Genomic DNA, 55079 nt, shown 5'->3' on the forward strand with positions numbered 1-55079 from the left:
GGTGTTCATCGACACGCCGCCGAATCTCTCGGCGGTGGTCGACGACGCCATCAAGAACGCCACCATGGTGATCATTCCGGCGCGGCCCGGCGTGTTCGACGTCAACGCGGTGCAGGAAACCATCCAGAACTGCCGTTCGTCGCGCAAGCCCTATGCCGTCGTGATCAACGGCGCTCCGGCGCAGCGCGACAGCGTCGAAAGCCCGATCGTCGCGATTGCGCGCGAAGCGCTGGCGAAATTCCGCGCGCCGGTGTGGAGCGGCCAGATCACCAATCGCGCCGATCTGCTGATGGCGCTGGGCCACGGTGAAGGCGCCCGTGAATATGATGCGGAGGGCCGCGCCGCCGACGAGATCAACCGTCTGTGGGCCGCGATCGAACGCTCGATCAAGGCGATCCGCGGCACGGCATCGGCTTCCGGCGCCATGCACAAGCAGGCGGCGTAACAACGCCGCTGTTGCCTGGACTGACAAAGAACGCGCGGAGCCCGCGCGTTTTTTAGTGTGATAGCTGTCATTCCGGGGCGATGCGTAGCATCGAACTGCGGTGCGCACTTGCGCCCCTGAGAATCTCGAGACTCCCCGGTGCGCAATTGCGCACCTGTGGTCTGGTCCTTCGGACCATCCCGGAATGACGGAGCAAGTGGCGCTTTACGCCACCATCAACAAATAGAAAATGATCACCGGCGCCAGCGTCAGGATCACCGACCACACACCGACGGCCCACAAAATATCCTCGGTCGTAAAGCCCGGCCTGTCGGCAAATCCGGACCTCACGGCAATCGAACGCTCTTCAAACTTCACGACGCCCCCGCGTTGCTCTTGTTCTTAATGGGGACAGCGATACGCGATCGGTTTTAAAATCCCGGCCGCAATTTCGCGCGCATTTGACCACAGGTGCTACCGCCGATTAACCACGGCGGTGCTCCGGCAGCCCGCGTCAGGCCGACAGCAGATGGAAGGTCATGACCGGCGCGAAGCCGATCAGCATGGCCCAGATCGCAAACGACGATACCAGCAGCACGTCGTGCACGCGCTGGGCGAGTTCGCTGCTCGGATAGCGCGGATCGTGATTGATTTTTGTGGTCATTGGTTTCCCCCCCAAGGTTGTTAGAGGGAAGAGCAATACGCTGAAAATTTGAAGTTCCGGCTCGCGTTGCCGCTCAACTTTGCTGCAATACGGTCACTGGTACTTAATCACGAGCGGCCGCCAACGCTCTTTTCTTGAGCGTGATCTCCGCGCAAACGCATTCCGCGTTTGTCGCGAGGGAAAACCGGTTCCCACTTTTCCGGATCATGCTCAGCGCATGCCGCCCTGATCCCTGATCGCGCCGAGATGCTCGTTGATGCGGAATACGATCAGGATGAACTCGGCGACGATGCGCGAGAACACGATGCCGACGATGACGCTGGCGATCGACGCGAGCAACTGGATGAAGCCGACGAACGGGCTGATCGCCATCGCGGACAGGCTCAACAGGATGCCGGAGATCCCGAACAGCACGATGACGCCGATCACGAGCCAGTAGAACGTCTTGATGATCGTGGGTGTGATGAAGCGGTCCCACTGAAACAGATCCTGGAAATCGAACATCGGTGGTTCTCCCGGCAGGCCGAACTATGATTCGCGTCTCATCCTACTGCGTCATGTCAGGCTTTTATTACCTCATCCGGGGGCCGCCTGCGGAGCAGGCGCCTGGACGGACGAGGCCTTTGGCCGGGCCGCATGGTTCGCGACGGCGCCAAAGCGCCTCCTCACCATGAGGGATTGATGCCGCAATAAGCCCGTCCCCCGCGACAGGCCCCCGAACCGTGCGCCGGCAGGTCGGGGGCGAGCTATGCGAGTGGGCCGGTTGAGATTGCCGCAAATAGCGGCCACAATCGGGCTCCTTCCAGCATATCCTCACCCCATGACCGCACTCACCTTCGAAGACTTCAAGCCCGGCCGCTTCGGGACATTTGGCCCGCGCCATGTCACGCGCGAGGAAATCCTCGCCTTTGCCGCCGAATACGACCCGCAGCCGATGCATCTCGACGAGGCGGCGGCGCAGAAATCGATGCTCAAGGGCCTGTCCGGCTCGGGCTGGCACCTCGGCTCGCTGATGATGCGGATGCTGTTCGACGGCTTCATCGGCCGCACCGCCTCGCTCGGCTCGCCCGGCGTCAACGAGATGCGCTGGATGGCGCCGCTGCGTCCGGGTGACGATTTGACGCTGGATGTCGACGTCACCGAGGCCCGCGTCTCGAAGAGCCGCCCGGAGACCGGCATCGTGACCTTCAAGGGTACGATCCGCAATGCGCGCGGCGAGGTGCTGTGCGAGATGGAGTCGCCGATCATCGTGCGCCGCCGTGACAGCGTGAGCGCGTAGGGTTCGCATGCGTTTCTTTGAAGACATCGAGATCGGCGACCGGCGCGACATCGGCTCGTTCACTTTCACCGCAGGCGACATCAAGCGCTTCGCGTCGCAGTTCGATCCGCAGCGTTTCCATCTCGACGAGGAGGAGGGACGCAAGTCGCTGTTCGGCGGGCTCGCGGCGTCCGGCTGGCACGTCGCCGCGGTCTGCATGAAGCTGCTGGTCGCCGACGGCAAGCGGCTCTCGGCGGAGGCTGTCGCGCGCGGCGAAACCGTCGCGGTGTGGGGACCTTCGCCGGGTTTCCGCGAACTGCGCTGGATTCGTCCGGTGCTATCTGGCGACACCATCAGCTTCTCCAGCCAGATCGAGACCAAGCGGACCTCGTCGAGCCGTCCGGAATGGGGCATTTTGCAGGCGCGCAACACCGGCACCAATCAGCGCGGCGAGATGGCCTTCTCGTTCCTTGCGACCGCCTTCGCGCCGCGGCGCAAACCGGGTTCCTGATGTTGCACGCGCGCCTCTGATCTGTTGCACGAACGCCATGGTTAGCGGATTCCTTCTGCGCACCCGCATAGTTGCGCGTGGCGCGGAACTCATTTTTTGCTAACGCATTTTGAACCTTTCTCCCTGCCTATGGATTTAAGGCTAGGGCCTCGGGGCAGGAACTTCGGGGCAAGAACTTCAAGGCAAGAACTTCAAGGCAAGAACTTCAAGGCAAGAACTTCAAGGGATGACCATGGCAGATCGTGGTGCGCTGAAACTGGTCGGCTTTATCTTCGCAACGGTGACGCTCGCGGTGATGCTGGCTACCGGTCTCGTCGTGAAGGGCTTTGCCGACGGCAATTATTCGTTCGAGACGACCGCGAGCATCAATCGCTGATTCAGTCTCTGATAACCATAGCGCCCGATCGCTGCTCCAGGCGCGCTACCGGTTCCAGATCAGCACCATCACAACGGTCACGGCCACTAGCAATCCGACAAACCGGATCATGATCGTCCCGACGCTCTGCTGCGACTGGCGCAGCGGAATGGGATCGGTGTTATCCGGTCGAACGCTCTGCATGGACTGATTCCCGGAAATGCCGGCCGCCTGAACGTGGGGCCGGAGCTTGGTCGCGGTCTGCGCAATTAAAGTTCAAATCAATTTCTGAAAGCATTGCCTGTGCGGCGTTTCGGCCACGTTAACCGTGGCCCGCCGGCCCGCAATATACATGAAATGAGGCCGCCGCACTCCCGTTTTGCGGGAGGCGGCGGATGTCAGTTCAATGACAGGTTGGGATCAGCTGTTGCGCAGGCCGTCGGCGGCACGCTTCCACTGCGTGACGTTGTCGGCGATCATCCGGGTCGATTTCATCGCGGCCTGGCTGAGCTGGGCATAGCCGGAAATCTCGCGCTGCACGCGCTGGCCTTCGGCATGCAGGAGATCGCGCAGGCTCTCGAGTTCGGAGATCAGCTTCTCGATCTCGGCCAGCGAGGTGCCGGCGACGCGCTGGATCAGCGAGTTGACATTGTTGACGGTGGCGTCGGCGTTCGGCTCGAGCGGCGCGGTCTCCGGGCTCGTCGTCACGGGCGGCCGCCGCAGATAGGCGATGTCGTTGCGGACGAAGTCGCGGATCCCGGCCTCGACTTCGGTGACCGCGGCGAGGTTGGTGTCGACTTCCGTGGTCGGTTCAGCGTCTTCGGAACGAATGGTGGCGTTCATCGGCTTTTCCCCTGTGTCGCGTAGCGAAGCGCGGCTGTCCCCCGCACGACGAATTGATGAAGTGATAGTTGCAAACCCATCTGGGCTGTCGAATTTGACCGCATCTGGGCCAAGTTGCGGCAATGATTGATCATTCGCGCGACAGGGATAACGAACCCTTCACCACGTCCGCTTGAAGCCGGCGGTGATGCTCTTGCTGGTCGTGCCCTGCGCGGTCTCGCCGATCGAACCCGAGACGGTGACGCCGTCGAACAGCTTCTGTTCGGCGCCGACCCGGCGCAGCCATTTGTCGTCGAAGGTCGTCGTCTGTCCCGCCGTGATGCTGGTGCCGCTGTCGTTGACGGACAGCTTCGCCGACTGGTCGGTATCGTAGCTGCGCGTCGGACGGCTGACGATGCCGGGCACCGGCACGACGCCCTGCTGGGTCATGTTGATGCCGTTCTGCAGCGTGACCGAGTACTGGTCCGACAGCGGCACCTGTTTGCTCAAGGAGGTGCCGATCTTGCCCTGGTCGGCGCCGGGATCGACGCGGGCTTCGACCGAGGTCTTGTCCCAGACCGAAGCCACGCCGGGCGCTGAGATCGAGGCCCAGGCGGAGCCTCCGGATTGCGGCAGGCTGCCGCCATTGGCGAGTCGCTCCGACAATTGCTCCGACGTCGTCTGTGGGCCCTGCTTGGCGACCGTCATGTCGACGCCGACGCGGGTGTCGAGGAACGGCGAGACCGATTGCTTGACCGCGACCGCTTCGGTGCCGTTGGCGTTCAGGTTGGACGACCAGGCCGGATTGCCGCCGGCGCTGCCGTTGGCCTTCGCCGCGCCCTTCGAAGCCAGCACCGGCAGGGTGGTCGGGTCGGTGTTGAGCTGGCTCCACTCGAGCTTGCTCACATCGATATCCTTCATGACGTCGACATCATTGGCGTCGACCGCTGTCGCCGCTTCTGCCGGCGCCGTTTCTTCGGTCGTCTCGTCGGTGTTATCTTTGGCAGGAGGTGTTTGGGCAGCGGCCGAAACCGCCCAGGAAACTGTCATGGCCAGCGTCAAACCGGCCGCCAGCACTGACAGCCTTGCCCGCCCGAATCGTGATGCGAAAGTCATTCCCAGTCCGCGAATTCCAAGCGCGAATTCCAAGGCAGCAAAATGCTGACGCCGTGGTGCAAAATTATGGCGGGTCAGTGTGAACACCAGGACCTTGCGAACAATGTGCCGCCATGTCCGGGCCGAGGCGCGTTGTCGCGCCCTCTGCCCCGAGCATCTCGCGGCCCTTCCCGGGGCTGGCAAAGACGAGCCGCGGAGGGCGGGGCGAGACCCGGACATGGCGAACCCTGAGATCGTCGAGGTGCCTCACACCGCCATGCGCGGCAGATGGATGGGATAGCCCACGGTCTGCTCGACGAGGTCGAAGGTGTCGACCAGCACGCGGAAGCTGGTCAGCTTGCTCGCCTTGAACTGCGCGAAATGCGCGATCCGCAGCGAGATCGGCTTGTTGGAGTCGAGCGCGGTCAGCGAATAGCGCATCATCGACGACGCCGAGTCGACGCCCAGCATGATCCGTTCGCGGTCGAAGCGATGGACCCGCACGTTGTCGCCGATCTGCCTGATCACCTCGAGCACGGCCGCCCTGCCCCGGCGCGCGCCGAAGAAGGGGAACATGTCGATCGGGCCGTAGATCGCCCATTCGACTTCATCGTCGAGCAGGGGCTCGAGGTTATCAAGCTGGCGTTCGTTGATCGCGCGGTGCAATGCGCGCGAGAAACGCCAGAGGCTATGCTCTGTCATTTTCGGTTGTTCCTGAAACTGGATTTTCGGACAGCAACGGGCTCGGGGCGTCAGCGCCGACGCCATACCAGGTTGCTGCATTTCACTATTACGCCCTCAGATAGGGCAGTTCGGCCAAAACGCAATTGCGAATTTTGCATTGCACAATTGCGCGGGATTTTACCGGAATGTGAAGAAAGCCTGAATCTCGCGGCTTCTCAGCGGTCGCGCTGCCGGATCGGTTCCCGTTCGACCATGATTTCGGCGTCGCGGATCGCGATCACCGCGAACAGCAAGGCACCACCGATGCCCCCGATTGCCGCCCCTGCCGGCATGAAGGTGAAGAACACCAGCATGCCGCTATAGCCTTCAAAACTCGTGGTTTTAAAGATTTGGACCCAGGCGAGCCCGGCCCCGATGCCGAGCGCCGCACCGCCGAGGGCGCCCAATGCAAGGCCAAGCAGCGCGAGCAACGCGATCTTCATGGATGGACTTCGGTTCCGACGCCCGCAACAGGCCCTGTGATAGGTCGGCGTCGGGCCGATCGGGTTCAAAGCCGATGCACGATTCGTACGCAGGCCGCCAAATCCCGCACGGCTATGCGGTGCCCTTGTCGCCGGTCAGCAGCACCGCGACGTCACGCTCCAGCACCTGCTGGATCAGGTCGAACGTGTCGATGATCTCGCGGATCTCGGTGATCTTGCCGTCGCGCATTGTGTAGAACACCGCGACGTCGAACTGCACCATCCGTGCATTGTCGCGCTTGCGGAAGAAGACGCGCAACTGGGCCGCGACCTTGTCGCCCTCGGCGACCAGGTTCTGCGCCTCGTAGCGCATGTCGGAATAGCGGGTGTGGATGGTGGTCCACATCTGGCGCAGTGCGGCCTTGCCGCGGTGCTGGCCCATATGCGGCAGGATGTCGATCGGGGCGTTGGCCAGGAACGCGACGTCATCGGTGCAGCGATCGAGCGCGCCCTCGATGCCGCCGGCATAATAGACGTCGAGGAAATTCAGCACGCGCTGTCGGTTCAAATCCTCACCCATGGTCGCTCCGCCGATTCCGCTCCGACCCGCCCGGGGTCGCACTTGCGATCCCCCCAGGGTCGCACTTGCGATCCCCCCGGGGTCGCACTTGCGATCGCTGCCGTGCATTGTGGACCGAACTGGCCCACGATCAACCGGCAAGTGGTTTCAGATTTTGACACTGCACACCGGGATTTGGTTCAGCAACCATGGCGTGCAATCATGGCTGCCATGCGCAAGCGATCGGGGCGCGCGGCGTCGCCGGCAGGTGTCTCCGAATTAATGAAACATCCTCGCGCGCGCCCGGTTGGACAGATAAGGGCGACGCTTCCGCGACCAGGAGACCCTTCATGAAGACCACACTATCGCTCGCGATCGCCGCCGTGCTGGCGCTGTCAGGTGCATCAGCCGCAGCCGCCAGCCAGATGTCGAGCCACGCCGGCAAGATGTCGGGCGCCAGCGACACGCTGACGCTGTCCGATACCCAGCAGAAATCGATCTGGAAAGACGTCAACCACCACGCCGCAAACCAGACCGCGCCATCCGGCTTCACGGCCGCGGTCGGCACCGCCGTGCCGTCCACCGTCAACACCTATCCGCTGCCGCTCCAGGCGCGCCGCGACGTGCCCGCAGCGCGGCCCTATCGCTACGCGATGATGCAGGACAAGGTACTGCTCGTGAACCCGTCCGACCACAAGATCGCCGGCGTCGTCGCGAAATAGCGCGAGGCATGCGGCCAACGGCGAGCCGGCGATGATGCTGCGGGCCTTGTCCTCCAGGGCCCTCACGCGATCACACCGCTGGCTCGCTGTGACGTGGGTACGAGCATCACCCAGCAAGAGCAGCGGGAACCGCAGGTCGGTTCAACCGTTGATGCCTCAGAATTCCATCGGAGCCGTGTCATGAAATCAGTCCTTCTCGCTTCCGCTATTGCCGTCACCGCGCTTGCCGCCGCATCTCCCGCCGACGCCAGGGGCTGCATCAAGGGCGCGATCGTCGGCGGCGTCGCCGGCCATTATGCCGGCCATCACGGCGTAATCGGCGCCGCTGCCGGCTGCGCCTACGGCCGTCATCACGCTAACGAGCAGGCACGCCAGCAACAGCAGCGACAGGCCCAGCCGGCGCAGCAGGACAAGATGTAAAACACGACAGATTGTGACATCGGGTTTCCGGAACGCCGTCCGCAAGGGCGGCGTTGTCGTTTGCGTAACGGAGACCATGATGACGAAACCACTGACAAAACACATCCAGCCCGTTCCCGACGACAACCAGAGCCACAAGGGCCCCGGCAGCGCGCCCGGCGTTCCCATCGACACCACCAAAGGCCATCGCGACGACGAAAAGCACAACATCCGCGAACAGGCCGCGCACGGCAATCTGACGCAGAACACCAGCAATAAGCGGTCGGGGTAAGGCGGCAAACTCCGCTGTCGTCCCTGCGAAAGCAGGGACCCATAACCACAGGGTGATGTCGTTGGAGTGAGCTGTGGCCCCAGCGTCGCGCAACAATTGCCATTTGTGGTTGATGGTGTGGACGGCCCCCTACGGCATCAGTGTGCCAGAATGAGGTTGTTGCAAATCTCAGACAAGGGAGCCGTCCGTGAGAGAGATTATCCGCATTGGAATGGATACGTCGAAGTATATTTTTGTGCTGCATGGGGTTGATGCGGCGGAACAGCCTGTGTTGCGCAAGAAGCTTGCGCGCAAGCAGGTGCTGGAGTTCTTCGCCAAGTTGCCGCCGACCGTGATCGGGATGGAGGCCTGTGGGGCCTCGCACCATTGGGCACGGGAGCTTCGCAAGCTGGGCCACGAGGTGAAGTTGATGGCGCCGCAATTGGTGAAGCCCTATGTGTCGCGGAACAAGAACGACGGTCGGGATGCGGAGGCGCTGTGTGAAGCGATGAGCCGGCCGAGCATGCGGTTCGTGCCGGTCAAGACGGTCGAGCAGCAGGCCGCGCTGATGCTGACGGGTGTCCGCGCTGGATTGATCGCCCGGCGCACCCAGCTCGGCAATATGATCCGCGGCCATGCGGCGGAGTTTGGCCTGATCGGGGCCCAAGGGACCGACAAGATCGAGCCGCTGCTGGCGCGGATTGCGCAGGACGAGACGCTTCCTGCCCTGGCACGCGAGCTGTTTACGGTGCTGGGCCGCGACTACACCAGACTCGTGGGCGAGCTGCAGGAGATCGAAGCCAGATTGATGGCCTGGCACCGCTCCGACGCCGTGGGCCGGCGTCTGGCGCAGATCCCTTCTGTCGGGCCGATCGTTGCAACGACGCTCGTGATGAAGACACCCGATCCCCATGCTTTCCGCTCCGGCCGTCACTTCGCAGCCTGGCTCGGCCTCACCCCCCAGGATCACTCCACCGCCGGCAAAACCAGGCTTGGCAGGATCACGCGGGCGGGCGACGAGGACCTGCGCCGCCTGCTGGTGATCGGGGCAACGGCGGTGGTCATCCAGCAGGCCAGACGCGGGCGCGGCCATCACTCGCGCTGGCTGCTGGCCCTGATCAAGCGCAAGCCACCGAAGCTTGCCGCCGTGGCGCTCGCCAACAAGGTGGCCCGCATCGCCTGGAAGCTGATGGCGACCGGCGAGAGTTATGACGCCGCACGGATCAATGCCACCGCGGCAGTCGCCGTCTAACAGATTGGCCGGCTGGCGGGCTCGCTCGTCAGCCGACCCGGAGCTGCAGGAGCAGATGGAGCGATCGATCGAGCAACGATGCGAGACAGTCCGTGGGACCCATCGGCCGTCAACAGGCCGCGTGGTTGTTTGGAACTCGCATCGCGCAAACCATCTTGGCCAGCGATCCATCCGATCGCACTCAAAAGGCCGGACATATGGATGCAAGCGATCCGATCCGCTCAAAAAGCTCTTGTGCCACGGGGGCCGTCCACATATGGGTCCCGGGTCAAGCCCGGGACGACACCGAATTTGTTGCGCCGCCTGCAAGTCATACAGCGGCATTCTTGCGACATGATTTGTCCGAGCTTTGCATCTCGTGTCGCACCCCGTTCCTCTGCGCACTGTCAGCGCGCGTGACGCGCATCACGTCGTCGAAAGTTGTTTAAATCCCGATCAAAGAACGGATCTTTATTGTTCCATTCCATTTCAACCGCGACGCCGCCCTTGAAGCAGTCAACCGCGTGGGTCGGACTGTCGATCTTGCTCTCGTCGACGATGATGGAAGTTTTGAACTCCTTCTCCACCCAACCTTTCGCGTAGAGCGGCTCGTCGATCCTGCGGCTAATCAGTGATCGGTTCCCACCCGCGATGCGAACCTCGGATTTTAGGAGTTTGAACTCCCGGAGGACCTCCTGAAGTTCGGTCCATTCCGACGGGCACGCAGTAGAGAGGACGCCCGTGGCGTTTCACCGGGGATAGCGCTTCGTTCTTGCAAGCTCGTATTATCGAAGTCAATGATCCGGATTCTTCTTTAGGGAAGCAAATTACGAAAGCTTCCAATACACAAAACAAGATCGATGCGCGTAATTTCGTGGCGTTGGATCCGGAGCAGGATCGCATTAGAACTGAACTTCTGATCGAGAAAGTCGCGTATGAATACCGTGAGGGCGAACCGCTTGAGTCGAACGTCGACGGATTTGATTTTCTTGAGGCTGTCACGGTTCTCGCATGCGCGAGCAATGAGATATCGTTCGTCGCGCTCTCAAAGGGCTATGTTGGAGGCCTTTACGTCGACATCACGACCGCGCCTTATCGAGCGCTGTTTAACCCGTCGACATCTTCTCGCCGGCTGTGGAGTTTGATTCAGCTGTCGAGGCGAATCGATAAGATCGTAAAAACGAAATCAGACGGCTCGCCCACTCAACGCGGAGTTGTCGTGCACGGTAATAGATTTATTGTGCATTGTATTTTCCGACAAATCGGATCCCTGTCCGATTTGGCGGCAAGCGATCTAATCAAAGACGCCGAGATCGACAGCGCCGTTAGTAAGGTGCTCTCTGGCGTTGGAAAAATCATAGACAAGGATTATGCGGATGCGTATCTAGCGCCGCTATTCAAGAACGTGAAGAAGTGCACGGATATTCGGACAAAGCTCGAGAATAACGTTTAACTGCAACCGGTCTTTTAGCGTCCTCCGGTGTGAATCCGCACTGAAGTAAGGGAACACACAGTCCGTCAGACTGCCCCTTCCGTGGAACATATCTTGCCGTGCCTAATGGTATGACCTTTTAGTGACTAATACTATGAGTAACTAAAAGATCACACCTTGGATGTCGCTACAAAATACGTAGCAACCAGTTGCGAACATTATCCAAGCGCATGCGACGACCCCGATCTTTCGGCAACATAATGTTGGCAGGGCGCGTCACAGGTCACCGTTTCTTCCACCCACCCCGCTTCCCCGGCGCACCGCCGCTGCTCCGCGGCGACGGCCCGAATTCCGGCCCTGATTGCCGCGAGTCCGTCGGCTGGATGATCCGGCTGGTGGTGCCGAACGGCTTGGCGGGCAGCGCGCCGCCGTCGCGGAAAGGCAGCGACTCCGGGCCGTGCATCTCGTCGAGGTGGGGTTTGTGGATTTTTGAGCCGCCACTGGCACTACCCGAGGGGCGCCCCTCACCCCGACCCTCTAAGAGCGAGCTTCGCTCGTCTCGACCCCGTGAAGAACGGGGCGAGGGAGAACTGCCACCGCGCTTCTTCAGCGCGGCGACCGGCAGGTTCGCGGCGTCGCCGTATTTCCTGGTGCCGGCATAGGCGCCGGCCTTGCCCTGCACCGTGCGCTGCTTCGCGGTGGGGTCGTCGACCACGGCCATTTCGGTGGCGCGCAGGCGCTTGACCTCGTCGCGCAGCCGCGCGGCTTCCTCGAAGTTCAGATCGGCGGCGGCTTCGCGCATCCGGGTTTCGAGATCGCCTAGCACGGCCTCGAAATTGTGGCCGATACTGATGACATCGTCGGCCATGCCGCCGTCGCCGATCTCGACCAGCACGTGGTCGCGCTCGTAGACCGAGTTGAGGATGTCGCCGATCGATTTCTTGACGCTCTCCGGCGTGATGCCATGGGCCGTATTGTATTCGACCTGCTTCTCGCGGCGGCGGTCGGTCTCGGCGATCGCGCGCTCCATCGAACCGGTCATCTGGTCGGCATAGAGGATCACCTTGCCGTCGACATTGCGCGCGGCGCGGCCGATGGTCTGGATCAGCGAGGTCTCGCTGCGCAGGAATCCTTCCTTGTCGGCGTCCAAAATCGCGACCAGCGCGCATTCGGGAATGTCGAGGCCCTCGCGCAGCAGATTGATGCCGACCAGCGCGTCGAATGCACCCAAGCGAAGATCGCGGATGATCTCGATGCGCTCGATGGTGTCGATATCGCTGTGCATGTAGCGGACGCGGATGCCCTGCTCATGCAGATATTCGGTGAGGTCTTCCGCCATCCGCTTGGTCAGCACCGTGATCAGGCTGCGATAGCCCGCCTGCGCGGTGGCGCGGACCTCGCCGACGAGGTCGTCGACCTGCGTGCGTGCGGGGCGAATGTTGACGGGAGGATCGATCAGTCCGGTTGGGCGGATCACCTGCTCGACAAACACGCCGCCGGCCTCGTTGATCTCCCAGCCGCTCGGCGTTGCCGACACCGCGACCGTCTGCGGCCGCATCATGTCCCATTCCTCGAAGCGCAGCGGGCGGTTGTCCATGCAGGAGGGCAGGCGGAAGCCGTATTCAGCAAGCGTCGCCTTGCGGCGGAAGTCGCCGCGGAACATGCCGCCAATTTGGGGCACCGTGACGTGACTCTCGTCGGCGAACACCAGCGCATTATCCGGCACATATTCAAACAGCGTCGGCGGCGGCTCGCCGGGGCGGCGGCCGGTTAGATAGCGCGAATAGTTCTCGATGCCGGCGCAGCTTCCGGTGGCTTCCATCATCTCGAGATCGAAGGTGGTGCGCTGCTCCAGCCGCTGCGCCTCCAGCAGGCGACCCTGGTCATTGAGCTGATCGAGCCGCAGCTTCAACTCACTCTTGATCGACTTGATCGCCTGCACCAGGGTCGGCCGCGGCGTCACATAGTGCGAATTGGCGTAGATCTTGATGAATTCGAGCTCATCCTGCTTGTGGCCGGTGAGCGGATCGAACTCCTCGATATTCTCCACGGTGTCGCCGAACAGGTTCACGCGCCAGGCGCGGTCTTCATAGTGCGCCGGGAAGATGTCGATGACGTCGCCGCGGACGCGGAAGGTGCCGCGGGTGAAGTCGGCCTGGGTGCGCTTGTATTGCAGCGCCACGAGATCGGCGATCAATTGCCGCTGGTCGATGCGCTCGCCCTTCTTCAGCGCGAAGGTCATCGCGGTGTAGGTCTCGACCGAGCCGATACCGTAGATGCACGACACCGACGCCACGATGATGACGTCGTCGCGCTCGAGCAGGGCGCGGGTCGCCGAATGGCGCATGCGGTCGATCTGCTCGTTGATCGAGGAATCCTTCTCGATGTACGTATCCGTGCGCGGAACGTACGCCTCCGGCTGGTAGTAATCGTAGTAGCTGACGAAATACTCGACGGCGTTGTCGGGGAAGAAGCTCTTGAACTCGCCATAGAGCTGCGCGGCCAGCGTCTTGTTCGGCGCCAGGATCAGCGCCGGGCGCTGCGTCGCCTCGATCACCTGGGCCATGGTGTAGGTCTTGCCCGAACCGGTGACGCCGAGCAGCACCTGGGTGCGATCGTTGCGGTTGATGCCCTCGACCAGTTCAGCAATCGCGGTGGGCTGGTCACCCCTCGGCTCGTACGATGATTTGAGCTCGAAGCGGACGCCGCCTTCGGATTTCTCCGGGCGCGGCGGCCGGTGCGGCGTCCACACCTGCGTCGAGCCGTCGTCCCTGCGGAACTCGGGCCGGCCGTCGCGAATCAAATTCTCCAGCGCGTCCGCGGTCGCCTTGACGCCGAACGCTTCCATCTTGCTGCGCGGCGGCCGCGCCAGCGTCTCGTCGTCATCCTCCGCGGTCGGCAGGCCGAGCTGCCGCGCCAGTTCAGGGTCGAGGGTCGGGATCGTGGCCGAGGTGCCGTAATTGGCCTGCGGCGCCTCCTCGAGACCGGTGGCATCGCGTTTGGCGACATCCTCACTGGTTCCACGGGTCGACGCCCGCGCGCGATGGGCGGCGGCCTCGCCGCCAGCACGGCGATCCCAGGAATTATCCGGCGGCGGCTGCAATCCGGTGCCGGAACCCATGCCGGCGTCGCCGCGATTGATCGCGGGATTCAGCAGCTCGGCCAGCGCAGGTCCGATCGGTTGGACGTCGGGCCGCGACGCCTTAGAACTTGGCGCTTTGGATTTCGGGGTTTTGCCTGATTTTTTCGGAGTGCTTGGTGTCTTCGCCATGCCCCGAATATGGGGCGAGTCCGGCAGCGAGAAAAGGGCAAAGGGGGCGGGGACTCGAGTGCGCGATCGTGCTGTCAGCAGGTGTCAGCAAAGCTTGCCGCTCGCACCCTCGCCCCGTTCTTACGGGGTCGAGACGAGCGAAGCTCGCTCTTAGAGGGCAGGGTGAGGGGCTTCATCCGCGAATCCGGAGATTGATGTTGAGACCTGTACCCCCTCACCCGAAATTCGCTGCGCGAATTTCGACCTCTCTCCGCAAGCGGGGCGAGGTGTCGGGGGCCGCGAGCGGGGAGGGGTTCCGCGCCGTGGCTCGATCGGCTCACGCCCGCGGCTTGTCGACGATATCGAGATGGATCGCGCCGCAACCATCGCACTGCAGGGTCCAGTATTCGGCGGTGCGGCCGGGGATGACGCGCAGCACGGCGAGTTCTTCCTGGCAGTCCGGGCAGTGGGTCCTGATCTGCGACGACGGCGCCGGGCCCGGTTCGCATCGGGCGACGACGGCTACAACGGCATTGCCGATCAGGCCGAAGCCTGGGCTGACGACATTGTCTTGCCATTGCGCTGCTGGAACCGGTCGATCTGCGTCTTCGCGTCCGTGATCGCCGCATCCCGATCGGACCACGCAAAGCCGATGTCGAGCATCGGAAACGAAATGCCATCGATGACGACCGGCCTTAGATCGGTACGTTGAATCCTGGCGTGCCATTGCCCTTTTCCCACTTCAAACGACGTGATTTCATATCCGCTGTAAATCATGCGCGACCTCGAAATCTCCAGCCTCGCGGATCGAAGCACGCGCGTGGGACGCCAAGTGTGAACGACCTCACACAGCGTCGGGTTTATTTGGTGCGGAGCAGCGTTTTTACCTCTCCCCGTCGGGGAGAGGTCGACCGCCGCTGCGGGAGATTTCCGCAAGTGTCAGCGCCCGATTATCAGGACCTGGCCGCGATGTGATCGGCCAGATCAGCGGCGTCGTCGCCGACGCCAGACAGGAACGAGGATTTCATCTTCGATAGCCATTGCAGGCCGAGGAAATAGAGGCCCGGTACCTCGCAGATGCCGTTGCGGTGCCTGGGATCGCCGTTCGCGTCCAGCACCGGTATTTCGATCCAACCGAGATCGAGGCCGTAGCCGGTGGCCCAGATCACGCTATTGATTCCCTCGGCGCCGAGATCGAGCGAGCGCAACGGCTCCGTAAGGCAGGGCGGATCGGGCAATCGCGCGCGGGCAGCCGGGTCATCCGGCGCTTCGAGGCCGCGTGCCCTGGCGTAGTCATCGACCACGCCGAGGAACGTCATGTAAGCCGCGTCGCCATTGGCGATGCTCTCGGCCAGATCGGGCGCGATCGCGATCACACCGTTGCGCGCGGCCGTGACGCGGCCGAGCAGCGTGACGCCGTCGGCGGCGAAGCGGCGGAAGTCGATGGTGTGGCCGCCATCGGCGCCGGATATGACGGGTAGCAGGCGCACCGGGCCGCGCTCCTCGACCGGCGTCTGGTCGATGCCCATCGCGGCCAGCCACCAGAACAGATCGCGCCCGCGATAGCGGCGCGGCAGGCGGCGGTGGCGTCCGACCGAAAGGAAGACGCGGCGGCCGGCGCGCCGCAGCTCCTCGGCGATCTGCGCACCGGAAGCACCGGCGCCTGTTACCAGCACCGCGCCGTCGGGAAGCTGCGCGGCATTTTTGTAACCGCTGGCGTGGACCTGGAACAGGCCGGGATGGTCGCGCAGCAAATCCGGGCGCAGCGGCCGCTGATAGGGGCCGGTGGCGATCACGACGTTGTGGGCGGCGATGCGGCCGTCGGTGGTGTCGGCAACGAAGCCGCCGCCGTCCTCGCGCCGCAGCCGGGTCACCGCGACGCCGCAACGGATCGGCGGCGCGACGAAGGCCGCGTAATCCTCGATGAATTTGACGATTAAACCGACCGCCGAGAAGCCGTCGGGATCGCTGTGCGGAAACGTAAACTCCGGCAGCCGCACCGACCAATTCGGAAACTGGAACGTCAATCCGTCCCAGCGTTCGCTGCGCCAGCGCTCGGCGATACGATGCCGCTCCAGCACCAGATGATCGATGCCGCGGTGCTTGAGCCGGTGGCTCATGGTGAGGCCGGCCTGACCGCCACCGATCACCAGCGTGTCGACGCGCTCAACCGGCATTGTGCGCCCCCTTGCGGCGGGCGGCGGGCTCGGCCGCGGCGCGGATGATCCAGCGGCGGAACGCGGCGAAGTCGCGCTGATCGGTGTGGAAGCCGCGATAGACCAGGTACCAGCGCATCCCCTTCGGCACGCTGAGCGCGAACGGCGCCACCAGCCGGCCGGCGGCGAGGTCGTCGTCGATATAGGGCCGGATGCCCATCGCGATGCCGAGCCCGTCGACCGCGGCCTGCAGCGCCTGGCCGTAGAACTGGAATTCGGGTCCGCGCGCCGTGACGCGCGGCACGCCGGCGGCCTTCAGCCATGACGGCCAGTCGTCGGGCGAATGCGCGACGCGGATCAGGCTCGGGCCCTTGAGGTCGGTGGGGCGCTTCAATCCGTTGGCGAGCCGCGCCGTGCACACCGGCAAGAGATCGGCGGCGAACAGCGGCTCGGCGACCAGGCCCGGCCATTGCCCATCGCCAAGCTGGATGCCGCAGCTCCAGTCGTCGCCGAACGGCGCCTGCATGCCGCCGGTGGTGATGCGCACCTCGATGTCGGGCTCCGCTTTGCGGAATTCGGCGAGGTGCGGGATCATCCACTTCATCGCAAAGGTCGGCCCGACGCCGACGGTGAGCACGCGCGCGCTGGCCGACGCCGTGACCTGCGCGGTCAGGCTCGCCAGCGCGTCGAAGATCGGCGTCAGCCCGCTTTGATAGGCGCGGCCGGCTGATGTGGTGATGAGCCGGTTCGCCTTGCGCTCGAACAGCGCCACGCCGAGCCGTTCTTCCAGCAGATGCACCATCCGGCTGATCGCGGCGGCGGTGACGTTGAGCTCGTGGCCGGCGCCGGCGAAACTGCCGGTCCGCGCCGCCGCCTCGAACGCCTTGATCCCGTTGAGAAACAGCAGCCGCCGCATTCACCACCCTCAGGAAAACTGATGCCGGAGCAAGATAACTCAGTTTGTGCCGGGCGTCCAAGCGGCGCAGAAATATTGGCACCACGGAATGAATCGGCGGTCGCTTCACCTCGCCCCGCTTGCGGGGAGAGGTCGGATTGCATCGCCAGATGCAATCCGGGTGAGGGGGACTCTCCGCGAGTTCAACGGCAACCTCCCTCGCGGAGGCTCCCCCTCATCCCGACCTTCTCCCCGCAGGCGGGGAGAAGGGGAAGATCATGCTCTGGACGTTGAGGGAGACATTCGATGGCAGAGACAACCGATGCCCTGGTGCTGGATCTCGTGGAATGGATCGCGCGCCAACCGCGGCCCTATGCCGAGGTGATCGAGACCTGGCGCACCTCATGCCCGCGGCTGACGATCTGGGAAGACGCCGTCGACCGCGGCTATGTCGCGCGTCGTCCGTCGGTCGAGGGATTGCGGGTGATGGTGACGGAGGTCGGCGAGCGGTTCCTGCGCCAGCACGGCCGCATGCATTGACGAAACGGGAATAGCGAATGGCCGCGGCCGCATCGGCCGCGTCATCACATTCGCGCGCTGTGAGGTGGCTGCCATTGACTCGCTGGGGACTTTGCGCGCAGGTTCATGCAATCGCATCTTCTTTCGCGACGCACGCGCATGCGCGCTCCCAACGCAGGATCGTCCCCATGATCGACCTCCATTACTGGTCCACGCCGAACGGCCACAAGATCACGATGTTTCTCGAAGAAACCGGGCTCGAATACAAAATCTTTCCAGTCAACATCGGCAAGGGCGATCAGTTCAAGCCGGAGTTTCTGCAAGTCGCACCGAACAACCGCATTCCCGCGATCCTGGATCATGCGCCGAAGGGCGGCGGCAAGCCGTTACAGCTGTTCGAGTCCGGCGCGATCCTGCTGTATCTCGCCGAGAAGACCGGACAATTCCTGCCTGATGATCTCTACGGCCGCTATGACGCGATCCAGTGGACGTTCTGGCAGATGGGCGGGCTCGGGCCGATGGCCGGCCAGAACCACCACTTCCGCAACTACGCCGTGGAAAAGCTGCCTTACGCGATCGATCGCTATGTCAACGAGACCAACCGGCTTTATGGCGTGCTCAACAAGCGCCTCTCTGACCGCGAATTCATCGCCGGCGACTATTCGATCGCCGACATGGCGAGCTATCCCTGGGTCGTGCCGTACAAGAACCAGGGCCAGGAGATCGACGACTTCCCGCATTTGAAGCGTTGGCTGGAGACCATCGGCCAGCGTCCCGCCACGATGCGCGCCTATGCCAGGGCGAAAGAGGTCAACCCGAATTTCGGCCAGCCCGTGAACCGCACCGAAGAGGAGCGCAAGCTGCTGTTCGGCCAGACCGCGGCGGTGGTGCGGTAGTTTTGCGTCATTGCGAGCGAAGCGACGTCGTAGGGTGGGCAAAGCGAAGCGTGCCCACCTTCGTGAGCGCGGCGTCAAATGGTGGGCACGGCGCGTTGCGCCTTTGCCCACCCTGCGCACTCTGCTCCTCGCAATGACGGCTAGCTCGAACGGCGCGTCAGCACCCCACGCCCCCGCAGCAGCGCCAGCACTGCATTGAGGTCCGGCAGCACCGCCGCGCATTTTGCGCGCGTCTCGTCCGTCGGCGGCGCCATGTCGGGCACCATCAGCGTGATCGCGCCGGCGGCATGGGCCGCGGCGGCGCCATGGTTGGAATCTTCCACCGCGACGCAAGCTTGCGGCGTTACGCCGAGCCGGGCCGCGGCCTTCAGATAGAGTTCCGGGTTTGGCTTGCCGTGCGTGACATCGTCGAGGGTCAACACCGTGTCGAAGCGCTCGCGGATTCCGGCGAGCGTGAGATGGCGCTCGGCCGTGCGCCGCGAGGATGAGGTCGCGATCGCCATCGGACAATTCGCGGCCGCTAGCGCATCAAGCAGTGCCAGCGTGCCGATCTTGAGCGGCAGGCCAGCTTCAAACATTCGATCGCGATTGAGGATGAAGGCCTGATTGATCTCAGCCATCGGAAATGTCGGGCCGTGGCGATCGAGCAGCATCGTCTCGCAAACCGGCCCGGGCAGGCCGATCATGGAATGGCAGAGTGCGACGGCGTCTTCGCCATAGTCGAATGCAGTCAGCGCCGCGACGAGGCTGTCGAAGTAGACCTTCTCGGTGTCGAGCAGTGTGCCGTCCATGTCGAGCAGCACGGCGTCGACGGTCCATGGCTCGCTCACGTGGCACTCACGCTTGCGTGTTGTTCCGCCAGTTTTCGCAAGCATGCAGGACACAGGCAGTCGCCGCCGTCGCTCGGCATCGGCAGGCGAAAACTCTCGTCGGAACACCAGCAGGGACCGCCGAGCGTGCAGGAGAATTCGGTGCCGCAGCTCGCGCAAGCAAGGCGGCGAGGCGAAGGCTGTTCGGAACGGTCTGTCATGACGAGAGGAACATTCTAACCACGATTTAATGCTGGAATTAATCCGGGGTTCATCTCGAACCGCGCTATGATCGCAAATCATATAGCCGGGATATGCCGCCGGGGGAATTCCCCAAGGACGTTGCCAAGGACACTGCAATGGCCCGCGATTCGCAAGCAGCGCTGATTGCCCTCAACCGGTTCGGATTTGGCGCCCGTGGCGGCGCGTCCGGCGATTTCATCAATGCGGCCTCCGACCCGCGTGGGTTCGTCAAGGCCGAACTCTCGCGCCCCGATGGCGCATTGCTTGAAGTGCCTAGCCTGCTCTCGACGGCGGCGCTCGGCAAGCAGGTGTTCGACTATCAGTTCGAGATCAAGCAGGCCCGCGACGCTGCGAAGGCGGCGCAACCCGCCGCCACCGAGACGCCGCCGCAATCCTCGTCTGACCCGATGCCGCAGCGGCGCAATTTGTCGCTCTCCACCATCGCCAAGGAGATCACGGCCAAGGATCCGGCGATGCAGACGGCCGACAACGCCAACGCAGCGATGACGCCGGCCGGTGCGACGCAGCCCGCGGTCAATCCGCCGAAGCCGCCGCCACAGCCGCTCAACGTTATCCAGAAGACGTTCCGCGCCGAGGCGTTGGCGCGGCTGCAGCGCGCGACCATCGCCGATTGCGGCTTCGCCGAGCGGCTGGTGGTGTTCTGGTCCAACCACTTCTGCATCTCGGCCAACAAGGGTCCGCTGGCGCGGATGTGGGCCGGCGCGTTCGAGCGCGAGGCGATCCGCCCGCATGTACTCGGCCGCTTCACCGACATGCTGAAGGCGGTCGAGCAGCATCCGGCGATGCTGTTCTTCCTCGACAACCAGCAATCGCTGGGCCCGGAGTCGCGCGCCGGCATCAACCGCCACCGCGGTCTCAACGAAAATCTCGCGCGCGAGATCATGGAATTGCATACGCTCGGCGTCGGCGGCGGCTACACCCAGGACGACGTGACGTCGTTTGCGCGCATCATCACCGGGTGGACCTATGCCGGACGGCAGGGTCAGCTCGGCACACCCGGCACCTTCGTGTTCAACGCCAATGCGCACCAGCCTGGCGCGCAGTCTGTGCTGGGCAAGAGCTATCCGCCCGATGGCGTCGCGCAGGGCGAGGCGGTGCTATCGGACATCGCGCGGCATCCCTCGACCGCCAAATTCATCGCGACCAAGTTCGCGCGCCATTTCGTCGCCGACGATCCGCCACCCGCGCTGGTGGCGCGGCTGCAGGATGTCTTCACCAGGACCAATGGCGACCTCAGGGCACTCGCCGGCGCGCTGGTCGATTCCAGCGAAGCCTGGCAGGCGCCGCTGACCAAGATGCGCTCGCCCTACGAATTCCTGGTGGCGTCCGGCCGCCTCTTGGCGCGCAATCCTGAGGATCCCGGCCGCTATCTTAACGGCCTCAACGTGCTCGGCCAGCCACTGTGGTCGCCGGCCGGACCGAACGGCTTTCCCGATACCAGCGCGGCCTGGGCGGCGCCGGAAGGCATCAAGCTGCGGCTCGATATCTCCGCGCAGGTTGCCTCCCAGCTCGCGGACCGGCTCGATCCGCGCGACCTGCTCGAACTGGTCGCCGCGGATGCCGCCTCGGCGGAGACGCGGCGCACCATCGAGCGCGCGGAATCGCGCCAGCAGGCGCTGGCGCTGTTGTTGATGTCGCCGGAATTCCAGAGGAGGTGACGATGGAATGCTGTGAGAGCTTGATGACGCAGGCGGCGTCCCGCCGCGCGCTGCTGCTCGGTGGCGCGTCCTTTGCGGCCTGGGCTTATCTGCCGAAATTCGCGCGCGCCGCGGACGGCCGCGATCCCCGGCTCGTCATCGTGATCCTGCGCGGCGCGCTCGACGGTCTCGCCACCGTGGCGCCGATCGGCGATCCCGATTATGCCGGCCTGCACGGCGCGATCGCGCTTCACGCCGACGGGCCGAATGCTGCTGTGATGCTCGATCCGTTCTTCGGCCTGCATCCGGCGATGCCGGAGTTCGCGCGGATGTATCGCGCCAGGCAGGCCGCGGTGGTCCATGCGGTCGCGACCTCCTATCGCGACCGTTCACACTTTGATGGGCAGGACGTGCTCGAAAGCGGCTTTGCCGGTCCGGGCCGGGTGCAGTCCGGCTGGCTCAACCGCGCGTCGGAGGCGCTGCCGAAAGGCGAGCGGGTGATGAGCGCGCTTGCGGTCGGTCCGACCACACCGCTGGTGCTGCGCGGTGCCGCGCCGACCGTCGGCTGGGCGCCGGTCGCGCTGCCGCAGGCTGCCGACGACACCGCGACGCGGCTGCTCGATCTCTATCAGCACCGTGATCCGGCGCTGGCGAGCGCATTGACGCAAGGCTTGCAGCTCGAGAAGCAGGCGCAGGGTGACGACATGAAGCCGAAGCCCGGCGGAGGCGGCGCGGCCGCGATGCGGCTGGTGGCGCGCGGCGCGGCCAAACTGATGGCGGCCGATGACGGCCCGCGGATCGGCGCGCTCGCCTTCGACGGCTGGGACACCCATGCCAATGAGGGCGGTCCGGTCGGCCGTCTCGCGCAACTGCTCGGCGGCCTCGACGGCGCGCTGGCGGAATTCGAGAGCGGCCTCGGCGAGCGCTGGCGCGACACCGCGATCGTGGTCGCCACCGAATTCGGCCGTACCGCGCGCATCAACGGCACCGAAGGCACCGACCATGGCACCGGCACCATCGCGCTGCTCGCCGGCGGCGCGGTGAAGGGCGGCCGGATGATCACGGATTGGCCGGGCCTGAAGGTCGCAAATCTCTACCAGGCCCGCGACCTGGCACCGACCACCGATCTGCGCGCGGTGCTCAAGGGCGTGCTGCACGACCAGTTCGGTGTCAGCGAACGCGCGCTGGCGGAGACGGTGTTCCCGGACAGCGCGCCGGTGAAACCGATGAAGGGGCTGGTGGCGTAAGCGAGAACTCCAACCACGCCGTCGTCCCGGCGAAAGCCGGGACCCATTACCACCGATGCATGTTGTTGGAAGGCGCTGGAGCCACAGCACAGATAACCACGCACATTTGTGGTTATGGGTCCCGGCTTTCGCCGGGACGACGATGGTGGTTACACCTTCGCGATAACTATCACTTCGTAATCCTGTCGATCTCCGCCATCTCGTCCGCGCTCAGCTTCCAGCCGATCGCTTTCACGTTCTGCTCGACCTGCTCGACCCGGGTGGCGCCAGCGATGACGCTCGAGACCTGAGGGCGCGCGGCGAGCCACGAAAACGAGAGCTCGAGCATGGTGTGGCCGCGCTCCCTGGCGAAGGCCTGCAGCTTCTCGACGATGTCCTCGTTGCGCGGCGTGATGTAGCGGTCCTTCAGCGCCGGCGCTTTCGCAAAGCGGGTGTCGGCGGGGGCTGCGGCGCCGCGCTGATATTTGCCGGTGAGCAGCCCGCTGGCGAGCGGGAAGAACGGCAGCAGACCGAGATTGTATTCCGTTGCTGCCGGCAGCAGATCCTTCTCGATGCCGCGCACCACGAGGCTGTATTCGTCCTGGCAGGAGACAAAGCGGACGACGTTCATCGCGCGCGCGACGTACTCGGCCTCGGCGATGCGCCACGCCGGGAAGTTCGAATTGCCGATGTAGCGCACCTTGCCCTAGCGCACGAGATCGTCGAGCGCGCGCAGCGTCTCGTCGATCGGCGTCAGGGAATCGTAATCGTGCTGCTGGTAGAGATCGATGTAGTCGGTCTTCAACCGGGTCAGGCTCGCTTCCACCGCCGACATGATGTAGCGGCGCGAGGCGCCCTGCTTGGTGCCGTCGGTCGCCATCGGCTTGGAATATTTGGTGGCGAGCACGATGTCCTTGCGGCGGTCGCCGAGCACCGTGCCGAGCACGGTTTCCGAGCCACCCATGCCCGCGTAGATGTCGGCGGTGTCGAACAGCGTGATGCCGAGATCGATCGCCTTGTGGATCACCTTGCGCGAGGTTTCCAGATCGGTGCGCTGGCCGAAATTGTTGCAGCCGATACCGACCGCGGACACGCGCAGGCCGGAGCCGCCGAGGTTACGAATTTCCATGAGTCAATCCTGTAGGAGGAGCAAGCCTGTGGGAGGAGCAAGGCCGGCGCATTGTGACGCGCGGCCCTGGGCCCGGCAAGGTGCGCTCCGGCCGCGTGCGGCGCATGGCGATAGCGCAGAAAAAAGCGGTCCCGGTCAGACGCGGCGACTGACTGGGACCGCTCGGGGCGAAGATCCGAGACGGGGGGCCTGATCTTACGCAAGGCGAAACCTAGCCGGGCTTTGTAACGCGCCGGTGACATTTGTGCTTATCCACAACGCGTCGAAGGCGCGCTCAGAACACCTTGCGGTAGATGACGAAGCCGGGCTTTTCCGCGACCTTGTCGTAGAGCTGCATCGCGGTGTGGTTGGTCTCGTGCGTCTGCCAGTAGACCCGCGGCGATCCCACGAGCTTCGCCTGCGCGTAGACGCCGTTGATCAGGGCGCGGCCGATTCCTTTGCCGCGCGCGGCGGCGTTGGTGAAGAGATCCTGCAGATAGCACGTCGGTTCGATCGCCGTGGTCGAGCGGTGAAACAAATAGTGCGTCAGCCCGAGCAGATTGCCGCCCTGCTCGGCGACCAGCGCGTGCACCGGCTCATAGGCGTCGAAGAAGCGTTGCCACGTCACCGCCGTGATCTCGGGAGCGAGCGCCGTCGGCCCAGACCGTCCGTAGAACGCATTGTAGCCGTCCCACAACGGAAGCCACTGCGCGTAGTCCTGCCGGGTGATGAAGCGGATGCTGACGTCGTCGGACATGAGTGATCCTGCGGTGAGTGATGCGCGCGAACAGCCGGCACCGTTTTATCGTCCGGATCGTGCGGGATCAATTGCGGGGAATGCCCGGCGTCACTCCGCCGCGCGCAGATGCGGCGCCAGGGCGCGCTTGCCGTCGCCCCGCAGCGAGCGGTAGTAGTCAGCTTTGTCGGGATCGTCGGTGTATCGCACCAAATCCGTCACCGGCGTATAGCTCAGCATGCGCCCACCGTCGGGCAGTGCGGTGCAGCTGAAGCGCAGCACCAGGCCGTCGGCAAGGTTGATGTTGATCGGCGTGGAATCGCCGGCGCGCATCTTCTCGGTGCGCTCGGCGATGAACGCTCCCATCTCGTCCTCGGGAAGCTCCCATGCACCGGTGTCGCGGCCGTGATACATCAGCGCGATGAAGGGCGGCTTGGCGTCGGCCTGCGCGTCGGAGAGTGCGAAATATTCGCGGAAGGCGCGGTTGATGAATTCGGCGCGGGTGTCGGCGTCAAGCAGCACGATGCCGATTTCGACCTGATCGAGCGCGGCAGCAAGCCGGGTCGCAGTGGCGTGGTGTTGCTGATCGGCGGCAAAGGCATCGATCCATTTTTGCCGCAGCAGTCCGGTGATCAAGGCGGTGCCGGCGGCGGTCGCAGCCAGCATCAGCATCCGCGACACGTCCGAGGCGTCGTAACCGGGCATCGCGCGATGATCGAGGAAGAACAGCGCCGAGGACGCGACTGCAATTACCGCGCTGATCAGACCGGAGGTGATACCACTGGCGGAGGCGGCCAGCGCGACGATGCAGACGAACAGCGGCGCCGGATTGGGCATGGCGATCACATAACGATCGACAAGGAAGGCCGTCAGCGCTGCGGCAGCCGTCAGAGCCGGACCTGAAATTGTACGCCAGTCGAACCGCATGGCCGTTCTCGTTTCCTGTCCGAGAATAGGGCCGCAGTTTGACGACAGGTCCGCAACGCTGCCGGCATTTCCCTTCTGAGCGTTAAGGCGTGGCTGCGGCGGTCGCGCGAGCTTTCGCTGCTTTCAAATCAAATGATATGCACATCCGCACGTCATTTGCCGGCAGGCGTCATGATGCGCATCGGATGCGCGCGGTCTTTGCCTCGCGTGCCGGTCACGATCAGCAGCGATGCCGCGAGCAGGATCGCGACCGCCAACGTCACGGTTACAAGTCCGACGGGTGTCTTCATCATGTCGAGCCGCGCTGTCTCCACCGCGCCTTGCCGCGCAAAGGTCCCAACCGGAAAATGCTGGATTACATCGCGAGCGGCATCGCGATGGCGATCTTGCTCGACAGCACGGTCAGCGCGACGACGAGGCAAAGCGTCAGCGCGCCGATCGCGAGCGACGCGGCGATCGCATTGGTCAGTCGGGTCGATGCCACTGGGGCAAGGCGGCCGTGGAAGCCTGCCGTGCCGGACGACCGTCTCATGGTCTAAATCCTTCGGGGCGCGGGCGAATCACCCGCGACACAGCGCGAAAATCTGACGGTCGTCGCCGGCAATATTGCGGCGGCGATAGCCGGGAAAGCGGCAAAAAAACGGCGGGGATTGCAGTTTTGCCCGCTATTTGGGCGGTTTTCCCGCTATCCCCGTTGTTCAGGCGCCGGCGACGAGGCGGGCCGGGGCCTCGATCTCGGTTCCGGGCTGCCACTCCATGGTGACGAATCCGGGGGTCTGCTCGACCCGCCGGAGCCAGCTGCGGATCGCCGGGAAGGTCGCAAGGTCGAAGTCGCAGCGGTCGGCGACATGGGTGTAGCCATACAGCGCGATGTCGGCGACCGTGAACTGCTCGGCGGCGAAATAGGCATGCCCCCTGAGGTGGTTCTCCATCACCTGCAACGCCGCATAGCCGCGCTCCATCCAGTCCTCCAGCGCATGGGTCTGCAGGTCCCGGCCGCCCCTGACCAGCGACAGCCAGAAATAGGCCGCGCCGATATTCGGCTCCAGCGCGTGCTGCTCGAAGAACATCCATTGCAGCGCTTCGGCGCGCTCGACCCGCGATTCCGGCGCCAGTGGCGTCCCGATCGCGACATACCAGAGGATGGCGTTGGACTCGGCGAGGTGGCGGCCTTCGGCGACTTCGAGCAGCGGCACCTGGCCGCTCGGATTCTTGGCCAGGAATTCCGGGGTCCGGCTCTCGCCGCGCAGGATGTCGATCTCGACCGCTTCGTACGGCGTGTTCAGCAAGGCCAGCGCCAGGCGAACCTTGTAGCTGTTGCCGGAGCGCTTCATCGAATAGAGCTTGTACATTGCGTCGGGGTTCACTCGATCGGGAAGACGGAACGCTCGAAGACTGCGCGGCCTGTCACACCGCAACGCGCCTAAACAATGATGCCGATACGGGTGTGTCGCAAGTGCTGGACCGTGGAAAAAGTCGAAACGTCTACCGCACTGCACACGTGCAGAACGATTCTATCAACACGTCAGAACAACTCGGATCACGCTTGCGCGACACTCGCGGCAGTTGGCGAGGTCGGTCAGATCCAGCGCTAGACGAGTTGTGCTCGCAAATATTAACGCGCTCAGGACGTGCCGATCTTGAAGCCCGTCTTGAGCCCCATGGATGCCGTAACGTCGCCGGGTGCGGCATCCTCGGTGCAATTCGTGTTGATGCGCGTGGCGATGTGTGTTCGCGACGAGCCCGAGCCGCTCGCCGCAGACCTTGCCAGATGTGAGCCGATTGGGCCCGGAATTTTCGGAATGTTGCGCATGCCGTGAGCGATCGCGCGAAAGTTTCGCACTTTGCTGCCAAGCTTCTTGCGATGCAGCGGCGACCGGCTTAGTGTGCAGCGATCCCATTCAGATCAAGTCGTGGCCGCCGGTTCACGACGTTTGCCCGGAGATGATCATGGCCTTCCTGTCCGCTGCGCTCGACCGTGTGAAGCCTTCCGCGACGATCGCGGTCACGGACAAAGCGCGCGCGCTGAAAGCCGCGGGCCGCAACGTCATCGGCCTCGGTGCCGGCGAGCCAGACTTCGATACGCCCGCCAACATCAAGCTGGCGGCGATCCACGCGATCGAGGCCGGCAAGACCAAGTACACCGATGTCGGCGGCATTCCTGAGTTGAAGGAAGCCATCATCAACAAGTTCTCGCGCGAGAACGGCCTGACCTACAAGCCGAACCAGATCATCGTCGGCACCGGCGGCAAGCAGGTGCTCTACAACGCGCTGATGGCGACCATCAATCCGGGCGACGAGGTGATCATCCCGGCGCCCTACTGGGTCAGCTATCCCGAGATGGTGGCGCTCGCCGGCGGCGAGTCGGTTCCGGTGGTGTGCCCGGCGTCGACCGGCTTCAAGCTGCGCCCGCAAGATCTCGAGAAGGCGATCACGCCGAAGACCAAGTGGGTCATCCTGTGCTCGCCGTCGAACCCGACCGGCTCCGCCTATACGCGCAGCGAGCTGAAGGCGATCACCGACGTGCTGGTCAAGCATCCGCATGTTTGGGTGATGACCGACGACATGTACGAGCACCTGGTCTATGACGACTTCGTCTTCACCACCGTGGCACAGGTCGAACCGGCGCTCTATGATCGCACGCTGACCGTGAACGGCGTGTCGAAGGCCTATTGCATGACCGGCTGGCGCATCGGCTATGCCGGCGGTCCGGCGCAGCTGATCAAGGCGATGGCGACGATCCAGTCGCAGTCGACCTCGAACCCGTCGTCGATCGCGCAGTGGGCCTCGGTCGAGGCGCTCAACGGTCCGCAGGACTTCATCCCCGCGAACAACAAGGTGTTCAAGGAGCGCCGCGATCTCGTGGTGTCGATGCTCAACCAGGCGAACGGCATCGAATGCCCGCGTCCCGAAGGTGCGTTCTACGTCTATCCGTCCTGCGCCGGCACCATCGGCAAGACCGCGCCCTCGGGCAAGGTGATCGACAATGACGAGACGTTCGTCACCGAGTTGCTCGAGAGCGAAGGCGTTGCCGTGGTGCAGGGCTCCGCGTTCGGGCTCGGACCGGCGTTCCGCATCTCCTACGCGACCAAGACCTCGGATCTCGAGGAAGCCTGCAAGCGCATCCAGCGCTTCTGCGGCAATCTGAGATAATCCGCTTTCGAACGAAAATGCATTTCCGCACATGATGCGGGAATGCGCTGGCGCGCGTTCTCGTTGGACTCGCGTGCAGCGGTAAAAGCAGTTTGTCAAATCACATCCTGCTTAGTTCCTGCACCAGCACGCGGGCTTTCCGGTCACACGCGGGAAGTTTTGACGGCATCTTTGCGAACCGCCTTGTTTTGGACACGACGCTTCCATTCTGTCCGCGCGCTAATTCAGTTCATCTTGCGGAGACAGATAAAATGCGACTTACGACACTCACCCTCGCCACGCTCGCGCTGCTGGCGCCGATCGCCACCGCCAACGCGATGCCTCCGGTTCAGGCCGGTGTCCTGCAATGTCAGGGCGGGCAGAATGTCGGCTTCGTCGTCGGCTCCGTCACCCAGCTCGAATGCGTATTCCAAAGCGAGGGCCGCCGGCCCGAGGCCTATATCGCGACCGTGCGCCGTATCGGCCTCGACCTCGGCGTCACCGCGCAGACGCAGCTCGCCTGGGCGGTGAGCGCGCCGACCGCCGTCGTCCCGCGCGGTGCGCTTACCGGCAGCTACGGCGGCGTTGGCGTCAACGCGTCGGTCGGCCTCGGCGCCGGCGGTAACTTCATGTTCGGCGGCCCGCAGAATGCCTATGCTCTGCAGCCGATCAGCCTGCAGGGCCAGGCCGGCTTCAACGTCGCAGCCGGCATCGCGGGCCTCGACCTCGTGCCCGTCCGCGTTGGCGGGCCGCGCCGGCACTATCACCGCCGCCATCATCATCACCACCACCACTAAGCCGACCGGCTTTGAGTCAAGGAGGCCCGCGAAAGCGGGCCTCCTTTTTTGTGCGGTGACCGCAGCGTCGTTGGCGGGGATATGTCGCGCCGGCCACATCCGGCAACAATCGGAGGATGAACCGTCCAAATCCGGCACGGTGTGCGATGTTATGGCATAGGAAACCCCGGGTGCCGCGGGCACGGCGCCCGATCTGCTCTCTGCTCGCATCACGCCTTTCAGCCGGAGACTCCCCAACATGCGTCGCTTCATCCTCCTCGCCGGTGCCGCCATCGTCACGCTGGCGGCCTCGATCGCCGGCGCCAATGCGCAGCAGCCGATCCAGCGCGTGCAGGTCGGCGTCCTCGAATGCCGCGGCGGCGCAAGCGTCGGTTTCATCGTCGGTTCCGTGACCAATCTCGGTTGCGTGCTGCGCGTCGACGGCGTGCCGGAGGACCGTTACATCGCCACCATCCGTAAAGTCGGCATCGACCTCGGCATCACGCAGGAATCGGCGCTGGCCTGGGGCGTCTATGCGCCGGTGGCGCGGCTCGGGCCGGCCGCTCTTTCCGGCGACTACGCCGGCGCGCAGGGCAGTGCGACGCTCGGCGTCGGCGTCGGCGGCAACGTGCTGGTCGGCGGCTCCGACAACACGATCGCATTGCAGCCGCTGAGCGTGCAGGGCCAGGTCGGCGTCAACCTCGCTGCCGGGCTGGAGAGCCTCGAACTGCGTCCGGGACGTTGATGCTTTTCCCATAGCTCGCACGCGGCACAAGTTATGACCTCTCCCGTGCGGAACGTGAGAGGTTGAAGCACGCCGCATGCGACACCGCACCGCAGCGATTTTTCCGGCTTGCCAAATCTGCTGGACGGGCGGAGCATCTGAGGTCGCCGACCCAATCATGGGCCGAGCTCCACAGCGAGGAGGCGGCAATGGGACAAGACGTCAGAAGTCCCCCATATCCTAAAACATTGGGTCCACGGTGCATTGCACTGGTGGGCCCTTTCCAAAGCGGTAAAACCACACTTCTGGAAGCGATCCTGGCGCGGACGGGCGCCATCAAGACCACCGGCAGCGTCGATGCCGGAACCTCCGTCGGCGATGCCAGCCCCGAGGCGCGCCAGCACAAGATGGGCGTGGGCCTGACGGCCGCCACCACCACATTCATGGGAGATACCTACACCTTTATCGACTGTCCCGGCTCGGTCGAGTTCGCGCACGACATGCGTGCTGCGTTGCCGGCGGTCGATGCCGCGGTCGTGGTCTGCGAGGCCGATGAAAAGAAGCTGCCGCAACTGCAGATCATCCTGCGCGAGCTCGAGGAGCTCGGCATTCCCCGTTTCCTGTTCCTGAACAAGATCGATCGTGCCAACAAGCGCATCCGCGAGACACTCGCGACCTTGCAGCCGGCCTCGCGCGTGCCGCTGGTGCTGCGCCAGATCCCGATCTGGAATGGCGATCTGATCGAGGGCTTCGTCGACCTCGCGCTGGAGCGCGCCTTCGTCTATCGCGAGCACAAGCCGTCGGAGGTCGTAGCCCTCGCAGGTGGCGATCTCGATCGCGAAAAGGAGGCGCGCTTCTCGATGCTGGAGAAGCTTGCCGACCACGACGACGCGCTGATGGAGCAGTTGCTGGAGGATATCCAGCCGCCGCGCGACGCCGTGTTCGACGATCTCGCCCGCGAACTGCGCGAAGGACAGATTTGTCCGGTGCTGCTCGGCGCGGCTGCTCGCGAGAACGGCGTGCTGCGGCTGATGAAGGCGTTACGCCACGAAGCGCCCGGCGTGGCCGAGACGGCAAAACGTCTCGGCGTGTCGGACAAGAAGGATGCGCTGGCCTACGTGTTCAAGACGCTACATTTGCAGCACGGCGGCAAGCTGTCGCTGGCGCGCGTGTTCGCAGGCCGTCTCGACGACGGCGCGACGCTGCAATCGTCGTCGGGCGAGAGCGGGCGCGTTAGCGGCATTCTGGCAGTCATCGGCGCCCATGACAGCAAGCGTCCGGCGGCGGAGGCCGGCGACAGCGTCGCGCTCGGCAAGCTCGACGCGATCAAGACCGGCGACACGCTCTCCAGCGGCAAGACCGCCCCTCGCTCGCTGGTGAAAGTCGAGCCGGTCGCGCCGGTGCTGTCGATCTCGATCGCAGCGACCGACCGCAAGGACGACGTCAAGCTCGGCCAGGCGCTGTTGCGACTGAACGAGGAGGATCCGTCGCTCTCGATGGTCCAGAACCCGCAGACGCACGACACCGTGCTGTGGGGGCAGGGCGAGATGCATCTGCGCGTGGCGCAGGAGCGGCTGAAGGATCGCTTCGGCGTCAGCGTCAAGGCGCATGCGCCGGTGATCGGCTATCAGGAGACCATCCGGAAAACCGTCACCCAGCGCGGCCGGCACAAGAAGCAGTCCGGCGGCCACGGCCAGTTCGGCGACGTCGTGCTCGAGGTCAAGCCGAAGCCGCGCGGCACCGGCTTTGAATTCCATGAGAAGGTCGTCGGCGGCGCCGTGCCGCGCAACTATATCGGTGCGGTGGAGGAGGGCGTTGTCGACGCGTTGGTGCACGGCCCGCTCGGCTTCCCCGTGGTCGACGTCGACGTCACGCTGACCGACGGCTCCTACCACAGCGTCGATTCCTCCGATCTCGCCTTCCGCACCGCAGCGCGGGCCGGCGTCAACGAGGCGCTGCCCCAATGCCAGCCGGTGCTGCTGGAGCCGATCCATCTGGTCGAGATCGTCTGTCCGACGGAGGCGACCGCCAAGATCAACGCGATCCTGTCGGCGCGCCGCGGCCAGATCCTCGGCTTCGATACCCGCGAGGGCTGGAGCGGATGGGACTGCGTCCGCGCCACCATGCCGGAAGCCGAGATCGGCGACCTCATCGTGGAGTTGCGCTCGGCCACCGCCGGCGCTGGCAGCTTCACCCGCCAGTTCGACCGCATGGCCGAAGTGACGGGCCGTGCCGCCGACCAGATCGTCGCCGCGCATCGCGACGCGGCGTAAGACGACTACCGTCATTCCGGGTTCGGTGCTTTGCATCGCCCCGGAATGACGGCATGGCTGTCGCATATCGCACTTGCGGCTTCTGCAACTGACCGGTCCACCTCGTCATGGTCGGGTTTGTCCTGCCATGACAAACTCTGGAACGTGGGCTGATAGCCAGAATGCGATAGCCTGCCCTCGCAGGGGTGCGCTGCCAAAATATCGAAAATAACCCCATGCAAAGTAACCGGGCGGCTGGCCGGCGTTCGACACGGCAACTTGACGCGTCGGGCAAATCAGCGGTATTCTTCCATTATTCAGAAATCGAGCAAGCGCCCCTCGCCCCCGGCTATTGCATATGGCGTTTGCGGACTTCTGCAATTGACGTTTTCCACGTCGTTATGGCCGGCCTATGGGACGTGGCCGATCGCCATAGGTGATCGCCCTGGGAATGACGGGTTGCCTCGTACCTGCGGCTTCGCTCCCTTCCCAAGTCGGTTACTTTGATGAACACTGCGGCTTTCGACGCGCAGTGGCTCTCCAACATCATGCTCGAATCCCATCGCAACCTGGCGCTGGCCTGCGCGCTGAGCGCGTTGGCCGGCTATGTCGACGGCATCGGCTACCTGCACCTCGGCGGGCTATTCGTATCGTTCATGAGCGGTAACTCGACGCGGCTTGGCGTAACGCTCGCCGAGGCGCATTGGGAGCATGCCCTGGAGGCATTGGGGCTGATCGTGCTGTTCGTCGCCGGTGCTGCGGCCGGCAGCCTGATCGTGCTCAGCCGCATCTCGCATCGCCAGCCCTTGATCCTGCTCACCGAGGCGCTGCTGCTCACGGCGGCCGCGCTGACCGCCGCGTTCGGCCTGCCAAATACCGCGGTCGCCGCCATCGTGCTGGCGATGGGGCTGGAGAACGCGGTGTTCCAGATCGATGGCGGCGCCGGCCTCGGCCTCACCTATGTCACCGGTGCGCTGGTGAAAGCCGGACAGCTCATGGCCGCCGCGCTGACCGGTGGTGCGCGCTGGGCCTGGCTGCCGAACCTGCTGTTGTGGGCGGCTCTTGTGCTGGGCGCGCTGGTTGGCGCGCTCGCCTACCGCTGGATCAACCTGGCCGCGATCTGGTTTGCCGCCGGCACGGCATTCGCGCTCAGCGCGCTGCTTGCCGCTACCGCGAAGCGAACGGATTGACAGTGCGGTTGGCATGGCCGATGTCACGTCGATGACCATCGCCACCAAATCCCGCGCCGCGTGCCTGATCGGCTGGCCGGCGGCGCATTCCCGCTCGCCGCTGATCCATCACTACTGGCTGCGGACGCTCGGCCTCGAGGGCGGCTATGTGATCGAGGCGGTGCCGCCGGATGATTTCAAGGATTTCCTGTTTCGGCTGTCGCTGCGCGGCTTCGTTGGGGCCAATGTCACGAGACCGCACAAGGAGCAGGCGCTGGCGCTATCGACGCCGGATGAGCGCGCCCGCGCCGTCGGCGCCGCCAACACGCTGTGGTTTGCCGACGGCGAATTGCGGTCGACCAACACCGATGTCGAAGGTTTCATCGACAATCTCGACGCCTGCGCGCCCGGCTGGGACAAGGCTGGCGACGCGCTGGTGCTCGGCGCCGGCGGCGCGGCGCGCGCGGTGGTATTCGGCCTGATCGAGCGCGGCATTGCGCGCGTGCATCTGGTCAACCGCACCGTCGATCGTGCCCGCGCGCTCGCCGATCAGTTCGGCGCGCGCGTGCTTCCCGCAACATGGGACGCGGTCAACGACCTGCTGCCGCGCGCAGGGTTGTTGGTGAACACCACCTCGCTCGGCATGCACGGCCAGCCCGCGCTCGAGGTTGACGTCGGCCGGTTGCCGCCGACGGCGGTTGTTTCCGATCTTGTCTATGTCCCGCTGGTGACGCCGCTGCTGGCGGCAGCGCAGGCGCGCGGGCTGAAGACCGCCGATGGGCTCGGCATGCTCCTGCACCAGGCAGTGCGCGGCTTTGAATTGTGGTTCGGGCAGCGTCCGCAAGTCACATCAGAATTGCGTGCGTTGGTTGAGGCCGATCTCACAAAGACTTGAGGCATGGAATAGCGTTGCAAGGATGGTGTCAGTGCTACATCAGCCTCGCCCTCTCCCGGAGATATCGCCATGCCGTCCCACCGTACCCAGTTCGTTCGCCCGCTCATTGCCGTCGCGATGGTGGCGGCGTCGACGATTTACGCCATCGCGCAGCAATCGCCCACACCGACGCAGGTGCGCGGAACCGTCGAAGGCGTCGACGGCGATACGCTCGCGGTGAAATCGCGCGGCGGCGAAGAGGTCAAGCTGCACATGACTGATCACATGCTCGTACTTGGTCTCACCAAAATCGGGATGTCGGACATCAAGGTCGGGTCCTTCATCGGCACCACCACGGTGCCTGGAACCGACGGCGTGCCGAAGGCGGTCGAGGTGCATGTCTTTCCGGAGAACATGCGCGGCACCGGCGAAGGCTCGCGGCCCTGGGACCTCAAGCCGAACAGCAGCATGACCAATGCCACGGTGGCCGAATCCGTCGTCGGCAATGACGGTCACACGTTGTTGATCAAGTACAAGGACGGCGAGAAGAAGGTGGTGGTGCCATCGGACACGCCGGTCGTGACCTATGTTCCCGGCGACAAGTCGGACCTGAAGGCCGGCGCCAAGGTCATCGCCTTCATGAAGAAACTGCCGGACGGTTCGCTGCAGACCGATCGCGCCAGCGTCGGTCGTGACGGGCTCACGCCGCCGATGTGACGTTTTTCGTAGCCCGGATGCAGCGAAGCGAAATCCGGGAGTCCGCCAGCGAAAGACAGTCCCGGATTGCGCTGCGCTCCATCCGGGCTACGAATCCCGCAAGCGCGGAATACAGCCACCCGGCCGGTGTTTGTCGTCGGGCCAGCCAACTCCCCGGAAGGGATACCCATGCCAAAATCGCTTTTATTCGCCGCGCTGTTCGCCGTTGCCTTTGCCTCCGTCGCGGCCGCGCAAACGCCGCCGCCGGTGCGCATCCGCGGCGCCATCGCGGCCGTCGACGGCTCGCTGCTGTCGATCAAGTCGCGCGACGGCACCGACATCAAGGTGCGCATGACCGACAATGTCGCGGTGTTCGGCGTCGCCAAGACCGAGCTGTCGGAAATCAAACCCGGTTCCTATATCGGCGTCACCGCGATGCCGGAGCCCGACGGAACGCAGAAGGCGATCGCGGTCCACATCTTCCCGGAGAACCAGCGCGGTGCGGCGGAAGGCTTCCGTCCGTGGGATCTGCGTGCCAACTCCACCATGACCAACGCCACCGTCGCCCAGACGGTGAAGGGCACTGACGGTCAGAACATCCTGGTCAAGTACAAGGACGGCGAGAAGAAGGTCGTGGTGCCGCCGGATACCCCGATCGTCACCTTCGTGGCCGGCGACAAATCCGAGCTGAAGCCGGGCGCCCAGATCATCATTTTCGGTGCGATGAAGAAGGATGACGGCACGCTGGAAGCCAACCGCGTCAATGTCGGCCGCGACGGGATTACACCGCCGATGTGACGCGAGGGCGAAGCTCTCTCAACACGTCGTCCCGGCCCCGTGCGCAATTGCGCACGGGGCCGGGACGACAATCGAAAAGAGCGCCGCAATGAGTCCCGTCATCCTGAGAGGATGTGAAGCTTTGTCTTCATCCACCGCTGTCATCGCCCGGCTTGACCGGGCGACCCAGTACGCCGCGACCCATCGGCTCAAGCACCGGCGTCTCTGGAATACTGGATCACCCGCCTGCTGTTTAGCCCGGACAGATCACTGACGGGTGATGACACCGAGCAGACCAACCCCGTCATCCCGAGGTGCGAGCCTCTTCGGCGAGCCTCGAAGGATGAATCGGCCACCAGCCGGGCCGTGCATCCTTCGAGGCTCGCCCAGCGGCGCAATTGCGCCGCAAGGCTCGCACCTCGGGATGACGGGACTGAGTGTCGCGGCGGTTCGATCCGTCCGCGCTAGGCAACCTTAAACCGCCAGCACGTGATCGTCGATCTCGGCGATGGTGTTGACGCCGCACAGGCCCATCGTCGTGGTGAGCTCCTTCGCCAGAATGTCGAGCGCTTTCGCGACACCCTCCTGCCCACCAGCGCCGAGGCCGTAGGCATAGGCGCGGCCGATCATGCAGGATTTCGCGCCGAGAGCGAGCGCGCGCATCACGTCCATGCCGGTGCGGATGCCGCCATCGAACATGATCTCGATCTGCGAGCCGACCGTGTCGACGATCTCGGGCAGCACCTCGATCGACGATGGCGCACCATCGAGCTGTCGGCCGCCATGGTTGGAGACCACGATCGCCTGCGCGCCGGTCTTGGCGGCGAGTTCGGCGTCCTCGACGTCGAGGATGCCCTTCAGGATCAGCTTGCCCGGCCAGATGCTGCGAATCCAGTCGATGTCCTTCCAGTTCAGCGAGGTGTCGAACTGCGATGCGGTCCATTCCGACAGTTTGGTGAGGTCCTCGGTGCCTTTGACGTGGCCGACGATGTTGCCGAAGCTGCGGCGCTTGCCGCGCAGCACGCCGGCGACCCATGACGGCTTGCTGGCGAAATCGAGCAGTTTCGACAGCGACCATTCCGGCGGCACCGTCATGCCGTTCTTGATGTCCTGGTGGCGCTGCCCGATCACCTGCAGGTCGACGGTCAAGACCAGCGCGGAGCACTTCGCCGCGATCGCGCGCTCGATCAGCGACTTGATGAAGCCGCGGTCCTTCATGACGTAGAGCTGGAACCAGAACGGCTTGTCGACGGAGGCCGCGATGTCCTCGATCGAGCAGATCGACATCGTGCTCTGGGTGAAGGGAATGCCCGCCGCCTGCGCCGCGCGGCAGGCATGGATCTCGCCGTCGCCATGCTGCATGCCGAGCAGGCCGACCGGGGCCAGGATCAGCGGCATCGCAGAGGGCTCGCCGAGGATCGTGGTCGACAAATCGCGCTTGGAGACGTCGACCAGGATGCGCTGGCGGAACTTGATCTGCTGAAGATCGTCGGAATTGGCGCGCAGCGTGTCCTCGGTATAGGAGCCGCGGTCCGCATAATCGAAAAACGCCTTGGGCACCCGGCGCTTGTGCAACTGGCGCAAATCCTCGATGCAAGTGATGTGCTTCATGGACGTTCTCGGCCCTTCTTGTTTATCGCACGTCTTGTTGGTGTTAGGTTCTGCCGTCATCTAGCATGGTTGGACCGCCTGCCAAATCGCCGGGCGGAACGGGTTGGACGGAGAACAACATGACGCAGTCAGGCCCCAAGCCAAAAGCCGACGAGAGCGTCGAAAAGCGCCGGCTCGATGAGGCCCTGGAGGAGGGGCTGGAGGAGACGTTCCCGGGTTCCGATCCCGTCAGCGTCACCCAGCCGGCGCCCACCAAGGGCGACCGTCCCGTCAAGCGCGACGACCACGATTAGCGCCGAGTTGCCGCTCCGGCGATCTCATTGGAGAGGATAGTCCTCTATTTTTCAATATCTTAACGTCGAACCGCGTCATTCGATGACAGTAATGATTCATCATATTTTTTGAAGTCATTTTAGCGCTTGAGGGTCTATAAGGCCGATGCACGCTAAACTGGTGGGCGTTTGGAGCTTTCTCGCATGGTGGGTCGGGAAGCCCGTGCTGGGGGATACATGAGCCGCAAATATTTCGGGACCGACGGGATCCGGGGCCGCGCCAACGGGCTGATCACGCCGGAGCTCGCGCTCAAGGTGGGGCAGGCCGCAGGCCTGGTGTTTCAGCGTGGCGATCATCGCCATCGCGTCGTGATCGGCAAGGACACGCGGCTGTCCGGCTACATGATCGAATACGCCATGGTCGCGGGCTTCACCTCGGTCGGCATGGACGTGCTGCTGCTCGGCCCGATGCCGACGCCGGCGGTGGCGATGCTCACCAAGTCGATGCGCGCCGATCTCGGCGTCATGATTTCGGCGTCACACAATTTGTTCGAGGATAACGGCATCAAGCTGTTCGGCCCACAGGGCTTCAAGCTCTCCGACGACGTCGAGAAGCAGATCGAGCAGTTGCTCGACGAATCGCTCGACCGCCGGCTGGCGCAGAGCGCGAGCCTCGGCCGCGCCCGCCGCATCGACGGCGTCCACGACCGCTACATCGAATTCGCCAAGCGCACGCTGCCGCGCGACCTCTCACTCGACGGCCTGCGCGTCGTGATCGATTGCGCCAACGGCGCCGCCTACAAGGTGGTTCCGGAGGCATTGTGGGAACTCGGCGCCGACGTGGTGCCGATCGGCGTCGAACCCGACGGCTTCAACATCAACAAGGAATGCGGCTCGACCTCGCCGGAAGCACTGTCCAGGAAGGTGCGCGAGATGCGCGCCGACATCGGCATCGCGCTCGATGGCGACGCCGATCGCGTCATCCTGGTCGACGAGCGCGGCCACATCGTCGATGGCGACCAGCTGCTCGCGGTGATCGCGCAGAGCTGGAAGGAAGACGGCCGCCTCTCCAAGCCCGGCATCGTCGCGACCGTGATGTCCAACCTCGGGCTCGAGCGTTTCCTGCACGGACATGGCGTGCAGATGATCCGTACGCCGGTCGGTGACCGCTACGTGCTCGAGCAGATGCTGAGCGGCGGCTATAATCTCGGCGGCGAACAGTCGGGCCACATCATCCTGTCCGACTATGCCACGACCGGCGACGGCTTCGTGGCTGCGCTGCAGGTGCTCGCCGTGGTGCAAAAGCTGCGACGCCCGGTCTCGGAAGTCTGCCGGCGTTTCGAGCCGTTGCCGCAAATCCTGAAGAACGTGCGCTATCGCAGCGGCAAGCCGCTCGACGACGCCGAGGTCAAGTCCGCGATCACCGACGGCGAAAAGCGCCTCAACGGCCACGGCCGCCTGCTGGTGCGCTCCTCCGGCACCGAGCCGGTGATCCGCGTGATGGGCGAGGGCGACGACCGCATCCTGGTCGAGGACGTCGTCGACACCATCGTCAACGCACTCGGACAGGCCGCGGCTTAAGGCTCGCTGATTTCCACCGCTCACCTGTGGGTCCGTCATCCTGAGGCGCTCGCGGAGCGAGCCTCGAAGGATGCACGGCCCGGCTGGTGGCCGTGCATCCTTCGAGGCTCGCCCGGCGGCGCAAGTGCGCCGCAAGGCTCGCACCTCAGGATGACGGGGATAGAGTTGGCCACTGGCCGACCTCACCATGCATCGCAGCTATTGGCTAATGCAACTGGTCGCACCCGCCTCCGCGTCGTACGAGACGGAGGTATTTTTTTGCGAATCCGTTTCGGAATGCTGCCGTGAACAAACCGGTCGTAAGTGAAGAGGCACTGGGCGAGCCGGTGCTGGTGCCCGAGTTGACGCCTGCGCTGGCCGCGAAAGCTGTGGCCGCGGGGCCGGCCTATGTCGTGCTCATCGGCATCAGCTTCTCGCACTTCCTCAACGACACCATGCAGTCGCTGATTTCCTCGATCTATCCGATCCTGAAGGACAACTACGCGCTCGACTTCGCGCAGATCGGCATGATCACGCTGGCGTTCCAGTTCACCGCCTCGCTGCTGCAGCCGCTCGTCGGGCACTTCACCGACAAGAAGGCGCAGCCGTTCTCGCTTTCGATCGGCATGGGCTTCACCTTCTTCGGCCTGTTGCTGCTCAGCGTCGCGCACAGCTACGGGATGATCCTGATCGCTGCGTCGCTCGTCGGCCTCGGCTCCGCGGTGTTTCATCCGGAGTCATCGCGGATCGCACGGCTGGCCTCGGGCGGCCGCTACGGCTTCGCGCAATCGGTGTTTCAGCTCGGTGGCAGCTTCGGCACCTCGATGGGGCCGGTGCTCGCGGCATTGATCGTGGTGCCGTTCGGCCAGCCCTCGATCGCCTGGTTCTCCTCGATCGCATTCCTCGCCATCGTGATCCTGTGGCGCATCGGCGCCTGGTACAAGCCGCAGATCGCGGGCAAGAAGGCCGCCGTGATCGAGCGGCATCCTGATCATCCGGACCAGCGCCGCGTCAGGACCGCACTCGTCGTGCTGGTCGCGCTGCTGTTCTCCAAGCAGCTCTACGTCTCGAGCCTGTCGAGCTATTACATCTTCTATCTGATCGACAAGTTCGGTGTCTCGACCCAGGCCGCGCAGCTCTATCTCTTTATCTTCCTTGCCGCGAACGCGGTCGGCACCTTCTTCGGCGGACCGCTCGGCGACCGCTTCGGCCGCAAATACGTGATCTGGTTCTCGATCCTCGGCGCGCTGCCCTTCACGCTCGCGCTGCCCTATGCCGGCCTGTTCGGAAGCGCCGTGCTGTCGGTCGTGATCGGCTTGATCATCTCGTCGGCGACGTCTGCGATCATCGTGTTCGCGCAGGAGCTGATGCCGCATCGCTTCGGTATGATCTCCGGCGTGTTCTTCGGCGTCGCCTTCGGCATCGGTGGCCTGGGCGCAGCCGTGCTCGGCAAGCTCGCCGACCACACCAGCATCGCCTTCGTCTATGGTCTCTGCGCGTTCCTGCCGGCGATCGGTCTGCTCGCGGTGTTCCTGCCGAAGATGCCGAAAGCTACTCGCTGAACGTTTCGCATCGGCGAAGGCGCGCCAAGCCGCCTGCATTAAGCATTCGCTAACACACGCGGCTCGAGCGCGCCAAGCGCGCCGTTCCTCAACACATCGTTAGCACTTGTGGCGGCTTCGCCATTTTTTGCGCCGCCGCATCCCAGCATTTTTATCGACCCATAAGCGGCGACGCAAAAAAAGGTGAGAGAAAATCAACCTTAAAAATTAGGGTTAAGTGGCGCTTAAACATTTCCTGAGATCGTTCGGCTGTGAGTTTCAGATGTGAGGCCATTGTGCGCGCCTCACTTGGCCAAAAGGACGAAGCCAATGCGTAGCGTTAAGTCTCTGATTGCCGCAGGCGCGGCATCCTTGCTGTCCACGGCGGCGTTTGCTGCCGACCTGCCGATCATGCCGCCCCCGATGGCGTATGCACCCCCGCCGGTCCAGGACTTCGGCGGCTGGTATCTGCGCGGCGACATCGGCATGACCAATGCAAAAGGCAAGCTGCATTCTGATCTCTATGACACGCTGCCGGCGGGCACCGGTTTCCAGCAGTACGGCACGGGCTTCGATGGCGGCATGCTCTACGGCATCGGTGTCGGTTACCAGTTCAACAACTGGTTCCGCGCCGACGTCACCGGTGAGTATCGCTCGAAGGTCAGCTTCAACGGCACCGATTTCTTCCAGTTCCCCGGGCCCAGCCCGCTGGGCGACACCTACCATGGCAGCATGCAGAGCTGGGTCGGCCTTGTGAACGTCTACGCCGATCTCGGAACCTGGTGGTGCCTCACCCCGTTCGTCGGTGCCGGTGTCGGTGCCGCGACCATCAAGACGGGGGCCTTCTCTGACGTTGCCACCTTCCCGGGCGGGTCGGGCCTGACCAGCTCCTTCATTGCCGACGGCGCGACCAAGACCAATCTCGCCTGGGCGGTGCATGCCGGTGTCGCCTACAAGGTCACCAACAACTTCACGGTCGAACTGGCCTACCGCTACCTCGACATGGGCACTGCCGGTCATGGCCAGGGACACTTCTTCGACGGCACGTCGGCTGGTCCCTCGACCTTCCAGTTCCGCGACATCACTTCGCAGGACGTGAAGCTTGGCGTGCGCTGGGCTCTGCCCTGCTGCGACGTGCCGCCTCCGCCGCCGCCCGTGCTGATCCGCAAGGGTTAATTTCCAGCCTTCAACGGTTAACAATTGCAAACGGCGCGGGATCATCCCGCGCCGTTTTGCTTTGCCCGGTGTCACGCGAACTGCAACGTGGGCATGTCGAAAATCGGCGACGACAACGATTGGTTAAGGTTAACGGGCGATGATCAGCGCGTAATCGATGGGTTCGATGGAGCGTTGCGATGCGTAGGTTCTTGCTGGCAGCGATGATGTTCGGGGCGGTGACCGGCGCGCACGCGGCCGACATGCCCGATTTCCTTCGCGGCAGTCTCCCCGCTTCCAGCGCACCGACCAGGAACTGGGACGGCTGGTACGCCGGCGGTCAGGTCAGCCAAACATGGATCAACACTGACTTTGGGGGCAGCGTTGTGTCCCTGACCAATTCCATATTTCGCAACACCACGCTGCAGGATGCGACATCCCAACTCAATGTGCTGGGGCGGGTCAATGGACAAAGCTCGGGCTTCGGAGCGTTTGTCGGACGCAACTATCAGTACGACGACGTCGTGCTCGGTGTCGAAGCCAACTATAACTATTGGTCGAGCCTCGGGACATCGACCTCCGCAAGTCTGGGGCCGATTCAAGTCGCCGAGCCGACGCTGGTCTTGCCGACGGGGGCCACCGCGGTGGACGGAGTCTCGCTGAACGGAAAGGCTTCGCTGCAGGTCAAGGATGAGGTGACATTCCGCGGACGCGCAGGTTGGGCTACCGGCGACTTTCTGCCCTACATCTTCGGCGGTCTTGCGGTCGGCCGGATGGACGTTGCGCGCACAGTGAATAGTTCCGTGAGCAGAACGATCTACTTTGCCGACGGAAGTTCGACCAACTTCGTGCTACCGCAGTTTACGCAAACCGTGACGGCCGGGAGAACCAGCAACTACGTTGCCGGCTGGACCGCTGGTCTGGGCCTGGAATACATGTTGTGGGGCAACGTATTCGTGCGCGGCGAATGGGAGTACGTCAAGTTCATGTCGGTCCAGAACACGTCGGTCACGCAAAACAGCGTACATGCCGGCATCGGCTACAAGTTCTGACGCATGAGCCGCACTGCTTGACAGTGCGTAACGCGGCTGGTCGGATATCGCTCCGCGAGCGGAGCGCGTTCAAATGAGAATCCACGGCGACAGCAATTCGGGCAATTGCCTGAAGGTGAAATGGGTGTGCGACAAACTGGCGCTGCCCTACACCTGGGTCGAGATCGACACCACGAAGGACGGCAGCCGGACGCCTGAGTTCCTCGCGCTGAACGGCTGGGGGCAGGTGCCCACCGTGGAACTGGATGACGGCCGCACGCTCGCCCAATCCAACGCCATCATTCGCTATCTCGCGCGCGGCAGCGACCTGATCCCCGGCGATGCCTATCGCGAAGCGCAAATGAGTGCGTGGATGTTCTGGGAACAGAACAGCCATGAACCCTATGTGGCGGTTTGCCGCTTCCACATCGTCTATCTCGGCAAGGCCACAGCCGAGCTCGATCCGAACCTGGTGAAGCGCGGCTATGTCGCGCTCGATCATCTGGAGCGGCATCTCGGCGGCGCGCGGTTCCTGGCCGGCGACGCGTTCTCGCTCGCCGACGTCTCGTTGCTTGCCTATACGCGTGTCGCGCATGAAGGCGGCTTCGACCTCGAGCGCTATCCCATGGTGCGGCGCTGGATCGGCGACGCCGAAGCTGTGCTCGGCCTGCCGCCGGCCCGCTGAATTCCGCGAGAGACCGACATGACCACCGATTCATCGATCGCCATTCGTCGCGCCCGCCACGAAGACGTCGCCGCCATCGTCGGCATGCTCGCCGACGATCGGCTCGGCAGTGGACGCGAGCGGATCGAGGATCCGCTGCCGCGGTCGTACTACCAGGCGTTCGAGCGGGTCGATCGCGACCCCAATTTGCAGCTTGTCGTCGCCGTCGACGGCGAGGGCGCTGTCGTCGGCTGCCTGCAGCTTGCCGTGCTGCCGGGCCTGAGCTCGCAGGGAGCTTCGCGCGGATTGCTCGAGGATGTTCGCGTCGCAAGCCATTGCCGCAGCCGCGGCATCGGCGAAAGACTGGTGCAGTGGGCGGTCGCGGAAGCGCGCGCGAAAGGCTGCGTGCTCGTCGAGTTGTTGACGCATCACACGCGCATCGATGCGCAGCGGTTTTATGAACGGCTCGGCTTCGCGCGCAGCCATGTCGGCATGACAATTCGTTTCTGAATGTGCGAATGAAGTTGTGCCCATTGCTTTACCGCTGCCTGCGGTAGTCCTCGCTCTGCTATTCGGTTAAGGACCAATAAACTAAGCGGCCGTCCGTGATTTTACGGGGCGGAACGACTGCGCTATGTCGACGTCTCCCATGGGGCGCGGCGGCAGCTTGGGGATTTCAGATGCCAAATTATACGATCGTTCGGATCGGCAACGAGTACATCGTGCGAGCCGACGAGAAGAGCATTTTTAGAGTAGCGAGCCGGCGTATGGCAGCTAAGCTGGTGACGGATGCGGTGGAACTGCTCGATCAGGAAGCGGCGCAGCGGGTCGCCGATGCCCCGTCAATCAGCCGTGATGCTGACATCGTGCCCGGCGCATCCAAAGTTCCTTGACGTTTGGGTGCCCTTCCACTATCTGCGGCAGTGGGAAACCTCTCCCCACCGAGAGGCAGCTATCTGGAAGGGTAGATTATGACTGCAGCGAAGCCCGCTTCGCGGCCTCATGTGCCGCATTTCTCCTCCGGCCCTTGCGCCAAGCGCCCCGGCTGGAACCCCGAAAATCTCAAGGACGCAGCCCTCGGCCGTTCGCATCGTGCGAAGGTCGGCAAGGCCAAGCTTAAACTCGCGATCGAGCTGACGCGCGAAGTGCTTGAAGTGCCTGCCGATTACAAGATCGGCATCGTACCGGCGTCGGACACCGGCGCGGTCGAGATGGCGCTGTGGTCGCTGCTCGGTGCGCGGCCCGTCACCACGATCGCCTGGGAATCCTTCGGCGAGGGCTGGGTCAGCGACATCGTCAAGGAATTGAAGCTGAAGGAAGTCACCAAGCTCAACGCTGCCTACGGTGACATCCCCGATCTTTCCAAGGTCGATCAGAACTCAGACGTCGTCTTCACCTGGAACGGCACCACGTCGGGCGTTCGCGTTCCGAACGCGGACTGGATCAGCGCGACCCGCGAAGGTCTCACGATTTGCGACGCGACCTCGGCCGCCTTCGCGCAGCCGCTTGATTTTGCAAAGCTCGACGTCGTCACCTTCTCCTGGCAGAAGGCGCTGGGCGGCGAGGCGGCGCATGGCATGCTGATCCTCTCGCCGCGCGCAGTCGAACGGCTCGAGACCTACAAGCCGGCCTGGCCGCTGCCGAAGATCTTCCGCCTGACCAAGGGCGGCAAGCTCAACCAGGGCATCTTCGAAGGCGAGACCATCAACACGCCGTCGATGCTGTGCGTGGAAGACTATCTCGACGCGCTGAACTGGGCGAAGTCGATCGGCGGTCTGAAGGCGCTGATCGCGCGCGCCGACGCCAACACCAAGGCGCTCGCCGACTGGAAGGCGAAGACGCCGTGGATCGACTTCCTGGCGAAGGACGCCGCGACCCGCTCCAACACCTCGGTGTGCCTGAAGTTCACCGATCCCGCGATCATCTCGCTCCCTGCCGATGCGCAGGCCGACTTCTGCAAGAAGCTGGTCGCGCTGGTCGAGAAGGAGAACGCCGGCTTCGACTTCGCGTATTATCGCGATGCGCCCGCCGGCTTGCGGATCTGGTGCGGCGCCACTGTCGAAGCCAAGGACGTCGAGCTGCTGACGCAGTGGATCGACTGGGCCTTTGCCGAAACCAAGGGCGCGTTGGCCAAGGCGGCCTGAGTTTTTCCTTCACCTCTCCCCGTTCTTACGGGGAGAGGTCGGCGCATAGCGCCGGGTGAGGGGCTTCTCTCCACTCGCGCTGGTGTCTGTGGCTGCCCCTCACCCCAACCCTCTCCCCGTAAGAACGGGGAGAGGGAGAAGACCTGATCAGAGACTTCATTACATCGGCCCAGGTGGCCCGCTCCGTCTGCGGGGCAAAGGAACAATTCAGATGTCCAAACCCAAAGTTCTCATTTCCGACGCGCTGTCTCCCGCCGCCGTGCAGATCTTCAGGGATCGCGGCGTTGAAGTCGACTTCCAGCCCAATCTCGGCAAGGACAAGGAAAAGCTTGCCGAGATCATTGGCAATTACGATGGCCTCGCGATCCGCTCGGCCACCAAGGCGACCGCAAAAATCCTCGAGAAGGCGACGAAGCTGAAGGTGATCGGCCGCGCCGGCATCGGCGTCGACAATGTCGAGATTCCGGCCGCGACCGCCAAGGGCATCATCGTGATGAACACGCCGTTCGGCAATTCGATCACGACCGCCGAACATGCCATCACGCTGATGCTGGCGCTGGCGCGCGAGATCCCGCAGGCTGACGCCTCGACCCAGGCCGGCAAGTGGGAGAAGAACCGCTTCATGGGCGTCGAAATCACCGCCAAGACGTTGGGGGTGATCGGCTGCGGCAACATCGGCTCGATCGTCGCCGATCGCGCGCTCGGCCTGCGCATGAAGGTGATCGCGTTCGATCCGTTCCTGTCGCCGGAACGCGCCAAAGACATCGGCGTCGAGAAGGTCGACCTCGACGACCTGCTCAAGCGCGCCGATTTCATCACGTTGCACACGCCGCTGACCGAGAAGACCAGGAACGTGATCGACGCAGCCGCGATCGCCAAGATGAAGAAGGGCGTGCGCATCATCAACTGCGCGCGCGGTGGCCTGGTCGATGAGCAGGCGCTGGTCGATGCGCTGAATTCCAAGCATGTCGCGGGCGCCGCCTTCGACGTGTTCGTCGAGGAGCCGGCCACCACGAACGTGCTGTTCGGCCATCCCAACGTGATCTGCACCCCGCATCTCGGCGCCTCCACCACCGAAGCGCAAGAGAACGTCGCGCTGCAGGTCGCCGAGCAGATGTCGGATTACCTGCTGACCGGCGCGATCTCGAACGCGGTGAACTTCCCCTCGATCACCGCCGAAGAGGCGCCGAAGCTGAAGCCGTTCATCGAGCTTGCCGAGAAGCTCGGCTCGTTCGCCGGCCAGCTCACTGAGAGCGGCATCGTCAAGGTAGAGATCACCTACGAAGGCCACGTTGCCGAGATGAAGATCAAGGCGATCACCTCAGCCGTGCTGTCGGGGCTGCTGCGCCCGATGCTGGGCGAGGTCAACGTGGTCTCGGCGCCGGTGGTGGCCAAGGAGCGCGGCATGGTGGTGGACGAGATCGTCCGCGCTGCTCAGAGCGACTATGAAAGCCTGATCACGGTCACCGTCACCACCGAACGGCAGGAACGCTCGGTGTCCGGCACGGTCTATGCCGACGGCAAGCCGCGGCTCGTCGACATCAAGGGCATCCGGGTCGACGCCGAGTTCGGCAAGTCGATGATCTACGTGACCAACGAAGACAAGCCGGGCTTTATCGGCGGCTTCGCCAGCCTGTTGGGCGATGCCAAGATCAACATCGCGACCTTCCATCTCGGCCGCGTCAAGCAGGGCGGCGATGCCATTGCGCTGGTCGAGGTCGACGGCGCGGTGCCGGCTGATCTGCTGACCAAGGTGCAGGCGCTGCCGCAGGTGAAGCAGGCCAAGGCGCTGAAGTTCTAAGTTCGCATACTCGCTTCGCACCTCTCCCGCTTGCGGGGGAGGTCGCAGCGTGCTCGTGGCTGCGAGTCGACCTGACCACATCGGGCTAGCTCATCGATATTCCGATCTGCGGAACATGGCGCCGTCTCCGACCCCGGAGGCGGCGTTTGTGTTTGCGCGGCCTCTGGTATTCCTGTTGCAACAGCCAAAATATGTGTACGAACGGGCGAAGACGGGCCACAATGCCGGCCATCTCAAAGGGAGAAAACAATGCGTGAAGCCGTAATCGTTTCCTATGCGCGCACCGGCCTGGCGAAGTCCGGCCGTGGCGGATTCAACATCACCGCGCCGATGTCGCTGGCCGCGCACGCCATCAAGCACGCGGTCGAGCGTGCCGGCGTCGACAAGGATTATGTCGAGGACAGCTATCTCGGCAATTGCGCGCATGGCGCGCCGAACATCGGCCGCCAGGCGGCGCTGCTCGCCGGCCTGCCGAAGACCACTGCCGGCGTCTCGGTGAACCGCTTCTGCTCGTCGGGCCTGCAGACCATCGCGATGGCCGCGAATTCGATCCGCTCCGACGGCTCGGATTGCATTGTGGCCGGCGGCGTCGAGAGCATCTCGATTCCCGGCGGCGGCTCGCCGAAGGAATCGATCGATCCGGAGCTGCTTAAGGCCGCGCCCGACATCTTCATGGCGATGATCGACACCGCCGACATCGTGGCCGAGCGCTACAAGGTCAGCCGCGAATATCAGGACGAGTATTCGCTGGAATCGCAGCGCCGCATGGCGGCAGCCCAGCAGGCCAACAAGTTCAAGGACGAAATCGTCCCGATGAAGACCAGGATGAAGGTGGTCGACAAGGCGACCAAGGCCGAGTCGATCGTCGACTACGTCGTCGACAAGGACGAGTGCAACCGCCCCGAGACGACGCTTGAAGGTCTCGCCAAGCTCGAGCCGGTGAAGGGCCCCGGCAAGTACGTCACCGCCGGCAATGCCAGCCAGTTGTCCGACGGCGCCGCTGCAGTGGTGCTGATGGAAGCCAAGGATGCCGAGAAGCGCGGCCTGCACCCGATGGGCCGCTTCGTCGCCTGGGCTTCGGCCGGCTGCGAGCCCGACGAGATGGGCATCGGTCCGGTGTTCGCCGTGCCGAAGCTTCTGAAGCGCCACGGCCTGAAGGTCGAGGACATCGATCTCTGGGAGCTCAACGAGGCCTTCGCCAGCCAGTGCCTTTATTCGCGCGACCAACTCGGCATCGATCCCGAAAAGTACAACGTCAATGGCGGCTCGATCGCGATCGGCCATCCCTTCGGCATGACCGGCGCCCGTCTCACCGGCCATCTGCTGCAGGAAGGCCGTCGCCGCAAGGCCAAGTGGGGCGTCGTGACCATGTGCATCGGCGGTGGCCAGGGCGGCGCAGGCCTGTTCGAGATCTACAGCTGAGCTTGACGCGGACTGAACATCAGCGGCCCGGCGATCGTCGCCGGGCCGCTTTGATTTGAAGCTACCCATTTGATGCTACCCAGCCGGCGAAACCGCCGACAGCTCGCCAAATTCGAGAGATGCGACCAGTTCGAGCGTTCGCCGCAGATCGGCCGCCTGTTTCGCGCCGAACGCGGTCTCGAACCGGTCCTGCGCCTGCTTCCAGGCGGCCTGCGACTCCGCGAGCCTGGCTTCGCCGCGCTTGGTCAGCCGCACCAACCTGCTGCGGCGGTCGGTCTTGTCGACGGCGACGCTGACGAGGCCGTCGCGTTGCAGCGGCTTCAGGTTGTGGTTGAGCGCCGTACGGTCGAGCACCAGCGCGGCAGCAAGCTCGCCCATGGTCGGTGACCCTCCTGACCTTGCGACATTGACCAGAATGGCGCGCTGCGTTGCGCGCAGTCCCGACGATGCAAGGATCGCGTCGTAGAGCTGCGACACGTTCCGTGCGGCCTTGCGCAACGCCGTAACGTTGCACCGGCTGCCCTGCGTCATGCTCTTTGTCATCGCGTCGCTGCCTCCAAACCAGGCTTGACAATTACATGCATATGCATCCTATGGCAATAGGTGCACATGCACACAATCGAGGCCGGGATGTCTGAAGCGGACGGAGATGCGATCGAATTGCCGATCGGCGAGGCGGTGGGACAGCGGCCTCGCGCGGCGACGGCCTCGCCAAAAATGGCTACTTCAAGAACGGCGACCCCAAGACAGGCGACCCCAAGACAGGCGACCCCAAGACAGGCGACCCCAAGACAGGCGACCCCGAGACAGGTCCTCGCGATCGTATCGGTCGGAATCTGCCTCGCCAATCTCGATCTGTTCATCGTCAATGTCGGGCTGCCGAACATCGCGCGGGACTTTCACGATGCCTCGCTCGAGGATCTGTCCTGGATCCTCAACGGCTATGCGATCGCCTATGCTGCGTTACTGGTGTTCTTCGGGCGGCTCGCCGAGCGCCACAGCCGCAATCTGAGCTTCCTGCTCGGCGTTGCGCTCTTCACCATCGCGTCGGCGGCGTGTGCACTCGCACGCAATGTCGAGTTCCTGGTTATCGCGCGGATTGTGCAGGCCGCAGGAGCCGCGCTGATGACCCCGACGTCGCTCGGCCTGCTGTTGGCATCCTTTCCGCCGGAGCAGCGCCCTAGTGCGGTCCGCACCTGGACGGCGATCGGCGGGCTCGCCGCGGCGCTTGGACCGCTTGTCGGCGGCGTGCTGGTGACATTCGACTGGCGCTGGATATTCATGGTCAACGTTCCGATCGGCGTCATTGCGATCGTGATCGGCTGGTGGAAGCTGCCCGAGGTCCCCGGCCACGACGCGCCGCGTCCAAATCCCTGGGCGGCTCTGCTGGTGACCTGTGGCATCGGTGCCCTGATATTTGCGATTGTAAAGGCGAACGATTGGGGCTGGAATTCGCGCGGCATTGTCGCCGCCTTTGCCGTTGCAACGGTGTGTATCGCCGCCTTTACGCGGCACTGCCTCAAATCGCGCAATCCCTTCGTCGATCCCGCGTTGTTCTCGGTGCGGCCGTTCACCGGTGCGTCCCTGGTCATGGCGCCGTACTCGGCGGCCTTCGGCGCCACGCTGTTTTCAGTCGCGCTGTGGGAGCAGACCGTGTGGGGCTGGTCGGCGTTGAAGACCGGCCTTGCGATCGCACCGGGTCCGCTGCTCGTGCCGTTTACCTCGCTGTTGTTTGCCGGCCGGCTGATCGCGCGATTTGGCGCGGCAAGCGTCGTTTTCGCCGGAATCGTGTTCTTCGCAGCCGGCCTCGCGACGTGGGCAACCCAGTTCGGCGCGGACAGCAACCCGCCTGCCGCCGTCATCGGCATGATGCTGACCGGCGTCGGCGTTGGATTGACCTTTCCGACGTTGATGGGCGTCAGCGCCGGCTCCCTGCCGCCATCGTCGTTTGCGACCGGCGCGGGTGTGATCAACATGGTCCGGCAGTCGGCGCTCGCGATCGGCGTGGCGATCTTTGTCGCGATCCTTGCAGCCCCGATGTCGGCGGCCGACAGGATCGCGGCGTTTCATCGCGGCTGGTGGATCATGATTGCCGTCACCATTGCGGGCCTCGTGCCGAACTATTTCTACATCCGGCGCAAATCAGGCCGGTGATCTGCAAAAGTCACCGCCGTGCCATCCGGCAGCCGTGACGGCGCCATCGTCACGCCGCGCGGAAACCTCAATTGAACCGGCTCTTTCCTCGCCGCGTCTCACCACGAGCAGGGGTGCGCCCACGGACCGGTCGCACCCCAATGTCTCGCGCGATGCGGCGCGTTTCGGAGGGATGTCATGCGATTGATTTCGAGTTGTCTCGTTACGACCAGCCTGGTGGTGGTGAGCGCGCTGGCCGCCGGGCCGCTGTACGCGGCCGATCTCAATACGGAGTCCAGTCTCGACGCGGTCACCGTCTATCCCGATGGCGCGAGCGTCACGCGCGTCGTCACGCTCGATCTGCCCGCCGGCGAGAATACGCTCGTGGCAAAGGATTTCCCGGCCTCGCTCGATCCGTCTTCGTTGCGGGTCGAAGGTGAGGCGGGCGCGAAGCTGATGATCGGCGCAATCGATGCGCGCAAGCCGCGGGGGGCGCCGGTCAATTTGCCCGAGATCGACAAGCGCATCGAGGCGCTGAAGGATTCTCGCGACGATCTGCAAGGTATCATCACCTCAGCCCAGGCGCGGCGTAAATTCGCCGAGCGTTTTGCCGAGGACTCGCCGGCCGGATTGGGCGAGAAGGGCGAGTCGCGGCCGTTGAGCGAATGGCGTGCCGCGTTCTCCGCCGTCGCGGACGAGGTCGCGACTGCGGACAGCGCAATCCGCGATGCCATGCGCAAGCAGCGCGAGATCGACCGCGAGATCGAGCAGCTTGAGGCCGACCGAACCGCCAAGCCGCCCAGCAAGGTCGAGGTGCGGATCGACGTCGCTTCCACAGCCGCGACCAAGGCGACGCTGCGCGTCACCTATTCGGTACCCGGTGCGCGCTGGACGCCGCTGTATGACGCGCGCCTTGATAGCGGCGCCAAGGACCGCAAGCCCGCGCTCGAACTGGTGCGGCGCGCCGAGATCACCCAGTCGACCGGCGAGGACTGGTCGAACGTCACGCTCGGCGTCTCCACCGTGCGCGTGGCGCACGGCGGCAACGCACCCGATCTCAATTCGCTGCTCGTGCAATATCCGCAGCCGCCACGGCCGCTGGCGCAGGCAGACACGCTATCCGATGGCAGGCGGCTCCGCTCCACGCTGGCGCCGGCAGCGCCGGCCGTCCAGGAGTTCAAATTTGGTGGGGGGACGACCTTTGGGGAACAAGAGGCGGTCACCGAGGTCGGCGCCTTCCAGGCAACCTTCAAAATTCCCGGCCGCGTCAGCGTCGCCGCCAATGAGGGGGCCAAGAGCCTGCGGATATCGACCGGAACGATCGTCCCGGATCTTATGGTTCGCTCGGTTCCGGTGACCGACCCGACGGCGTTTCTCGAGGCGAGCTTCGTGCAGAGTGACGACGCGCCGCTGCTGCCGGGCCGGGTGTCGATCTACCGCGACGGTATCTTCGTTGGTCTCGGCAGGATGGCCGCGACGGCGAAGGACGAGACCGTGCGGCTTGGCTTTGGTGCCGATGACAAGGTCAAGATCGAACGCGCGGTGGTGAAGCGCAACGAGGGCTCCGTCGGGCTGATCGTGACGACGTCGAAGACCGACGAGCGCGCGTTCAAGACCACGGTGCGCAACGGCCACGACTTCCCGGTCAAGGCCGCGATCCAGGATCAACTGCCGGTCAGCGAGAACCAGGACATCGTGGTCGAGATGTTGCCGTCGTCGACGCCTGCCACCACCACCAACCTCCGCGACAAGCGTGGCGTGCTGGAATGGGCCTTCGAGGCCAAGCCGGGCGAGGTCCGCGACATCAATTTCGCCTGGCGGATACGCTGGCCCAAGGACAAGGGCGTCGTGATGGTGCCGGCCGGGTGATCTGCGTTCTATCGGCAAATTGAGTGTCGTGCCCCGCCTTGAGTGGGGCATCCAGTACGCCGCGGTCCCTCGCGTGATTATGAGTGCCTCTCGAATACTGGATCGCGATAGGTCGTGCTATCAACGAGATCGGTTGGCAGGATACGAAGACATCCGCTGTAGACAGGAGAATGCTTTCATGTTCATCGCAATGAACAGGTTTCAGGTGAAGAAGGGCTCGGAGCAGGCGTTCGAGACCGTCTGGAAGACCCGGGAGTCTTATCTCGGCGACACGCCGGGCTTCATCGAGTTTCACCTGGTGAAGGGGCCGGAGGCCGAGGACCACACGCTCTACGCCACGCACACGGTGTGGGCCGACAAGGCCGCGTTCGAGGCCTGGACCAAGTCGGAAGCTTTCCGCCGCGCGCATTCCCGTGCCGGCAACGAAGCCGGCGGCAGCCTCTATCTCGGCCATCCCAAGTTTGAAGGCTTCGAGGTGCTGATCACCGAGCGGGCGAAGAACACCGCGGCATGATGAAGGAATGCGACAATCTCCATGACCCTGAGAAGCGCGTTCGGCGCTCCTCAGGGTCGCGGGGATAGAGCAGAACGCCCGCTACTCCTTCACCGCGCCGGTCAGCGACGACACGTAGTAATCCACGAACAGCGAGTAGAACAGCGCCACCGGCAGCGAGCCGAGCAGGGAGCCTGCCATCAGCGCGCCCCACTGATAGACGTCGCCGGTGATGAGCTCCGTCAGGATTGCAACCGGTACCGTCTTGTTGGCGCCGTTCTGGATGAAGGCGAGCGCGTAGATGAATTCGTTCCACGACAGCGTGAACGAGAAGATGCCGGCGGAGATCAGGCCGGGCACCGCGAGCGGCAGCGTGATCCGCCACAGGATCTGCAGCCGCGTCGCGCCGTCGACCAATGCGCATTCCTCGAGCTCATAGGGGATCGACTTGAAATAGCCGATCAAGAGCCAGGTACAGAACGGCACCAGGAAGGTCGGATAGACCAGGATCAGCGCCAGCGGCGAGTCGAACAGGCCGAACTGCACGATCACGGTCGCGAGCGGAATGAACAGGATCGAGGGCGGCACCAGATAGGCGAGATAGATGCCGAGGCCCACATAGGGGCTGCCGCGGAAACGCAGCCGCTCGATGGCGTAGGCCGCAAGCGTCGAGGCAAACAACGACAGCACGGTGGATCCAACAGCGACCAGCATGGTGGTCTTCAACCAGCGTGGATAGGAGGTCTCGAACAACAGGTGCTTGATATGCGCCAGCGTCGGCGATGTGATCCAGAACGGATTGTGCTCCTTGTAGTTCAACAGCTCCGCGTTCGGCTTGAACGAAGTGATCGCCATCCAGTAGAACGGGAACAGCAGGATCACGACGAAGCAGGCCAGCGGCAGATAGATCATCACCACTCGCCGCGTGCGGGAATCCCACGACATCGTGTCGGGCGTGGCGCTGGCGACGTTGCTCGATTGAGCCGTTACGTCAGTCATTGGCCTCTCCCTGCTGCCATTTGCGGCGGGCGAGGCCGAAGTAGCTGAACAACGTCGCGAACACGAGGAACGGGATCATCGACACCGCGATCGCGGCACCTTCGCCGAGCTCGCCGCCGGCGATGCCGCGCTGGAACGCCAGCGTCGCGAGCAGGTGGGTCGAGTTGACGGGACCGCCGCGGGTGATGGCGTAGACGAGCTGGAAGTCGGTGAAGGTGAAGATGATCGAGAACGTCATCACGATCGCCAGGATCGGCATCATCATCGGGAAGGTGATGTAGCGAAAGCGCTGCCAGGCGGTGGCGCCGTCGAGCATCGCGGCCTCGTAGAGCGAGGGCGAGATGGTCTGCAATCCCGCCAGCAGCGAGATCGCGACGAACGGAATGCCACGCCAGATATTGGCCGCGATCAGCGAGAACCGCGCCGGCCAGGGCGAGCCGAGGAAGTCGACATTGGTCGAGCGGACGTGCAGCACGTCGACCAGGAGATAAGAGATGATCGAGAATTGCGGATCGTAGATCCACCAGAACGCCAGCGCCGACAGCACCGTCGGCACGATCCACGGCAAGAGCACGATGGCGCGGATCAGGCTCTTGAACGGGAAATGGTTGTTGAGCAGCAGCGCCAGCCAGAAGCCGAGTGCGAATTTCCCGAAGGTCGCGACCGCGGTGTA

At 64.0% G+C, this 55079-nt stretch carries 59 protein-coding genes and 2 pseudogenes (2 of these 61 cut by a window edge); 35 read left to right on the forward strand and 26 right to left on the reverse strand.

The features are described 5' to 3' along the window. On the forward strand, window positions 1-445 hold the 3' portion of the coding sequence (locus ACP2YO_RS06750) for an AAA family ATPase (protein ID WP_426440157.1). 236 nt of this gene lie to the left of the window's left edge; the window shows 445 of its 681 coding nt (coding positions 237-681); the start codon falls outside the window, past its left edge; it ends in the stop codon at window positions 443-445. 204 nt (window positions 446-649) lie between these two features. Here ACP2YO_RS06750 and ACP2YO_RS06755 read toward each other — a convergent pair whose 3' ends face one another. From ACP2YO_RS06755 to ACP2YO_RS06765, 3 genes are all read right to left on the reverse strand, one after another. Then, window positions 650-802: a hypothetical protein gene (locus ACP2YO_RS06755; protein ID WP_426443546.1), complete on the reverse strand. Its 153-nt coding sequence runs from the start codon at window positions 800-802 to the stop codon at window positions 650-652. Window positions 803-938: 136 nt separating this feature from the next. Beyond that, on the reverse strand, window positions 939-1088 hold the full coding sequence (locus tag ACP2YO_RS06760) for a hypothetical protein (protein ID WP_426440158.1): 150 nt from the start codon (window positions 1086-1088) through the stop codon (window positions 939-941). Window positions 1089-1298: 210 nt separating this feature from the next. Next, window positions 1299-1592 (reverse strand): DUF4282 domain-containing protein, encoded by a 294-nt coding sequence (locus ACP2YO_RS06765; protein ID WP_426440159.1) that lies wholly within the window; start codon window positions 1590-1592, stop codon window positions 1299-1301. A gap of 316 nt (window positions 1593-1908) precedes the next feature. Between ACP2YO_RS06765 and ACP2YO_RS06770 the strand changes: the two genes are divergently transcribed. The 3 genes from ACP2YO_RS06770 (at window position 1909) to ACP2YO_RS06780 (ending at window position 3233) form a co-directional block, all read left to right on the forward strand. Continuing rightward, window positions 1909-2367, forward strand: coding sequence for a MaoC family dehydratase (locus ACP2YO_RS06770; protein WP_426440160.1), 459 nt, complete (start codon window positions 1909-1911; stop codon window positions 2365-2367). Between the two features lie 7 nt (window positions 2368-2374). Beyond that, window positions 2375-2857 carry a MaoC family dehydratase gene (locus tag ACP2YO_RS06775; RefSeq protein WP_426440161.1) on the forward strand — a complete coding sequence of 161 codons (483 nt, stop codon included), beginning with the start codon at window positions 2375-2377 and terminating at the stop codon, window positions 2855-2857. 232 nt (window positions 2858-3089) lie between these two features. After that, the gene (locus ACP2YO_RS06780) at window positions 3090-3233 is read left to right on the forward strand and encodes a hypothetical protein (protein ID WP_426440162.1); all 144 of its coding nucleotides are present in this window, start codon (window positions 3090-3092) and stop codon (window positions 3231-3233) included. A 45-nt stretch (window positions 3234-3278) separates the two neighbouring features. Here ACP2YO_RS06780 and ACP2YO_RS06785 read toward each other — a convergent pair whose 3' ends face one another. From ACP2YO_RS06785 to ACP2YO_RS06810, 6 genes are all read right to left on the reverse strand, one after another. Further along, window positions 3279-3416: a hypothetical protein gene (locus ACP2YO_RS06785; RefSeq protein ID WP_426440163.1), complete on the reverse strand. Its 138-nt coding sequence runs from the start codon at window positions 3414-3416 to the stop codon at window positions 3279-3281. Window positions 3417-3632: 216 nt separating this feature from the next. Further along, the gene (locus tag ACP2YO_RS06790) at window positions 3633-4055 is read right to left on the reverse strand and encodes a hypothetical protein (RefSeq protein ID WP_426440164.1); all 423 of its coding nucleotides are present in this window, start codon (window positions 4053-4055) and stop codon (window positions 3633-3635) included. Between the two features lie 159 nt (window positions 4056-4214). Then, window positions 4215-5150, reverse strand: a complete 936-nt coding sequence (locus tag ACP2YO_RS06795) for a hypothetical protein (protein WP_426440165.1) — start codon at window positions 5148-5150, stop codon at window positions 4215-4217. Window positions 5151-5396: 246 nt separating this feature from the next. Continuing rightward, the gene (locus tag ACP2YO_RS06800; protein WP_426440166.1) at window positions 5397-5831 is read right to left on the reverse strand and encodes a nuclear transport factor 2 family protein; all 435 of its coding nucleotides are present in this window, start codon (window positions 5829-5831) and stop codon (window positions 5397-5399) included. A 197-nt stretch (window positions 5832-6028) separates the two neighbouring features. After that, window positions 6029-6295: a hypothetical protein gene (locus ACP2YO_RS06805; RefSeq protein ID WP_426440167.1), complete on the reverse strand. Its 267-nt coding sequence runs from the start codon at window positions 6293-6295 to the stop codon at window positions 6029-6031. A gap of 112 nt (window positions 6296-6407) precedes the next feature. Next, entirely contained in the window at window positions 6408-6854 is a 447-nt protein-coding gene (locus tag ACP2YO_RS06810; protein ID WP_426440168.1) for a nuclear transport factor 2 family protein, read from the reverse strand. A 329-nt stretch (window positions 6855-7183) separates the two neighbouring features. On the opposite strand from ACP2YO_RS06810, the gene ACP2YO_RS06815 reads away from it, so the two are divergent. From ACP2YO_RS06815 to ACP2YO_RS06830, 4 genes are all read left to right on the forward strand, one after another. Beyond that, window positions 7184-7555, forward strand: a complete 372-nt coding sequence (locus tag ACP2YO_RS06815; RefSeq protein ID WP_426440169.1) for a DUF1236 domain-containing protein — start codon at window positions 7184-7186, stop codon at window positions 7553-7555. Between the two features lie 180 nt (window positions 7556-7735). Beyond that, entirely contained in the window at window positions 7736-7975 is a 240-nt protein-coding gene (locus ACP2YO_RS06820) for a hypothetical protein (protein ID WP_426440170.1), read from the forward strand. 79 nt (window positions 7976-8054) lie between these two features. Further along, complete coding sequence (locus tag ACP2YO_RS06825; RefSeq protein WP_426440171.1) at window positions 8055-8246, forward strand: hypothetical protein; 192 nt, start codon at window positions 8055-8057, stop codon at window positions 8244-8246. 187 nt (window positions 8247-8433) lie between these two features. Beyond that, a complete protein-coding gene (locus tag ACP2YO_RS06830; RefSeq protein ID WP_426440172.1) occupies window positions 8434-9477 on the forward strand; it encodes an IS110 family transposase in 1044 nt (347 codons plus the stop codon). Window positions 9478-9863: 386 nt separating this feature from the next. Here the strand turns inward: ACP2YO_RS06830 and ACP2YO_RS06835 are convergent. Then, window positions 9864-10145, reverse strand: a pseudogene (locus ACP2YO_RS06835) (BglII/BstYI family type II restriction endonuclease); the annotation flags it as partial. Window positions 10146-10228: 83 nt separating this feature from the next. Here ACP2YO_RS06835 and ACP2YO_RS06840 point away from each other — a divergent pair. Beyond that, on the forward strand, window positions 10229-10909 hold the full coding sequence (locus tag ACP2YO_RS06840; RefSeq protein WP_426440173.1) for an AIPR family protein: 681 nt from the start codon (window positions 10229-10231) through the stop codon (window positions 10907-10909). Between the two features lie 262 nt (window positions 10910-11171). On the opposite strand, the gene uvrB is transcribed toward ACP2YO_RS06840, so the two are convergent. The 4 genes from uvrB to ACP2YO_RS06860 form a co-directional block, all read right to left on the reverse strand. Then, window positions 11172-14159, reverse strand: a complete 2988-nt coding sequence (gene uvrB, locus ACP2YO_RS06845) for an excinuclease ABC subunit UvrB (protein WP_426440174.1) — start codon at window positions 14157-14159, stop codon at window positions 11172-11174. Window positions 14160-14678: 519 nt separating this feature from the next. Then, a complete protein-coding gene (locus tag ACP2YO_RS06850; protein ID WP_426440175.1) occupies window positions 14679-14915 on the reverse strand; it encodes a hypothetical protein in 237 nt (78 codons plus the stop codon). A gap of 176 nt (window positions 14916-15091) precedes the next feature. Continuing rightward, window positions 15092-16315: an NAD(P)-binding domain-containing protein gene (locus ACP2YO_RS06855; protein ID WP_426440176.1), complete on the reverse strand. Its 1224-nt coding sequence runs from the start codon at window positions 16313-16315 to the stop codon at window positions 15092-15094. Next, a complete protein-coding gene (locus tag ACP2YO_RS06860; protein WP_426440177.1) occupies window positions 16305-17210 on the reverse strand; it encodes a LysR substrate-binding domain-containing protein in 906 nt (301 codons plus the stop codon). Before ACP2YO_RS06860 ends, ACP2YO_RS06855 begins: the two co-directional genes overlap by 11 nt. Before the next feature lie 285 nt (window positions 17211-17495). Here ACP2YO_RS06860 and ACP2YO_RS06865 point away from each other — a divergent pair, with 285 nt between their 5' ends. Both ACP2YO_RS06865 and ACP2YO_RS06870 read left to right on the forward strand, forming a co-directional pair. After that, window positions 17496-17729: a hypothetical protein gene (locus tag ACP2YO_RS06865; protein WP_426440178.1), complete on the forward strand. Its 234-nt coding sequence runs from the start codon at window positions 17496-17498 to the stop codon at window positions 17727-17729. Window positions 17730-17896: 167 nt separating this feature from the next. Next, window positions 17897-18604 (forward strand): glutathione binding-like protein, encoded by a 708-nt coding sequence (locus ACP2YO_RS06870; protein WP_426440179.1) that lies wholly within the window; start codon window positions 17897-17899, stop codon window positions 18602-18604. Between the two features lie 140 nt (window positions 18605-18744). Here ACP2YO_RS06870 and ACP2YO_RS06875 read toward each other — a convergent pair whose 3' ends face one another. Next, the gene (locus ACP2YO_RS06875) at window positions 18745-19434 is read right to left on the reverse strand and encodes an HAD family hydrolase (RefSeq protein ID WP_426440180.1); all 690 of its coding nucleotides are present in this window, start codon (window positions 19432-19434) and stop codon (window positions 18745-18747) included. Window positions 19435-19772: 338 nt separating this feature from the next. On the opposite strand from ACP2YO_RS06875, the gene ACP2YO_RS06880 reads away from it, so the two are divergent. Together ACP2YO_RS06880 and ACP2YO_RS06885 are read left to right on the forward strand one after the other, a co-directional pair. Continuing rightward, on the forward strand, window positions 19773-21335 hold the full coding sequence (locus ACP2YO_RS06880) for a DUF1800 domain-containing protein (protein ID WP_426440181.1): 1563 nt from the start codon (window positions 19773-19775) through the stop codon (window positions 21333-21335). 23 nt (window positions 21336-21358) lie between these two features. Further along, the gene (locus ACP2YO_RS06885) at window positions 21359-22561 is read left to right on the forward strand and encodes a DUF1501 domain-containing protein (protein WP_426440182.1); all 1203 of its coding nucleotides are present in this window, start codon (window positions 21359-21361) and stop codon (window positions 22559-22561) included. Between the two features lie 169 nt (window positions 22562-22730). Here the strand turns inward: ACP2YO_RS06885 and ACP2YO_RS06890 are convergent. The 7 genes and pseudogenes from ACP2YO_RS06890 to ACP2YO_RS06920 form a co-directional block, all read right to left on the reverse strand. Further along, window positions 22731-23669, reverse strand: a pseudogene (locus tag ACP2YO_RS06890) (aldo/keto reductase). 274 nt (window positions 23670-23943) lie between these two features. Continuing rightward, window positions 23944-24405: an N-acetyltransferase family protein gene (locus ACP2YO_RS06895; protein ID WP_426440183.1), complete on the reverse strand. Its 462-nt coding sequence runs from the start codon at window positions 24403-24405 to the stop codon at window positions 23944-23946. Window positions 24406-24495: 90 nt separating this feature from the next. After that, window positions 24496-25311, reverse strand: coding sequence for a PAS-domain containing protein (locus ACP2YO_RS06900; protein WP_426440184.1), 816 nt, complete (start codon window positions 25309-25311; stop codon window positions 24496-24498). A gap of 152 nt (window positions 25312-25463) precedes the next feature. Continuing rightward, window positions 25464-25604: a hypothetical protein gene (locus ACP2YO_RS06905; RefSeq protein ID WP_426440185.1), complete on the reverse strand. Its 141-nt coding sequence runs from the start codon at window positions 25602-25604 to the stop codon at window positions 25464-25466. Between the two features lie 62 nt (window positions 25605-25666). Further along, window positions 25667-25843 carry a hypothetical protein gene (locus tag ACP2YO_RS06910; RefSeq protein ID WP_426440186.1) on the reverse strand — a complete coding sequence of 59 codons (177 nt, stop codon included), beginning with the start codon at window positions 25841-25843 and terminating at the stop codon, window positions 25667-25669. 166 nt (window positions 25844-26009) lie between these two features. Beyond that, a complete protein-coding gene (locus ACP2YO_RS06915) occupies window positions 26010-26663 on the reverse strand; it encodes a glutathione S-transferase family protein (RefSeq protein ID WP_426440187.1) in 654 nt (217 codons plus the stop codon). Between the two features lie 272 nt (window positions 26664-26935). Beyond that, entirely contained in the window at window positions 26936-27124 is a 189-nt protein-coding gene (locus ACP2YO_RS06920) for a hypothetical protein (protein WP_426440188.1), read from the reverse strand. Window positions 27125-27261: 137 nt separating this feature from the next. Between ACP2YO_RS06920 and ACP2YO_RS06925 the strand changes: the two genes are divergently transcribed. From ACP2YO_RS06925 to ACP2YO_RS06960, 8 genes are all read left to right on the forward strand, one after another. Next, the gene (locus ACP2YO_RS06925) at window positions 27262-28464 is read left to right on the forward strand and encodes a pyridoxal phosphate-dependent aminotransferase (protein ID WP_426440189.1); all 1203 of its coding nucleotides are present in this window, start codon (window positions 27262-27264) and stop codon (window positions 28462-28464) included. Window positions 28465-28715: 251 nt separating this feature from the next. Beyond that, entirely contained in the window at window positions 28716-29240 is a 525-nt protein-coding gene (locus ACP2YO_RS06930) for a DUF992 domain-containing protein (RefSeq protein WP_426440190.1), read from the forward strand. Window positions 29241-29478: 238 nt separating this feature from the next. Continuing rightward, on the forward strand, window positions 29479-29964 hold the full coding sequence (locus ACP2YO_RS06935; protein ID WP_426440191.1) for a DUF992 domain-containing protein: 486 nt from the start codon (window positions 29479-29481) through the stop codon (window positions 29962-29964). 188 nt (window positions 29965-30152) lie between these two features. Further along, window positions 30153-32216 (forward strand): elongation factor G, encoded by a 2064-nt coding sequence (locus ACP2YO_RS06940; protein ID WP_426440192.1) that lies wholly within the window; start codon window positions 30153-30155, stop codon window positions 32214-32216. Window positions 32217-32743: 527 nt separating this feature from the next. Continuing rightward, window positions 32744-33385: a YoaK family protein gene (locus ACP2YO_RS06945; protein WP_426443093.1), complete on the forward strand. Its 642-nt coding sequence runs from the start codon at window positions 32744-32746 to the stop codon at window positions 33383-33385. Between the two features lie 13 nt (window positions 33386-33398). Further along, a complete protein-coding gene (locus ACP2YO_RS06950; protein WP_426440193.1) occupies window positions 33399-34259 on the forward strand; it encodes a shikimate dehydrogenase in 861 nt (286 codons plus the stop codon). Between the two features lie 69 nt (window positions 34260-34328). Further along, on the forward strand, window positions 34329-34955 hold the full coding sequence (locus ACP2YO_RS06955) for a hypothetical protein (RefSeq protein WP_426440194.1): 627 nt from the start codon (window positions 34329-34331) through the stop codon (window positions 34953-34955). 168 nt (window positions 34956-35123) lie between these two features. Then, window positions 35124-35732 (forward strand): hypothetical protein, encoded by a 609-nt coding sequence (locus ACP2YO_RS06960; RefSeq protein ID WP_426440195.1) that lies wholly within the window; start codon window positions 35124-35126, stop codon window positions 35730-35732. A 453-nt stretch (window positions 35733-36185) separates the two neighbouring features. On the opposite strand, the gene ACP2YO_RS06965 is transcribed toward ACP2YO_RS06960, so the two are convergent. Continuing rightward, on the reverse strand, window positions 36186-37322 hold the full coding sequence (locus ACP2YO_RS06965; protein WP_426440196.1) for an alpha-hydroxy acid oxidase: 1137 nt from the start codon (window positions 37320-37322) through the stop codon (window positions 36186-36188). A 119-nt stretch (window positions 37323-37441) separates the two neighbouring features. Between ACP2YO_RS06965 and ACP2YO_RS06970 the strand changes: the two genes are divergently transcribed. The 11 genes from ACP2YO_RS06970 to ACP2YO_RS07020 all read left to right on the forward strand — a co-directional run bounded on the left by ACP2YO_RS06970 (window position 37442) and on the right by ACP2YO_RS07020 (window position 48912). Then, window positions 37442-37615, forward strand: a complete 174-nt coding sequence (locus ACP2YO_RS06970; RefSeq protein ID WP_426440197.1) for a hypothetical protein — start codon at window positions 37442-37444, stop codon at window positions 37613-37615. A gap of 216 nt (window positions 37616-37831) precedes the next feature. Continuing rightward, the gene (gene glmM, locus ACP2YO_RS06975; RefSeq protein WP_426440198.1) at window positions 37832-39175 is read left to right on the forward strand and encodes a phosphoglucosamine mutase; all 1344 of its coding nucleotides are present in this window, start codon (window positions 37832-37834) and stop codon (window positions 39173-39175) included. Between the two features lie 284 nt (window positions 39176-39459). Next, the gene (locus tag ACP2YO_RS06980) at window positions 39460-40716 is read left to right on the forward strand and encodes an MFS transporter (RefSeq protein WP_426440199.1); all 1257 of its coding nucleotides are present in this window, start codon (window positions 39460-39462) and stop codon (window positions 40714-40716) included. Between the two features lie 309 nt (window positions 40717-41025). Beyond that, window positions 41026-41871 carry an outer membrane protein gene (locus ACP2YO_RS06985; protein ID WP_426440200.1) on the forward strand — a complete coding sequence of 282 codons (846 nt, stop codon included), beginning with the start codon at window positions 41026-41028 and terminating at the stop codon, window positions 41869-41871. A 191-nt stretch (window positions 41872-42062) separates the two neighbouring features. Beyond that, the gene (locus tag ACP2YO_RS06990; protein WP_426440201.1) at window positions 42063-42902 is read left to right on the forward strand and encodes an outer membrane protein; all 840 of its coding nucleotides are present in this window, start codon (window positions 42063-42065) and stop codon (window positions 42900-42902) included. Window positions 42903-42975: 73 nt separating this feature from the next. Continuing rightward, window positions 42976-43566, forward strand: a complete 591-nt coding sequence (locus tag ACP2YO_RS06995; RefSeq protein WP_426440202.1) for a glutathione S-transferase family protein — start codon at window positions 42976-42978, stop codon at window positions 43564-43566. 18 nt (window positions 43567-43584) lie between these two features. Then, window positions 43585-44055, forward strand: coding sequence for an N-acetyltransferase family protein (locus ACP2YO_RS07000; RefSeq protein ID WP_426440203.1), 471 nt, complete (start codon window positions 43585-43587; stop codon window positions 44053-44055). A 170-nt stretch (window positions 44056-44225) separates the two neighbouring features. Continuing rightward, window positions 44226-44438, forward strand: a complete 213-nt coding sequence (locus tag ACP2YO_RS07005) for a hypothetical protein (protein WP_426440204.1) — start codon at window positions 44226-44228, stop codon at window positions 44436-44438. 78 nt (window positions 44439-44516) lie between these two features. Next, on the forward strand, window positions 44517-45689 hold the full coding sequence (locus ACP2YO_RS07010) for a phosphoserine transaminase (RefSeq protein WP_426440205.1): 1173 nt from the start codon (window positions 44517-44519) through the stop codon (window positions 45687-45689). Window positions 45690-45900: 211 nt separating this feature from the next. Next, window positions 45901-47490 carry a phosphoglycerate dehydrogenase gene (gene serA / locus ACP2YO_RS07015; protein ID WP_426440206.1) on the forward strand — a complete coding sequence of 530 codons (1590 nt, stop codon included), beginning with the start codon at window positions 45901-45903 and terminating at the stop codon, window positions 47488-47490. 249 nt (window positions 47491-47739) lie between these two features. Further along, window positions 47740-48912, forward strand: a complete 1173-nt coding sequence (locus tag ACP2YO_RS07020) for an acetyl-CoA C-acyltransferase (RefSeq protein ID WP_426440207.1) — start codon at window positions 47740-47742, stop codon at window positions 48910-48912. A 75-nt stretch (window positions 48913-48987) separates the two neighbouring features. Here the strand turns inward: ACP2YO_RS07020 and ACP2YO_RS07025 are convergent, their stop codons facing one another. After that, the gene (locus tag ACP2YO_RS07025; RefSeq protein ID WP_426440208.1) at window positions 48988-49455 is read right to left on the reverse strand and encodes a MarR family winged helix-turn-helix transcriptional regulator; all 468 of its coding nucleotides are present in this window, start codon (window positions 49453-49455) and stop codon (window positions 48988-48990) included. A gap of 87 nt (window positions 49456-49542) precedes the next feature. On the opposite strand from ACP2YO_RS07025, the gene ACP2YO_RS07030 reads away from it, so the two are divergent. The 3 genes from ACP2YO_RS07030 to ACP2YO_RS07040 all read left to right on the forward strand — a co-directional run bounded on the left by ACP2YO_RS07030 (window position 49543) and on the right by ACP2YO_RS07040 (window position 53428). Then, entirely contained in the window at window positions 49543-51066 is a 1524-nt protein-coding gene (locus tag ACP2YO_RS07030; RefSeq protein ID WP_426440209.1) for an MFS transporter, read from the forward strand. Between the two features lie 177 nt (window positions 51067-51243). Further along, entirely contained in the window at window positions 51244-52914 is a 1671-nt protein-coding gene (locus tag ACP2YO_RS07035; RefSeq protein ID WP_426440210.1) for a mucoidy inhibitor MuiA family protein, read from the forward strand. Between the two features lie 178 nt (window positions 52915-53092). Beyond that, complete coding sequence (locus ACP2YO_RS07040) at window positions 53093-53428, forward strand: antibiotic biosynthesis monooxygenase family protein (protein ID WP_426440211.1); 336 nt, start codon at window positions 53093-53095, stop codon at window positions 53426-53428. A gap of 81 nt (window positions 53429-53509) precedes the next feature. Here the strand turns inward: ACP2YO_RS07040 and ACP2YO_RS07045 are convergent, their stop codons facing one another. After that, entirely contained in the window at window positions 53510-54406 is an 897-nt protein-coding gene (locus ACP2YO_RS07045; RefSeq protein WP_426440212.1) for a carbohydrate ABC transporter permease, read from the reverse strand. After that, window positions 54399-55079, reverse strand: the 3' portion of a protein-coding gene (locus tag ACP2YO_RS07050; protein WP_426440213.1) for a carbohydrate ABC transporter permease. Its footprint extends 276 nt past the window's final position; 681 of the gene's 957 nt are visible here — the last part of the coding sequence; its start codon lies off the right edge, out of view; the stop codon is at window positions 54399-54401. Before ACP2YO_RS07050 ends, ACP2YO_RS07045 begins: the two co-directional genes overlap by 8 nt.

The sequence above is a fragment of the Bradyrhizobium genosp. P genome (assembly GCF_049949265.1).
Classification (GTDB): domain Bacteria; phylum Pseudomonadota; class Alphaproteobacteria; order Rhizobiales; family Xanthobacteraceae; genus Bradyrhizobium.

Coding starts and splice junctions, on each gene's coding strand:
- ACP2YO_RS06955 (WP_426440194.1), top strand. CDS start 34,329: ATGCCGTCCCACCGTACCCAGTTCGTTCGCCCGCTCATTGCCGTCGCG.
- ACP2YO_RS06795 (WP_426440165.1), bottom strand. CDS start 5,150: ATGACTTTCGCATCACGATTCGGGCGGGCAAGGCTGTCAGTGCTGGCG.
- ACP2YO_RS06885 (WP_426440182.1), top strand. CDS start 21,359: ATGACGCAGGCGGCGTCCCGCCGCGCGCTGCTGCTCGGTGGCGCGTCC.
- ACP2YO_RS07025 (WP_426440208.1), bottom strand. CDS start 49,455: ATGACAAAGAGCATGACGCAGGGCAGCCGGTGCAACGTTACGGCGTTG.
- ACP2YO_RS07045 (WP_426440212.1), bottom strand. CDS start 54,406: ATGACTGACGTAACGGCTCAATCGAGCAACGTCGCCAGCGCCACGCCC.
- ACP2YO_RS06870 (WP_426440179.1), top strand. CDS start 17,897: ATGATCGACCTCCATTACTGGTCCACGCCGAACGGCCACAAGATCACG.
- ACP2YO_RS06770 (WP_426440160.1), top strand. CDS start 1,909: ATGACCGCACTCACCTTCGAAGACTTCAAGCCCGGCCGCTTCGGGACA.
- ACP2YO_RS07020 (WP_426440207.1), top strand. CDS start 47,740: ATGCGTGAAGCCGTAATCGTTTCCTATGCGCGCACCGGCCTGGCGAAG.
- ACP2YO_RS06825 (WP_426440171.1), top strand. CDS start 8,055: ATGACGAAACCACTGACAAAACACATCCAGCCCGTTCCCGACGACAAC.
- ACP2YO_RS06880 (WP_426440181.1), top strand. CDS start 19,773: ATGGCCCGCGATTCGCAAGCAGCGCTGATTGCCCTCAACCGGTTCGGA.
- glmM (WP_426440198.1), top strand. CDS start 37,832: ATGAGCCGCAAATATTTCGGGACCGACGGGATCCGGGGCCGCGCCAAC.
- ACP2YO_RS06780 (WP_426440162.1), top strand. CDS start 3,090: ATGGCAGATCGTGGTGCGCTGAAACTGGTCGGCTTTATCTTCGCAACG.
- ACP2YO_RS07000 (WP_426440203.1), top strand. CDS start 43,585: ATGACCACCGATTCATCGATCGCCATTCGTCGCGCCCGCCACGAAGAC.
- ACP2YO_RS06925 (WP_426440189.1), top strand. CDS start 27,262: ATGGCCTTCCTGTCCGCTGCGCTCGACCGTGTGAAGCCTTCCGCGACG.
- ACP2YO_RS06775 (WP_426440161.1), top strand. CDS start 2,375: ATGCGTTTCTTTGAAGACATCGAGATCGGCGACCGGCGCGACATCGGC.
- ACP2YO_RS07040 (WP_426440211.1), top strand. CDS start 53,093: ATGTTCATCGCAATGAACAGGTTTCAGGTGAAGAAGGGCTCGGAGCAG.
- ACP2YO_RS06935 (WP_426440191.1), top strand. CDS start 29,479: ATGCGTCGCTTCATCCTCCTCGCCGGTGCCGCCATCGTCACGCTGGCG.
- ACP2YO_RS06855 (WP_426440176.1), bottom strand. CDS start 16,315: ATGCCGGTTGAGCGCGTCGACACGCTGGTGATCGGTGGCGGTCAGGCC.
- ACP2YO_RS06930 (WP_426440190.1), top strand. CDS start 28,716: ATGCGACTTACGACACTCACCCTCGCCACGCTCGCGCTGCTGGCGCCG.
- ACP2YO_RS06895 (WP_426440183.1), bottom strand. CDS start 24,405: ATGTCCGACGACGTCAGCATCCGCTTCATCACCCGGCAGGACTACGCG.
- ACP2YO_RS06950 (WP_426440193.1), top strand. CDS start 33,399: ATGGCCGATGTCACGTCGATGACCATCGCCACCAAATCCCGCGCCGCG.
- ACP2YO_RS06805 (WP_426440167.1), bottom strand. CDS start 6,295: ATGAAGATCGCGTTGCTCGCGCTGCTTGGCCTTGCATTGGGCGCCCTC.
- ACP2YO_RS06985 (WP_426440200.1), top strand. CDS start 41,026: ATGCGTAGCGTTAAGTCTCTGATTGCCGCAGGCGCGGCATCCTTGCTG.
- ACP2YO_RS06995 (WP_426440202.1), top strand. CDS start 42,976: ATGAGAATCCACGGCGACAGCAATTCGGGCAATTGCCTGAAGGTGAAA.
- ACP2YO_RS06765 (WP_426440159.1), bottom strand. CDS start 1,592: ATGTTCGATTTCCAGGATCTGTTTCAGTGGGACCGCTTCATCACACCC.
- ACP2YO_RS06815 (WP_426440169.1), top strand. CDS start 7,184: ATGAAGACCACACTATCGCTCGCGATCGCCGCCGTGCTGGCGCTGTCA.
- ACP2YO_RS06970 (WP_426440197.1), top strand. CDS start 37,442: ATGACGCAGTCAGGCCCCAAGCCAAAAGCCGACGAGAGCGTCGAAAAG.
- ACP2YO_RS06960 (WP_426440195.1), top strand. CDS start 35,124: ATGCCAAAATCGCTTTTATTCGCCGCGCTGTTCGCCGTTGCCTTTGCC.
- ACP2YO_RS07010 (WP_426440205.1), top strand. CDS start 44,517: ATGACTGCAGCGAAGCCCGCTTCGCGGCCTCATGTGCCGCATTTCTCC.
- ACP2YO_RS06760 (WP_426440158.1), bottom strand. CDS start 1,088: ATGACCACAAAAATCAATCACGATCCGCGCTATCCGAGCAGCGAACTC.
- ACP2YO_RS07035 (WP_426440210.1), top strand. CDS start 51,244: ATGCGATTGATTTCGAGTTGTCTCGTTACGACCAGCCTGGTGGTGGTG.
- ACP2YO_RS06900 (WP_426440184.1), bottom strand. CDS start 25,311: ATGCGGTTCGACTGGCGTACAATTTCAGGTCCGGCTCTGACGGCTGCC.
- serA (WP_426440206.1), top strand. CDS start 45,901: ATGTCCAAACCCAAAGTTCTCATTTCCGACGCGCTGTCTCCCGCCGCC.
- ACP2YO_RS06920 (WP_426440188.1), bottom strand. CDS start 27,124: ATGCGCAACATTCCGAAAATTCCGGGCCCAATCGGCTCACATCTGGCA.
- ACP2YO_RS06905 (WP_426440185.1), bottom strand. CDS start 25,604: ATGATGAAGACACCCGTCGGACTTGTAACCGTGACGTTGGCGGTCGCG.
- ACP2YO_RS06785 (WP_426440163.1), bottom strand. CDS start 3,416: ATGCAGAGCGTTCGACCGGATAACACCGATCCCATTCCGCTGCGCCAG.
- ACP2YO_RS06910 (WP_426440186.1), bottom strand. CDS start 25,843: ATGAGACGGTCGTCCGGCACGGCAGGCTTCCACGGCCGCCTTGCCCCA.
- ACP2YO_RS06945 (WP_426443093.1), top strand. CDS start 32,744: ATGCTCGAATCCCATCGCAACCTGGCGCTGGCCTGCGCGCTGAGCGCG.
- ACP2YO_RS07005 (WP_426440204.1), top strand. CDS start 44,226: ATGCCAAATTATACGATCGTTCGGATCGGCAACGAGTACATCGTGCGA.
- ACP2YO_RS06865 (WP_426440178.1), top strand. CDS start 17,496: ATGGCAGAGACAACCGATGCCCTGGTGCTGGATCTCGTGGAATGGATC.
- ACP2YO_RS06940 (WP_426440192.1), top strand. CDS start 30,153: ATGGGACAAGACGTCAGAAGTCCCCCATATCCTAAAACATTGGGTCCA.
- uvrB (WP_426440174.1), bottom strand. CDS start 14,159: ATGGCGAAGACACCAAGCACTCCGAAAAAATCAGGCAAAACCCCGAAA.
- ACP2YO_RS06810 (WP_426440168.1), bottom strand. CDS start 6,854: ATGGGTGAGGATTTGAACCGACAGCGCGTGCTGAATTTCCTCGACGTC.
- ACP2YO_RS06915 (WP_426440187.1), bottom strand. CDS start 26,663: ATGTACAAGCTCTATTCGATGAAGCGCTCCGGCAACAGCTACAAGGTT.
- ACP2YO_RS06820 (WP_426440170.1), top strand. CDS start 7,736: ATGAAATCAGTCCTTCTCGCTTCCGCTATTGCCGTCACCGCGCTTGCC.
- ACP2YO_RS07030 (WP_426440209.1), top strand. CDS start 49,543: ATGTCTGAAGCGGACGGAGATGCGATCGAATTGCCGATCGGCGAGGCG.
- ACP2YO_RS06965 (WP_426440196.1), bottom strand. CDS start 37,322: ATGAAGCACATCACTTGCATCGAGGATTTGCGCCAGTTGCACAAGCGC.
- ACP2YO_RS06790 (WP_426440164.1), bottom strand. CDS start 4,055: ATGAACGCCACCATTCGTTCCGAAGACGCTGAACCGACCACGGAAGTC.
- ACP2YO_RS06800 (WP_426440166.1), bottom strand. CDS start 5,831: ATGACAGAGCATAGCCTCTGGCGTTTCTCGCGCGCATTGCACCGCGCG.
- ACP2YO_RS06860 (WP_426440177.1), bottom strand. CDS start 17,210: ATGCGGCGGCTGCTGTTTCTCAACGGGATCAAGGCGTTCGAGGCGGCG.
- ACP2YO_RS06850 (WP_426440175.1), bottom strand. CDS start 14,915: ATGATTTACAGCGGATATGAAATCACGTCGTTTGAAGTGGGAAAAGGG.